41 protein-coding genes (1 of these 41 only partly in view) are annotated in these 48,534 nt (G+C 60.6%); 25 read left to right on the top strand and 16 right to left on the bottom strand.

The features are described from left to right. Positions 1-393: 393 nt before the first annotated feature. Positions 394-1,170 (bottom strand): enoyl-CoA hydratase, encoded by a 777-nt coding sequence (locus WCA85_RS09280; protein WP_424063100.1) that lies wholly within the window; start codon positions 1,168-1,170, stop codon positions 394-396. A gap of 136 nt (positions 1,171-1,306) precedes the next feature. On the opposite strand from WCA85_RS09280, the gene paaN reads away from it, so the two are divergent. The 5 genes from paaN to paaK all read left to right on the top strand — a co-directional run bounded on the left by paaN (position 1,307) and on the right by paaK (position 7,021). Then, the gene (gene paaN / locus WCA85_RS09275; RefSeq protein WP_424063098.1) at positions 1,307-3,007 is read left to right on the top strand and encodes a phenylacetic acid degradation protein PaaN; all 1,701 of its coding nucleotides are present in this window, start codon (positions 1,307-1,309) and stop codon (positions 3,005-3,007) included. A gap of 128 nt (positions 3,008-3,135) precedes the next feature. Next, the gene (gene pcaF / locus WCA85_RS09270; RefSeq protein ID WP_424063096.1) at positions 3,136-4,338 is read left to right on the top strand and encodes a 3-oxoadipyl-CoA thiolase; all 1,203 of its coding nucleotides are present in this window, start codon (positions 3,136-3,138) and stop codon (positions 4,336-4,338) included. Positions 4,339-4,394: 56 nt separating this feature from the next. Continuing rightward, positions 4,395-5,186: a 2-(1,2-epoxy-1,2-dihydrophenyl)acetyl-CoA isomerase PaaG gene (gene paaG / locus WCA85_RS09265; RefSeq protein WP_424063094.1), complete on the top strand. Its 792-nt coding sequence runs from the start codon at positions 4,395-4,397 to the stop codon at positions 5,184-5,186. 1 nt (position 5,187) lies between these two features. Further along, positions 5,188-5,649: a hydroxyphenylacetyl-CoA thioesterase PaaI gene (gene paaI, locus WCA85_RS09260; protein ID WP_424063092.1), complete on the top strand. Its 462-nt coding sequence runs from the start codon at positions 5,188-5,190 to the stop codon at positions 5,647-5,649. A 67-nt stretch (positions 5,650-5,716) separates the two neighbouring features. Continuing rightward, the gene (gene paaK, locus WCA85_RS09255) at positions 5,717-7,021 is read left to right on the top strand and encodes a phenylacetate--CoA ligase PaaK (RefSeq protein WP_424063090.1); all 1,305 of its coding nucleotides are present in this window, start codon (positions 5,717-5,719) and stop codon (positions 7,019-7,021) included. 300 nt (positions 7,022-7,321) lie between these two features. Here the strand turns inward: paaK and WCA85_RS09250 are convergent, their stop codons facing one another. Beyond that, positions 7,322-8,443, bottom strand: a complete 1,122-nt coding sequence (locus tag WCA85_RS09250) for a murein transglycosylase A (RefSeq protein ID WP_424063088.1) — start codon at positions 8,441-8,443, stop codon at positions 7,322-7,324. Between the two features lie 28 nt (positions 8,444-8,471). Here WCA85_RS09250 and WCA85_RS09245 point away from each other — a divergent pair, with 28 nt between their 5' ends. Further along, positions 8,472-8,606: a hypothetical protein gene (locus WCA85_RS09245; protein WP_424063087.1), complete on the top strand. Its 135-nt coding sequence runs from the start codon at positions 8,472-8,474 to the stop codon at positions 8,604-8,606. Positions 8,607-8,639: 33 nt separating this feature from the next. On the opposite strand, the gene apaG is transcribed toward WCA85_RS09245, so the two are convergent. After that, complete coding sequence (apaG, locus tag WCA85_RS09240; RefSeq protein WP_424063085.1) at positions 8,640-9,014, bottom strand: Co2+/Mg2+ efflux protein ApaG; 375 nt, start codon at positions 9,012-9,014, stop codon at positions 8,640-8,642. A gap of 208 nt (positions 9,015-9,222) precedes the next feature. Between apaG and rpe the strand changes: the two genes are divergently transcribed. The 8 genes from rpe (at position 9,223) to WCA85_RS09200 (ending at position 16,686) form a co-directional block, all read left to right on the top strand. Next, entirely contained in the window at positions 9,223-9,912 is a 690-nt protein-coding gene (gene rpe, locus WCA85_RS09235; protein WP_424063083.1) for a ribulose-phosphate 3-epimerase, read from the top strand. Then, positions 9,909-10,640, top strand: a complete 732-nt coding sequence (locus tag WCA85_RS09230; RefSeq protein WP_424063081.1) for a phosphoglycolate phosphatase — start codon at positions 9,909-9,911, stop codon at positions 10,638-10,640. The genes rpe and WCA85_RS09230 overlap by 4 nt, the downstream gene beginning before the upstream one ends. 382 nt (positions 10,641-11,022) lie before the next feature. Then, on the top strand, positions 11,023-12,516 hold the full coding sequence (gene trpE / locus WCA85_RS09225) for an anthranilate synthase component I (RefSeq protein WP_424063079.1): 1,494 nt from the start codon (positions 11,023-11,025) through the stop codon (positions 12,514-12,516). 13 nt (positions 12,517-12,529) lie between these two features. Continuing rightward, positions 12,530-13,123 carry an aminodeoxychorismate/anthranilate synthase component II gene (locus WCA85_RS09220; protein ID WP_424063077.1) on the top strand — a complete coding sequence of 198 codons (594 nt, stop codon included), beginning with the start codon at positions 12,530-12,532 and terminating at the stop codon, positions 13,121-13,123. A gap of 16 nt (positions 13,124-13,139) precedes the next feature. After that, a complete protein-coding gene (gene trpD, locus WCA85_RS09215; protein ID WP_424063075.1) occupies positions 13,140-14,171 on the top strand; it encodes an anthranilate phosphoribosyltransferase in 1,032 nt (343 codons plus the stop codon). A gap of 19 nt (positions 14,172-14,190) precedes the next feature. Beyond that, positions 14,191-14,976: an indole-3-glycerol phosphate synthase TrpC gene (gene trpC / locus WCA85_RS09210; RefSeq protein ID WP_424063074.1), complete on the top strand. Its 786-nt coding sequence runs from the start codon at positions 14,191-14,193 to the stop codon at positions 14,974-14,976. A 26-nt stretch (positions 14,977-15,002) separates the two neighbouring features. After that, the gene (locus WCA85_RS09205) at positions 15,003-15,629 is read left to right on the top strand and encodes a CYTH domain-containing protein (RefSeq protein ID WP_424063072.1); all 627 of its coding nucleotides are present in this window, start codon (positions 15,003-15,005) and stop codon (positions 15,627-15,629) included. Positions 15,630-15,858: 229 nt separating this feature from the next. Beyond that, the gene (locus WCA85_RS09200; RefSeq protein ID WP_424063071.1) at positions 15,859-16,686 is read left to right on the top strand and encodes a uracil-DNA glycosylase; all 828 of its coding nucleotides are present in this window, start codon (positions 15,859-15,861) and stop codon (positions 16,684-16,686) included. A gap of 189 nt (positions 16,687-16,875) precedes the next feature. Here the strand turns inward: WCA85_RS09200 and WCA85_RS09195 are convergent, their stop codons facing one another. From WCA85_RS09195 to WCA85_RS09180, 4 genes are all read right to left on the bottom strand, one after another. Continuing rightward, positions 16,876-17,472 (bottom strand): FMN-dependent NADH-azoreductase, encoded by a 597-nt coding sequence (locus WCA85_RS09195; RefSeq protein WP_424063069.1) that lies wholly within the window; start codon positions 17,470-17,472, stop codon positions 16,876-16,878. Between the two features lie 188 nt (positions 17,473-17,660). Continuing rightward, entirely contained in the window at positions 17,661-19,451 is a 1,791-nt protein-coding gene (locus WCA85_RS09190; protein ID WP_424063067.1) for a M61 family metallopeptidase, read from the bottom strand. Positions 19,452-19,583: 132 nt separating this feature from the next. Continuing rightward, entirely contained in the window at positions 19,584-20,312 is a 729-nt protein-coding gene (locus tag WCA85_RS09185) for a DsbC family protein (protein WP_424063065.1), read from the bottom strand. A 127-nt stretch (positions 20,313-20,439) separates the two neighbouring features. Further along, on the bottom strand, positions 20,440-21,612 hold the full coding sequence (locus WCA85_RS09180) for a UbiH/UbiF family hydroxylase (protein WP_424063064.1): 1,173 nt from the start codon (positions 21,610-21,612) through the stop codon (positions 20,440-20,442). A gap of 260 nt (positions 21,613-21,872) precedes the next feature. Between WCA85_RS09180 and ychF the strand changes: the two genes are divergently transcribed. Beyond that, the gene (ychF, locus tag WCA85_RS09175) at positions 21,873-22,970 is read left to right on the top strand and encodes a redox-regulated ATPase YchF (protein WP_424063063.1); all 1,098 of its coding nucleotides are present in this window, start codon (positions 21,873-21,875) and stop codon (positions 22,968-22,970) included. Between the two features lie 2 nt (positions 22,971-22,972). On the opposite strand, the gene WCA85_RS09170 is transcribed toward ychF, so the two are convergent. The 9 genes from WCA85_RS09170 to WCA85_RS09130 form a co-directional block, all read right to left on the bottom strand. Next, positions 22,973-27,169, bottom strand: coding sequence for an RHS repeat-associated core domain-containing protein (locus WCA85_RS09170; RefSeq protein WP_424063062.1), 4,197 nt, complete (start codon positions 27,167-27,169; stop codon positions 22,973-22,975). Positions 27,170-27,328: 159 nt separating this feature from the next. Beyond that, positions 27,329-27,685, bottom strand: coding sequence for a DUF4150 domain-containing protein (locus WCA85_RS09165; RefSeq protein ID WP_424063060.1), 357 nt, complete (start codon positions 27,683-27,685; stop codon positions 27,329-27,331). A 33-nt stretch (positions 27,686-27,718) separates the two neighbouring features. Then, positions 27,719-29,056 carry a DUF2169 family type VI secretion system accessory protein gene (locus WCA85_RS09160; RefSeq protein ID WP_424063058.1) on the bottom strand — a complete coding sequence of 446 codons (1,338 nt, stop codon included), beginning with the start codon at positions 29,054-29,056 and terminating at the stop codon, positions 27,719-27,721. A gap of 129 nt (positions 29,057-29,185) precedes the next feature. Further along, positions 29,186-31,330, bottom strand: a complete 2,145-nt coding sequence (locus tag WCA85_RS09155) for a type VI secretion system Vgr family protein (RefSeq protein ID WP_424063108.1) — start codon at positions 31,328-31,330, stop codon at positions 29,186-29,188. A 153-nt stretch (positions 31,331-31,483) separates the two neighbouring features. Beyond that, a complete protein-coding gene (locus WCA85_RS09150) occupies positions 31,484-32,548 on the bottom strand; it encodes an ImpA family type VI secretion system protein (protein WP_424063057.1) in 1,065 nt (354 codons plus the stop codon). Next, positions 32,545-33,648, bottom strand: coding sequence for a type VI secretion system baseplate subunit TssG (gene tssG, locus WCA85_RS09145; RefSeq protein ID WP_424063055.1), 1,104 nt, complete (start codon positions 33,646-33,648; stop codon positions 32,545-32,547). Before tssG ends, WCA85_RS09150 begins: the two co-directional genes overlap by 4 nt. Continuing rightward, entirely contained in the window at positions 33,648-35,540 is a 1,893-nt protein-coding gene (tssF, locus tag WCA85_RS09140) for a type VI secretion system baseplate subunit TssF (RefSeq protein ID WP_424063054.1), read from the bottom strand. The genes tssG and tssF overlap by 1 nt, the downstream gene beginning before the upstream one ends. A gap of 34 nt (positions 35,541-35,574) precedes the next feature. After that, positions 35,575-36,114 (bottom strand): type VI secretion system baseplate subunit TssE, encoded by a 540-nt coding sequence (gene tssE, locus WCA85_RS09135; RefSeq protein ID WP_424063053.1) that lies wholly within the window; start codon positions 36,112-36,114, stop codon positions 35,575-35,577. After that, positions 36,111-36,731, bottom strand: coding sequence for a TagK domain-containing protein (locus WCA85_RS09130; protein ID WP_424063051.1), 621 nt, complete (start codon positions 36,729-36,731; stop codon positions 36,111-36,113). Before WCA85_RS09130 ends, tssE begins: the two co-directional genes overlap by 4 nt. A 745-nt stretch (positions 36,732-37,476) precedes the next feature. Between WCA85_RS09130 and tssH the strand changes: the two genes are divergently transcribed. The 10 genes from tssH to tssM all read left to right on the top strand — a co-directional run. Then, positions 37,477-40,176 carry a type VI secretion system ATPase TssH gene (tssH, locus tag WCA85_RS09125; protein ID WP_424063049.1) on the top strand — a complete coding sequence of 900 codons (2,700 nt, stop codon included), beginning with the start codon at positions 37,477-37,479 and terminating at the stop codon, positions 40,174-40,176. A gap of 25 nt (positions 40,177-40,201) precedes the next feature. Continuing rightward, positions 40,202-40,741, top strand: a complete 540-nt coding sequence (gene tssB / locus WCA85_RS09120) for a type VI secretion system contractile sheath small subunit (protein ID WP_424063047.1) — start codon at positions 40,202-40,204, stop codon at positions 40,739-40,741. Positions 40,742-40,814: 73 nt separating this feature from the next. Beyond that, a complete protein-coding gene (tssC, locus tag WCA85_RS09115) occupies positions 40,815-42,317 on the top strand; it encodes a type VI secretion system contractile sheath large subunit (RefSeq protein WP_424063045.1) in 1,503 nt (500 codons plus the stop codon). Positions 42,318-42,348: 31 nt separating this feature from the next. Next, complete coding sequence (locus WCA85_RS09110; protein WP_424063043.1) at positions 42,349-42,711, top strand: tlde1 domain-containing protein; 363 nt, start codon at positions 42,349-42,351, stop codon at positions 42,709-42,711. Continuing rightward, positions 42,708-43,211: a hypothetical protein gene (locus WCA85_RS09105; RefSeq protein WP_424063041.1), complete on the top strand. Its 504-nt coding sequence runs from the start codon at positions 42,708-42,710 to the stop codon at positions 43,209-43,211. Before WCA85_RS09110 ends, WCA85_RS09105 begins: the two co-directional genes overlap by 4 nt. A gap of 90 nt (positions 43,212-43,301) precedes the next feature. Continuing rightward, positions 43,302-43,784: an Hcp family type VI secretion system effector gene (locus tag WCA85_RS09100; RefSeq protein WP_424063039.1), complete on the top strand. Its 483-nt coding sequence runs from the start codon at positions 43,302-43,304 to the stop codon at positions 43,782-43,784. Between the two features lie 78 nt (positions 43,785-43,862). After that, positions 43,863-44,402, top strand: coding sequence for a type VI secretion system lipoprotein TssJ (tssJ, locus tag WCA85_RS09095; RefSeq protein WP_424063037.1), 540 nt, complete (start codon positions 43,863-43,865; stop codon positions 44,400-44,402). 23 nt (positions 44,403-44,425) lie between these two features. Next, on the top strand, positions 44,426-45,772 hold the full coding sequence (gene tssK / locus WCA85_RS09090) for a type VI secretion system baseplate subunit TssK (RefSeq protein ID WP_424063035.1): 1,347 nt from the start codon (positions 44,426-44,428) through the stop codon (positions 45,770-45,772). Between the two features lie 176 nt (positions 45,773-45,948). Beyond that, positions 45,949-47,169, top strand: a complete 1,221-nt coding sequence (gene tssL, locus WCA85_RS09085) for a type VI secretion system protein TssL, long form (protein ID WP_424063106.1) — start codon at positions 45,949-45,951, stop codon at positions 47,167-47,169. A gap of 60 nt (positions 47,170-47,229) precedes the next feature. Then, positions 47,230-48,534 carry the 5' end (the start) of a type VI secretion system membrane subunit TssM gene (tssM, locus tag WCA85_RS09080; protein ID WP_424063033.1) on the top strand. It continues 2,697 nt past the right edge of the window, so 1,305 of the gene's 4,002 nt are visible here — the first part of the coding sequence; the start codon lies at positions 47,230-47,232; its stop codon lies beyond the right edge, outside the window.

Below are 48,534 nucleotides of genomic sequence, written 5' to 3'. Positions count from 1 at the left end.
CAAACCTTCCTCTAATACTGTGTGAGACTTGATACTTTCGCTTTTGCAGCAAACCCCGAAGAGTTCACCGCACGCGTCTCGCATCAAGCGCCCACACTTATCGGCTGTTAATTTTTAAAGATCGTATTCGCATTCACTACCAAAACCGCGCCCACTTCACCTACCCGGCACCGCTTCGTTCTGCGTCGCTGCATCAGCAGCAGAGAAACGAGATTATGAAGAACTTTCGCTACGTCGTCAACAGGTTTTTTTAACTTCCTGAACCCGCCCGACCCGCTCAAACCCCTGCCATTGCTGGCTCTCCCGCCTCCCGCACCTCGTTGCCGAAGCGCGAAAGACCGAGATTCTAGCGAGCCATTCCATGCCTTGCAAGCGTTATTTTGATGCGGCCGTTTAGCGGTGCTTGAACACCGGTTTACGCTTCTCGACAAAAGCCGCCATCCCCTCTTTCTGGTCCTCAGTGGCGAATAGCGAGTGGAACAGGCGGCGTTCGAAATTCACCCCCTCCGCCAGCGTCGTCTCATACGCCCTGTTCACGGACTCCTTCACCATCATCACCGCAGGCATCGGAAACTCTGCGATAGTCGCCGCTGCGGCAACCGCCTCATCGAGCAACGAGGCTGCTGGAATCACCCGGGACACCAAGCCTGCCCGCTCGGCCTCAGCAGCATCCATGAAACGCGCGGTGAGACACATGTCCATGGCTTTCGCCTTCGAGACCGCGCGCGGCAGCCGTTGCGTACCTCCGGCGCCGGGCATGACACCCAGCTTGATCTCCGGCTGACCGAATTTCGCCGTGTCGGCGGCGAAAATGATGTCGCACATCATCGCCAACTCGCAACCGCCGCCCAGCGCGAAACCAGCCACGGCTGCAATGATCGGCTTGCGGATCGAGCGTATCGCCTCCCAATTCCGGGTGATGTAATCGCCTTTGTACACGTCCATATAGGTGTACGTGGCCATCATCCCAATGTCCGCGCCCGCAGCAAACGCCTTCTCGCTGCCGGTGACGACGATTGCCCCGATGGCATCGTCCCCATCAAAGCCCCGTAGCGCTTCGCCCAACTCGTCCATCAACGCGTCGTTCAATGCGTTCAGCGCCTTCGGGCGATTCAACGTGATCAGCCCAACCCGTCCACGGGTCTCGACCAGAAGATTCTCGTAAGCCATGCAGCCTCCTTGGTATGAAAAATTTGTCGCGCGAAAACGCTTCGCGCCGCCGTCTTAATAATGCTAACATTCACCAACCAACCGGTCGGTCAATTATTCGACAAGGTTTCCCCTAACGCTCAGCATCCCTTTCGCCATGACACATCCGCTATTTTCCCAGCACGAAGACACCCTGCAAAAGGCGCTCGCCGCGATCGAAACGCGCGGCTACTGGAGCCCTTTCGCTGAAATGCCCAGTCCGAAAGTGTACGGGGAAACCGCCAACGCCGACGGCGAGGCAGCATTCAAAGCGCACCTGAACAACACCTTCCAGCTCGATCAACCCTCCACAGGCGAGACCGTCGGCGCGGAGACTTCGCCGTTCGGATTCCCACTTGGCATCCGTTACCCCAAAGCCGATCCGGAGGCATTGTTAGACGCCGCGGCCCGCGCTCAGGTCAGTTGGCGCGCAGCCGGCCCCAAGGCATGGGTCGGCGTGAGCCTGGAAATCCTCGCCCGAATCAATCGCGCGAGTTTCGAGATCGGCTATAGCGTGATGCACACCACCGGCCAGGCTTTCATGATGGCCTTTCAGGCGGGCGGCCCGCACGCCCAGGATCGCGCCCTCGAGGCCGTTGTCTACGCATGGGACCAGTTGCGCCGCATTCCCGCTGACGCTCATTGGGAAAAACCGCAAGGCAAGAACCCTCCACTTGCGATGCACAAACGCTATACCGTCGTGCCGCGCGGCACCGGACTCGTCCTTGGTTGCTGCACCTTTCCGACCTGGAATGGCTACCCCGGCCTGTTCGCAGATCTGGCTACGGGCAATACGGTCATCGTCAAACCCCATCCGGGCGCAATTCTGCCTCTCGCCATTACCGTACGCATCGCGCGCGACGTCCTGCGCGAAGCCGGTTTCGATCCCAATGTCGTGACGCTGCTCGCCACAAATCCGAACGACGGAGCGCTGGTACAAGACCTCGCCCTGCGCCCCGAAATCAAGCTGATCGACTTCACCGGCAGCACGCAAAACGGCACCTGGCTCGAACGCCACGCGCACCAGGCGCGGGTGTACACGGAGAAGGCCGGCGTCAACCAGATCGTGATCGACTCCGCCGCCGACATTAAGGCCGTCGCGCGAAACATTGCTTTCTCGCTGGCCCTGTATTCCGGCCAGATGTGTACAGCGCCCCAAAACATCTATGTGCCGCGTGACGGCATTCGCACCAGTGACGGCATTCTGAGCTTCGATGCCGTCGCGCAGGCGCTCGCCGACGCCGCAAAAAAACTCGTTTCCGACCCGGCCCGCGCTGTTGAGTTACTTGGTGCGATCCAGAACGACGCCGTCGTGCAACGCATTGACGAAGCGGGCAAGCTTGGCCGTGTGCTGGTCGAAAGTCAGTCGCTAGAGCATCCGGCGTTCTCGGGCGCACGCGTGCGCACGCCGCTCGTTCTGCAATTGGATGCTGCCACTGATGCCGCGCAGTTCACCAAAGAATGGTTCGGTCCGATCTCGTTCGTCATCGCAACGGACTCCACTGAGCAATCCCTCGAACTGGCCGGCACCATCGCTGCAGAACACGGAGCGTTGACGTTCTCGGTCTACAGCGAAGACGAGACGATCATTGAAGCCGCGCACGAAGCGTCGATTCGCGGCGGCGTCGCGCTGTCAATCAATCTGACTGCTGGCGTCTTCGTCAATCAATCAGCCGCGTTCTCTGACTTCCACGGCACCGGCGCAAATCCGGCTGCGAATGCCGCGCTAGCAGATGCAGCTTTCGTGGCGAACCGTTTCCGCGTCGTCCAGAGTCGCGTTCATGTTGAACCCAAAGCGGCTCCGGTTGCAGTCAGCTGAACGATATAGGCAAGAAAGGGGCGATTCGTCTTAGGCCGTTTGGCCGAATGGAAACCTCGAGCCGCCCCCACTAACATGAGACATCAGACCAGCCTTCCGGCCTGCCTCTCCATCTGCAGGAATCCGACATGACAGACGCATTCATCTGCGACTCGATTCGCACCCCGTTCGGCCGCTACGGCGGCGCGCTAAAGGATGTTCGCGCGGACGATCTTGGTGCCATACCGATCAAGGCATTGATCGACCGCAACCCGGGCGTAGACTGGCGCGCGCTTGACGACGTGATCTACGGCTGCGCGAATCAGGCGGGTGAAGACAATCGGAACGTTGCCCGCATGTCGGCCCTGCTTGCCGGCTTGCCGACGGACGCACCCGGCGCAACAATCAATCGCCTGTGCGGTTCGGGCATGGATGCGGTCGGTACCGCTGCGCGCGCGATCAAGGCGGGGGAGGCTCGCCTGATGATCGCAGGCGGCGTCGAAAGCATGACGCGCGCACCGTTTGTCATGGGTAAAGCGGCAAGTGCGTTCTCCCGGCAAGCCGATATCTACGACACAACGATCGGCTGGCGCTTCGTCAATACGTTGATGAAGCGTGAGTACGGCGTCGATTCGATGCCCGAGACAGCAGAGAACGTCGCGGTCGAGTTCGGTGTGAGCCGCGCTGATCAGGACGCATTCGCGCTGCGCAGCCAGCAGAAGGCAGCCCTCGCGCAACGCAACGGCACACTGGCGCAAGAAATTGTCGCCGTCGAAATCGCCCAGAAAAAAGGCGATCCGATCCATGTTGTACTGGACGAACATCCGCGCGAGACCTCGCTTGAAGCCCTCGGCAAACTCAAGGGTGTAGTGCGCGCGGACGGCAGCGTCACTGCCGGCAACGCCTCGGGCGTCAACGACGGAGCCTGTGCGCTGTTGCTTGCGAACCAGGCCGCCGCCGATCAGTTCGGACTACGTCGCCGCGCACGCGTCATTGGCATGGCAACCGCCGGGGTTGAGCCGCGCATCATGGGAATCGGGCCAGCGCCAGCCACACAAAAGCTGCTTAAACAATTGGGAATGTCGCTCGAGCAATTCGACGTGATCGAGCTTAACGAAGCATTCGCGTCGCAGGGCTTAGCCGTATTGCGCACGCTCGGCTTGCGCGACGACGATCCGCGCGTCAATCCAAACGGCGGCGCCATCGCGCTTGGCCACCCACTCGGCGCGTCGGGCGCGCGACTCATCACCACCGCGCTCTATCAGCTTGAACGCACTAACGGCCGCTTCGCGCTGTGCACGATGTGCATTGGTGTGGGGCAAGGAATTGCGCTCGCCATCGAGCGAGTCTGACCCGGCGCGAAACGTTCCGCGCGAAAGCCATCACCCGGCTATGGAGGAGACACCTGATGCCATATGAAGCGATACGCGTCGACTTCGACGCTTCGAGCCGCGTTGCCACTGTGACGCTAAACCGGCCGGACAAGCTCAACAGCTTCACGCGAGCTATGCACGAGGAACTGAGTTCCGCCCTCGACGAAGTCGTCGCTGCGGGCGCTCGCGCCCTTGTGCTGACCGGCTCCGGCCGTGGCTTTTGTGCGGGCCAGGACCTTGCGGACCTGGACTTTACACCTGGCGCAATGACCGATCTTGGCGAGCTGATCGACAGGTATTTCAATCCCCTGATCCGCCGGCTGCAGGCGCTACCGCTGCCGGTCATCGCCGCAGTGAACGGCACCGCGGCGGGCGCTGGCGCAAATCTGGCATTGGCATGCGACCTGGTTCTTGCCGCTCGCTCGGCCAGTTTCATTCAAGCCTTCGTGAAAATCGGTCTGGTGCCGGATTCAGGAGGCACGTGGTTTCTGCCACAGCGCGTAGGTATGGCCCGCGCCCTCGGCCTCGCGATGACCGGCGACAAACTAAGCGCGGAAAAAGCAGAAAGCTGGGGACTCGTGTGGCAGGTTGTCGACGATGCCGAACTTGGCACCGCTGCGGCCACACTTGCCACCCATCTCGCTCAACAGCCAACTCGCGCACTTGCGGCAATCAAGCAGGCCATGCGCGCGAGCGTCACGCAGACGCTGGATCATCAACTGGACCTCGAGCGCGACCTGCAACGTGAGCTTGGCGCATCGCACGATTACGCGGAAGGCGTACAGGCCTTCATCGAGAAGCGCTCACCGCATTTCGAGGGTCGCTGACATGTCATCCCAACCTGATCGCAACAGCGCCATAACGCCAGATGAGATGGCCCAGGCAACCGCGGAGGCGATGTACGCCTCCGACGCCTGCAGCCAGGCCCTGGGCCTGGAACTGCTGGAAGTCCGGCCCGGCTATGCACGCATGCGCATGACTGTGCGCGCCGACTTCCTCAACGGCCATGAGATCTGCCACGGCGGCCTGATCTTCACGCTTGCTGATTCGACCTTCGCTTTCGCCTGCAACAGCTACAACATCAACACGGTCGCGTCGGGCTGCTCAATCGAGTTTCTACGCCCGGTTCGTGAAGCAGACGTGCTGACCGCGGAAGCCGTCGAGCAAACGTTAAGCGGCCGCACTGGCATCTATGACATTCGCGTCACGAATCGCTCAGATGAAACCGTTGCGATGTTCCGCGGCAAATCTGCGCAAATCAAAGGCAACCTGGTCCCGACGACAAGCTGAACCCATCCATCAGCCAGAGACCCGCCCCCGCATCGCCCATCATTCTGAAAAAGCAAGGAGACATTCGATGAACACCACGCTCCCGCTCGACCCCATCGAAACGGCGAGCCGCGACGAACTCGCCGCACTCCAACTCGAACGCCTCAAATGGTCGCTTACCCACGCTTACGAGAATTCCCCGGTCTATCGGCGCAAGTTCGACGAAGCAGGCGTTCATCCGGGCGAAGTAAAAACGCTCGCTGACCTCGCGCGCTTCCCGTTCACGAGCAAGAAAGATCTGCGCGATAACTACCCGTACGGCATGTTCGCCGTCCCGCAGGAGCAGGTATCGCGCATTCACGCCTCGTCGGGTACGACCGGCAAGCCGACTGTCGTCGGCTATACGGCGCGCGATATCGACACATGGGCCAACGTCGTCGCCCGCTCGATCCGTGCGGCGGGCGCACGCCGCGGCGACAAGGTGCACATCAGTTATGGCTATGGCCTCTTCACGGGTGGCCTTGGTGCGCACTACGGCGCGGAACGTGCGGGCCTCACGGTGATTCCGTTCGGCGGCGGCCAGACCGAAAAGCAGGTCCAGCTGATTCAGGACTTCCGTCCTGACATCATCATGGTGACGCCCAGCTACATGCTATCGATTGCCGACGAAATGGAACGACAAGGCGTCGCCCCCGCGCAATGTTCGCTACGCATCGGTATCTTCGGAGCGGAACCGTGGACCAACGACATGCGCAGCGCCATCGAAAAGCGCATGGGTATTGACGCGGTCGACATCTACGGGCTATCCGAAGTGATGGGACCTGGCGTTGCGTCTGAATGCGTGGAAACCAAGGACGGCCCGACCATCTGGGAAGATCACTTCTACCCGGAGATCATCGACCCAATAACCGGCGAGGTCTTGCCGGACGGCGAGTTGGGCGAACTGGTGTTTACGTCGCTGACCAAGGAAGCGCTGCCGATCATCCGTTACCGCACCCGCGACCTCACGCGCTTGCTGCCGGGCACCGCGCGCACGATGCGGCGAATGGAGAAAATCACCGGCCGCTCCGACGACATGATGATCGTGCGTGGCGTCAACGTCTTCCCGACGCAGATCGAAGAACTGCTGCTGAAACAGCATGCTTTGGCGCCGCATTATCAGATCGTACTGACCAAGGAAGGGCCACTCGACGTTCTGACGTTGAACGTAGAACCGTGTCCCGAGACAGCGCCTGACACTGTCGTACTCAATGCGGCAAAGCAGGCACTCACTTACGACATCAAGGCCTTGATCGGTGTCAGTGCGGTGGTCAATGTACTGGCCGTGAACGGCATCGAGCGTTCAGTCGGCAAGGCGAGGCGCGTCGTGGACAAACGCAAGGCGAGTGTTTAACCCGGCTGAAGTTGGCAGCATCGTGAGGCCGTCGTTTTGACGTCTCACGCTGCGAAATTGCGATCGGCTTGCCGCGCCGCAAACAAACGCAAACAAACGCAAGCAGCCTCGAGCAATCGCCGGCAACCCTGTGGCCGACACCCCTGGCGCAAAGGCCAACCCCGTAACGTAGGGAATTAAGCAGCGACAGCCAGCCACGTCCCTTCTGGAATCTGGCAGCAAAAGCCAACTCCCGATAAGGAATTCGGCGCGAACCCCCTTCCTCCATCGGAATTCGCCACCAACAGCCAACCCATCCTGTCAGGAATTCGGCAGCAACAACCACATCCGGCCAGCCTGCTTCATCTTCCCGGCCAGATCGCCTGCGTCGTCGCCGAGTCCCCAGAAATAGTCCGCACGTACGCCGCCCTTGATCGCCGAGCCCGTGTCTTGCGCAAACACCAGCCGATTCATCGGCGAATTGGTTAGCGGACGAGTCGTCTGCAAAAACACCGGCGTACCAAGCGGAATGGACGAAGGATCAACCGCAATCGATCGTTCCGGCGTAAGCGGCACGCCCAAAGCACCGATCGGCCCATCGGCGCCGCCGCTCGGAATACTCTCCACGGGAGGCATCTCCCGGAAGAACACAAACCGCGGATTCGTATCCAGCAGCGCGTCGACCCTTGTCGGATTAGCTCGCGCCCACGCCTTGATGCCCTGCATCGTCGCCTGCGCGGGTGTCAATTCGCCGCGATCGAGCAGCCAGCGGCCAATCGACTTGTACGGCTGATTGTTCGTTCCACCAAACCCGAGCCGCATCACGCTGCCATCTTCCATCACGACACGTCCCGAGCCCTGCACCTGCAGGAAAAACGCCTCGATCGGATCGTCGACCCACACCAGCTCATTGCCGTTGAGCGCGCCTGACCGCTCAAGCTGCTCGCGGGTCGGCAACGCGCCGCCGGGACGATAGCCATCAGGCCAACGATACAGCGCCGTCTGATAGACACCGTGCCGGGTGCGCGAGCCACGCAGCAACGGCTCGTAGTAACCCGTTACCAGGCCATCGAGCGTGCCGTCGGAGTTAGCAAACTGGAACGGCGTGAAGTACGCCTCGAAGAACGCCCGTGCGGCGTTGACATCCAGATCGTCGATCTGCGCTGCCGCGGCACAGGCACGTTGCCAGTTCGGCTGGCGCGCAAGCCGCAGACAGTTCTGCCGCAATGCCGCAGTCGCGCCAATCAGGGAATCGTCCTGCCAGCCCGGCACCTGCTGCCAAGCCACCGCTGTCAGCCGCGTCGCCGCAATCTGTCCGGGGATGATCGCGGCGCCGGTCGGCGGCGCAGACGTCCGCACCACACCGCTACCGCCGCATGAAGCCAGCATTACTGCGACCGAAACGGCCCCAAGCCAGCCGGCCGCCTTGCGGACAAACCGCATACAATGTTCGTTCTTGATGGAAACCGCCATGTCTGATCTGTTCGACGAATACCCGATGCTCATCTTCGCGCTGGAAATTCTGGTGGCGCTATTCCTGCTCGTCTTCATTGTCGTCTGGACGTCATCCGGCAAGAAAAAAGCCAGCCGCGACAAGCAAGGCTAAAGCAGTTTAAAGACCGCGCGAGGCGCCACCGGTTCAATGCAGCGTGCGCGGCATGCGCAACACGAACTCAGGTACCGGCGCTTCAAAGCGCTCACCATCTTCCGCGACGCAGAAATACTCCCCGCGCATCGTGCCCACCGGCGTCGCAATGACGGCCCAACTCGTGTATTCGAATTGTTCGCCCGGTTTGAGCAGAGGTTGATGGCCGACTACGCCCAAACCCTTCACTTCCTGCTCGAGTTTGTCGCTGTCCGTGATCACCCAGTGACGCGCAATCAGCTGCGCCGGCACCTGACCGCTGTTGCGGATGGTCAGCGTATAGGCGAACGCGTACTGGCGGCGCTCCGGGTCCGACTCGTCGGGCAGGTACTGTACCTGCGCCGACACGCTGAATTCGTACTGACTCATCCTTGTTCCGATCTGGTGAAACGGTCTGGTGAAGATCCGCGAGAGGCCCGGGCGCCAATGGTTTCAGGCGCGCCGGTAAAGGTTCCGTCATGGTTTGGCATTCTGCGTCATGCGGGGCACGCCCGCAACCGGACTTTCCTGCTGGTACAAGGCTCTATAGCCCGCAAACCGTTAAAATGGGATTTTCCGCCTGCCTCCTGCCCCCACCATGACGCAATTTCGCATCTCGCCCAGCATCCTGTCCGCGGATTTCTCGCGCCTCGGTGAAGAAGTCCGTGCCGTCGTCGCCGCAGGCGCCGACTGGATCCACTTCGACGTGATGGACAACCATTACGTGCCCAATCTCACGATCGGGCCGCTCGTTTGCGAGGCGCTCCGCCCGCACGTCGATGTGCCGATTGACGTGCATCTGATGGTGCGCCCGGTCGACCGGATCGTGCCCGATTTCGCCAAAGCCGGCGCCAATGTGATCAGCTTTCACCCGGAAGGCTCGGATCACATCGACCGCACGCTGTCGCTGATCCGCGATCATGGCTGCAAGGCGGGCCTTGTCTTCAATCCGGCCACTTCGCTGAATTACCTCGACCACGTGATGGACAAAGTGGACCTGGTGCTGATCATGTCGGTGAATCCGGGTTTCGGCGGGCAGTCTTTCATCCCCGAGGCGCTCAACAAGCTGCGCGAAGCACGCAAGCGCATCGACGCATACAACGAGAAGACCGGCCGTGATATCCATCTCGAAGTGGATGGCGGCGTGAAGATCGACAACATCGCCGAAATCGCGGCAGCGGGTGCGGACACGTTTGTCGCCGGGTCCGCGATCTTCGGCCACCACGACTACAAGACCATCATTGCCGAAATGCGTGCCGAACTGGCCAAAGTCGAGCAGCGCAAATGAGCGGGAGCGCGACGCCGCCGCTTTACCCGGCTCCGGTTTTCAGCGGCCCGCGCCTGCAGGCGGCAATCATCGACCTCGACGGCACGATGGTCGACACCGCGGACGACTTCACGGCCGGCCTGAACGGCATGCTCGCCCAGATCGACGCGGCGGAAACGTCGCGTGAGGAAGTGATGGGCTACGTGGGTAAGGGCTCGGAGCATCTGATCCGCAGCGTGCTGGCACCGCGTTTCGAGGCGGACCACGCGCAGGACCGCTTCGATGAGGCGCTCGCGATCTATCAGGAAGAGTACGCGAGGATCAATGGCCACCATACGCACCTGTACCCGGAAGTGGAAGCTGGCCTTAGCGCGATGCGCGACGCCGGGCTGAAACTCGCGTGCGTGACGAACAAGCCGCATCACTTTGCGGTGGAATTGCTGCAGCAATATGGTTTGCTCGGGTATTTCAGCGTTGTGCTCGGCGGCGACAGCTTGCCCAAAAAGAAGCCCGACCCGCTGCCGATGCTGACTGCGTGCGCCCAGTTGCAGGTGCCGCCCGGAGCCGCGGTAGCAATTGGCGATTCCGAAAATGACGCCTTGGCTGGTCGCGCGGCGGGCATGGCGACGCTCACTGTGCCATACGGTTACAACCATGGCCAAGCTGTGCAAACAATCAAATCGGATGGTATAGTTGCCTCGCTGTTGGGAGCCGCCAAGGCCATCGCAACGCACAACTCAACGACTTAACAAGTCCATCAATCTCATGTTTCTGAACAAAAAACGGAGTCTGATTAGCATCGACCGGGGAGCCTGGCCCTGGCGTCGCTGGTCGCGCTAACCTCTCCTGAGGTACGCTGAAGCTCATCTTCGGCACCGTTTTTTGCTTCGCTGCGCTTACGCGCCTTTCCCAACCTGTTTCGTTGCATCAGTCCAAGTTCAATTGCCCGCCGCGTACCCAGCGTACCGTGGCGCGCAGGAACCTGACGTGCATCGGCGGGAAAGCACGCGCCGGTTAGCCTAATCTTGTCGTTATAACGCCAGAGACACGGTTGACCGTCAGCGCCAGCAGCGCAATCCCCCGCTTTGTCCGACGCACGCCGCGTACTGGACCTATGAACAGGATCGGAACATGACCGAACTCGAATTCCAGTCCCTCGCCAACGAGGGCTACAACCGCATTCCGCTGATCGCCGAAGCGCTTGCCGACCTTGAAACGCCGCTCTCGCTGTACCTGAAGCTCGCTCAACCCGAGCGCAACGGCGCCAATTCGTTCCTGCTGGAATCGGTGGTGGGTGGCGAGCGGTTCGGCCGCTATTCGTTCATCGGCTTGCCTGCGCGCACGCTGCTGCGTACCAGCAACGGCGTATCGGAAGTGGTCAGCGACGGCAAGGTAGTCGAAAGCCACGAGGGCGACCCGCTCGACTTCATCCAGCAGTTCCAGGGCCGCTTCAAGGTCGCACAACGCCCTGGGCTGCCGCGTTTCGCGGGCGGTCTGGCCGGGTATTTCGGCTATGACGCGGTGCGCTACATCGAGAAAAAACTGGCTCATACCGCACCGCCGGACGACCTGAACCTGCCCGACATTCAGTTGTTACTGACAGAAGAAGTCGCGGTGATCGACAATCTGGCCGGCAAGCTGTACCTGGTTGTATACGCCGATCCGACCACGCCCGAAGCCTACACGCGTGCAAAGCAGCGTCTGCGTGACCTGCGCCAGCGTCTGCGCTCGACCGTCCAGCCACCGGTAACCTCGGCCAGCGTACGCACCGAAACCTATCGCGAGTTCGCCAAAGACGACTACCTCGCCGCTGTGCGCAAAGCGAAGGAATACATTGCCGCCGGCGAACTGATGCAGGTGCAGGTGGGCCAACGTCTGACGAAACCGTATCGCGACAATCCGCTTTCGCTGTACCGTGCGCTGCGTTCGCTGAATCCGTCTCCGTATATGTATTACTACAACTTCGGCGACTTCCACGTGGTGGGTGCATCGCCGGAGATCCTGGTGCGTCAGGAAAAGCGAGGCGAAGACCGTATCGTCACGATCCGGCCGCTCGCCGGTACCCGTCCGCGGGGCAACACGCCCGAGCGCGATGCCGAACTCGCTACCGAACTGCTGAACGACCCGAAAGAGATCGCCGAACACGTGATGCTGATCGACCTCGCCCGCAACGACGTGGGCCGCATCGCGCAGATCGGCTCGGTGATCGTCACGGACAAGATGGTGATCGAAAAGTACTCGCACGTGCAGCACATCGTGAGCTCAGTCGAAGGCAAGCTCAAACCCGGCACCACCAATTTCGACGTGCTGCGCGCTACCTTCCCGGCCGGCACGCTGTCCGGCGCGCCGAAGGTCCGCGCCATGGAACTGATCGACGAACTCGAACCGGTGAAACGCGGCCTGTACGGCGGCGCGGTGGGCTATCTGTCGTTCACGGGCGAAATGGATCTTGCCATCACGATCCGTACCGGCGTGATCCACAGCGGCAATCTGTATGTGCAGGCGGCAGCGGGTGTGGTCGCTGATTCGGTGCCTGAATCCGAATGGCAAGAGACCGAGAACAAGGCGCGTGCGGTATTGCGCGCCGCCGAGCAGGTGCAAGACGGCCTCGATAGCGACTTCTGACCGGAGAAAGACCATGCTGCTGATGATCGACAACTACGACTCGTTCACCTATAACCTGGTCCAGTACTTCGGCGAACTCGGCGAAGACGTACGGACCTATCGCAACGACGAAATCACGCTCGACGAAATTGCGAAGCTCAACCCAGAGCGCATCTGCCTGTCGCCCGGGCCGAGCAATCCGCAACACGCCGGCATCACGCTTGATGTGCTGCGCGAATTCTCGGGCAAATATCCGATTCTCGGCGTGTGCCTCGGCCATCAGGCTATTGGCGAGGCATTCGGCGGCCGGGTCGTGCGCGCGCAAACCATCATGCACGGCAAGGTGAGCGAGATCGAAACCGACTGCAAAGGCGTGTTCGCCGATCTGCCGAAACATTTCGTAGTGACGCGCTACCACTCGCTCGCCATCGAGCGCGAGTCGCTGCCCGACTGTCTCGAAGTGTCCGCATGGACCGAAGACGGCGAAATCATGGGCGTGCGTCACAAGGAACTGGCCGTCGAAGGCGTGCAGTTCCATCCGGAATCGATCCTCTCCGAACACGGTCACGCGCTGCTCGAGAATTTCGTGAAGCAGTCGAAAACGGCGCCCGCGCGCCGCAACGCTTGACCATCGAGGCGAGATCATGTCGATTACCCCCCAGGAAGCGTTGCAACGCACGATCGAGCACCGCGAGATTTTCCACGACGAGATGCTGCACCTCATGCGTCTCATCATGCGCGGCGAACTCTCGCCGGTGATGGCCGCTGCGATCATCACGGGCCTGCGCGTCAAAAAAGAGACCATTGGCGAAATCGCCGCAGCCGCCACGGTGATGCGCGAATTCGCCAAGCAGGTACACGTAGCGGACAATTCGAACTTCGTGGATATCGTCGGCACCGGCGGCGACGGCGCACACACCTTCAATATCTCGACGGCGACCATGTTCGTCACCGCCGGCGCTGGCGCCAAGGTGGCCAAGCACGGCGGCCGTAGCGTGTCGAGCAAGTCAGGCAGCGCGGATGTACTCGAAGCGCTTGGGGTCAATATCGATCTGCAGCCGGAACAGGTGGCGGCGTCGATTGAAGAAACCGGCATGGGCTTCATGTTCGCGCCGAACCATCACCCGGCCATGAAAAACATCGCGCCGGTGCGCCGCGAACTAGGCGTGCGGACCATCTTCAACATCCTCGGGCCGCTCACCAATCCGGCCGGCGCGCCGAATCAGTTGATGGGCGTATTCCATGCCGACCTCGTGGGCATTCAGGTGCGCGTGATGCAGCGCCTCGGCGCCAATCATGTCCTGGTGGTGTACGGGATGGATGGCATGGACGAAGTTTCGCTCGGCGCGGCAACGCAAGTGGGCGAACTGCGTGACGGCGAGGTTCGCGAGTATGAGATTCATCCCGAGGATTTCGGCCTGCAGATGGTGTCGAACCGCTCGCTGAAGGTCGCCGACGCGACCGAATCGAAACTGATGCTACTCGAAGCGCTCGACAACAAACCGGGCGTCGCACGCGAAATCGTCGCGCTCAATGCCGGCACGGCACTTTATTCAGCGAATGTCGCGACTTCGATTGCCGACGGCATCCAGCTTGCGCGCGAAGCCATCGCGAGTGGCAAGGCCCGCGCGAAAGTCGACGAACTGGTTCGCTTCACCCAGCAATTCAAGCAGTAACTTCTGTATCGAGACTCCTATGAGCGACATTCTGGATCGCATTATCGACGTCAAGCGTCAAGAAATCCGTGCGGCGGAACTGAGCGCACCGCTCGAAGAACTGCGCCTCGAAGCCTCCACACGCGATCTGCGCGACTTCGTCGGCGCCCTGCGGGCGAAGCACGCCGCCGGTCAGGCAGCCGTGATCGCCGAAGTAAAAAAGGCGAGCCCGTCCAAAGGCGTGCTGCGCGAGCATTTCGTGCCGGCGGAAATCGCCCGCTCCTACGCAAAACATGGCGCGGCGTGCCTCTCCGTCCTCACCGACGTGCAATTTTTCCAAGGCAGTGCCACTTACCTGGAAGAGGCCCGCGCCGCCTGCGAATTGCCAGTTCTGCGCAAGGATTTCATCATCGATCCGTACCAGATCGTCGAAGCGCGAGCGATGGGCGCCGACGCGATCCTGCTGATCGCCGCCGCGCTCGAAACTCCGCATATGCAGGATCTCGAAGCATTCGCGCATTCGCTAGGGCTCGCCGTGCTGGTCGAAGTGCATGACAAGAACGAACTGGTGGAAGCGCTGACGCTGAAGACACCGCTGATCGGCGTGAACAACCGCAATTTGCGCACCTTCGAAACGTCGATCGAAGCGACGATCGGCATGCTCGAAATGATCCCGGACGAGCGGATCGTCGTCACCGAGTCGGGCATCCTCTCGCGTGCAGACGTCGAGCGGCTGCGGGCGATGGACGTGCATACGTTCCTCGTCGGTGAAGCCTTCATGCGTGCCGAGGAACCGGGCGCGGAACTTGCGCGGATGTTTTTCTGAGCTGAGCTAACTGGAAAAACATCGCCATGGGTATCGAACGTGAAATCAAGCTGGCCTTGCCCGCCCATCAGGTGAGTACGGCCACGCGCTGGTTCGTTGCACGCACCGGCAGCGCGGGGCAGCCTGTCGCACTCGCGAACATTTACTTCGATACGCCTGCGCTTACGTTGGCGCGCTCGAAAAGCGCGCTGCGTCTGCGCCATACACCCGACGGATGGTTGCAGACGTTCAAGACTGCCGGTACAGCCAGTTCGGGCATGCATAGCCGGCACGAATGGGAAATGCCCGTGGCTGGCGAGGCGCTTGAACTCGACGCATTGCTGCAAGCCTGCGATGAACCGACAGTAGCGGCAGCATTGCGCGCCGCCGCGCCCGATCTTATCGAACTGTTTCGCACCAATTTCACCCGTACGCTGTGGCAGTTGGCCAGCAATGGGGCGACCATCGAAGCTGCAATCGACAAGGGCGACGTGCTCGCCAATGTGAACGGCGAATCGCGCCAGGCACCGATTCTAGAAGTCGAACTGGAATTGAAGAGTGGTGACGAAACCGCTTTGCATGCTCTGGCAGACGAACTCCGTCGCAACGTGCCCGGCCTGACGCCGGACGATATCAGCAAGGCGCAACGGGGATATCGCTTGCGGGAACAATAAGCCTGCTCGAAGCCCGCTGCGCCGGTGGCACACAACCGGCTTCGAATAGTTCAAATCTTCCTGAACGTGCCTGCAACCCCACGCCCACGATCAGCGGTTCAACGGATCAGTCCGTCACGCGATCAGCGGGCCAGCCAGAAGACGTAACCAAGGCACTGATCAAGTCGCTGCAACGTTGCCCCCACCTGCGCCTTGAGCTAAGCGCCGATTGCTGCGACACTTGCGCGTCATGACATCCGCTTCCCGTTCCTCTGCCCCCTCGCCGCAAGCGTCGCTCTTTGGCGACCCTGCGTCCGCCGACAGCAAGCCACAAGTTGCAGCGCCCGCGCAGTCTCCACCGCACTCACTGGAAGCCCAGTTCGACGCGTTGCCGCCCGCATGGCGCGCGCATCTGCGGCCGTTCACTGAAAGCGATGCTTATGCACCGCTGTGCCACTTCGTCGATGGCGAACGCGCTGCGGGTAAGACCATCTATCCCGCCGACGTCTTCCGCGCATTGCGTCTGACCAGCCCGGACGAGGTGAAAGTGGTCATCCTCGGTCAGGATCCGTACCACGGCGAAGATCGCGGCACGCCACAAGCTCATGGCCTCGCGTTTTCCGTGCCGCCCGCGGTGCGGCCGCCGCCGTCGTTGCGCAACATCTTCAAGGAAATCGCAGCCAGTCTTGGCCACGAGCCGCCGCGTCATGGCTGCCTCGACGCCTGGGCCAAGCAGGGCGTGCTCTTGCTGAACACGGTGCTGACCGTGGAGCGCGACGCGGCAGCAAGCCACGCGAAGCGCGGCTGGGAAAAGTGTACTGACACGCTGATCCACGAACTGGCCACGCGTCACGACGGGCTCGTTTTCATGCTGTGGGGCGCCCACGCACAGGCCAAGCGCGCGTTGCTGGGCGGCAAATCGCACTATGTGCTCGAAGCGCCGCACCCCTCGCCGCTGTCGGCGCATCGCGGCTTTCTCGGTTGCGGGCACTTTGCGCTGGCCAATGAGTATCTGAGCGCGCACCACCGCGCGCCGATCGACTGGCGGCTGCCCGACGAAGCGCAAATGCTCGCCTGATCGCATTCCCCGCATACGGCACGTCGCAGCGGGCGGACTGCAAAAACAAAACGCCACGGAAGTGTTGTCTTCCGTGGCGTTTTTCATTGCCATGAGGCTAAGGCGGTAGGCTGCCTTAAGCGCCGCAACGGCGCTTCTGAAACATTCAGCGGTGCGAATCCGCAGCGCGAAGCGCTGCCGCCGCGACCTTTATGCAGCTGCGATCGCTTCGCGTGCGCCAGCCAATGCTGCGCCGACTGCATCCGGGCCCATCGCCAGGCCTTCAGCGTAAATGAACGTGACGTCGGTCATACCGAGGAAGCCCAGGAAGCTCTTCAGGTAAGGCGTCTGGCTGTCGTTCGGTGTGCCGAGGTACTTGCCACCGCGAGCCGACACCACAAACACTTTCTTGCCCTTTACCAGACCTTCCGGACCATTTTCGGTGTACCGGAAGGTGATGCCAGCGCGTGCGATGAAGTCGAAATACGTCTTCAGCTGCGACGACACGCCGAAGTTGTACATCGGTGCGCCGATCACGATGATGTCGGCGGCTTGCAGTTCGGCGATTAGCGCTGCGCTGCGTGCGGCAATCGCGGCATGTTCCGGCGTGTGTTGATCGGCCGGCGTGAAGAAGGCGCCGAGGATCGAATCGTCGAGGTGGGGCAGCGGCTCAGCTTGCAGATTGCGGGCGACGACTTGCGCACCCGGATTCGATTGTTGCAGCTTTGCGGTCAGCTCGTTGACGAGCAACGTTGAGTTCGCGCCTTGCGAACGGGCTGCCGAGTTGATTTGCAGGATCGTGGTCATGGTTGACTCCAGTTGGGGCGCGCTCTGTTGCGCGAGTGGAGCCATTGTGTTTTTTTACCGCGCCGCGAAAAAGCCATCCCGCAGCGAAGGATTGTTGCATGGGTAGAACAATCCCGCGCCGGGGTGCTGGGGTTTTCCGGGCCGGTACGCGGTGGTAAGAGTCGGTTTTCAACCGGCTTTGACCGGACTCAAGCCGCCAGCCAGCGCTCGCGCCAGTTACGCGCCGCTGCGCGTTTGTCGGTCACGCTGAGGACGTAACGCCCGACCTCAGGACCATCCAGCTTGAGTTGCGTGGTCCGCAGTTCATCGCGCCGGAACGCGTGCACCTCCACTTTCGCCCCTGGCAGATAGCGCGACAGCAGCGTATCAAGATTCGAGCCAGTGACACGAAGACCGTCGATCGCAACCAGCACGTCCCCGGCCGAGAGACCGGCTTTTTGCGCCGCGCTGCCGTCGTGCACTGCGACAAGCGTGCAATCCATACCGCTACGCACCCGCGCGCCGATCGACGGCTTGCCGTTGCGATCCGGTTCCGGTGCAAGCGTGATGCCGAACGGTTCGAGCAGCGTCTCGAGCGGCAGGTCACGCGTACTGCGCACTGCATGCTCGAACAGCGCGCCCAGTTCGACGCCGGTTGCCTCCGCGAAAATCGCTTCGACCTCGTTTTCTTCGACGCCAACCGGCTTGCCGCGATAAAAGTCGCGCCCAAAACGCTGCCACAGCAGACGCATCACATCGTCGAGCGACTTGCGATTGTTGGTCTGCGCACGAATCGTCAAATCAAAGGCAAGCGCTACGAGCGAGCCTTTCGTGTAGTAGCTGACGATCGCGTTCGGCGCATTCTCGTCCTGGCGGTAGTACTTGACCCATGCATCGAACGAGCTTTCGGCGACCGTCTGCTTCAGCCGGCCGGCACCGCGCATGACGCCGCCCACCACTTTGCCCACCATCGCGAAGTACTCATCCTGCGAGATGAGCCCGCTGCGCACGAGAATCAGGTCGTCGTAATAGGACGTGAAACCTTCGAATAACCACAGCAGTGATGTGTAGTTCTCGCGCGTCAGATCGTATGGTGCAAACGCGGCAGGCTTGATGCGTTTCACGTTCCAGGTGTGGAAATATTCGTGGCTGCACAAGCCGAGATAAGTCCGATACCCCTCGCTGGTCTGCGGGCGCCCTTCAACCGGCAGATCGCCGCGGTTGCAGATCAGCGCCGTCGAGGCACGGTGCTCGAGACCGCCATAGCCGTCGGCGACCGCCTGGGTCATGAAGACATAACGATCAGCGGGCGCCTTCTTCGACTTCGGCTCGAACAGCGCGATCTGAGCTTCGCAGATGCGCTTGAGGTCGGCACAAAGGCGCGCCATATCGAGCGAAATGACCCGGCCTGCAATCACGATATCGTGGGGTACGCCGTGCGCCTTGAAGGTGGCGAGTTCGAATTCGCCGAGCGTGACGGGATGGTCGGCCAGTTCGTCGTAGTTCTGCGCCGTGTACTCACCGAACCCATAACGCTTGGTGCCGCGCGCTTCCGGCAACGCGGTGGCGACACGCCAGCTACGGTAAGCCGTACCCGCCGGCTTCTGGATGTCGACCAAACACTGAGCCTCTTCGTGGCCAATGGCCGCGAGAAACACGCTCGACGCGTTGAAGAAGCCGGTTGTGTCGTCCAGATGCGCGGCCCGCACCGACATGTCCCATGCGTACACCTCGTAGCGCAGCGTTAGCGCGCCATTGACCGGCGCGGCCTGCCAGGTGTGCTTATCGGTCTTTTCGATGCGCACCTTGCGGCCCGCTTCGTTGAATGCGCGCAGTGTCACGATGTTGCGCGCGAATTCTCGCACCATGTAACTGCCCGGGATCCACACCGGCAGCATGAATCGCTGACCGGAGGGATCAGGGTCGGTGACAGTAACGGTGACTTCGAACAGATGGGCGGCAGGTTGCTTGGGAACGATGCTGTAGCGGATCGGCTTCATCGGCGAGGTAAAAAGAGGGTGGGTCCAGAAACGGCGGGGCGCGCATGACGCGCCTCCCGCCAACCGGGCCTAGCGCTAGATCGCTAACCCCGGTCCCATACAAGATGGCTCCGGTCTGACAATACGGAATGCTTAGTGGGCTTCGGCCAGTTCCTTGTCCAGCCTGTCGGCGGGCACCGCGCCCGGCAGACGGCGGCCGTCGGCGAGGAACACGGTAGGCGTGCCATCCACGTTCATGGACCGTCCAAGGGCGAGGTTTTTCTCAATGGCAGCGGTGTCGCAGGTTCCGGCAGCGGTCGGCGCCTGATGATCCTGCATCCACGCTTCCCACGCCTTCGCGCGATCCGCTGAACACCAGATGGACTTCGACTTCACCGTCGAATCCGGCGTCAGCACCGGATACAGGAAGGTGTAAATCGTGACGTTATCGATGGACTTCAGCGTCGTCTCGAGCTGCTTGCAATACGGACAGTTCGGATCCGAGAACACCGCCATCTTGCGGCTACCGTTGCCCTTCACCACTTTGACTGCATTGCCGAACGGCAGGCTGGCGAAGTCGATGCGGTTGGTTTCGGACAGTCGCGCATCCGTCAGATTCTTGCGGGTCTTGGCATCGACGATATCGCCCAGCACCAGATAGTTGGCGGACGCGTCGGTATAAATGATCTGCGTGCCGAGATTGACCTCATACAGACCGTCGATCGGTGATTTCTGCACGCTCTTGACGGTCGCGTCATCACCGAGGCGGCTCTGCACCGCTGCCTTGAGTTTGTCAGTGACCTGATCGGCCTGCGCGGAGCAGCCGAGCGTCACGACGGCCACGGCCAGTGCGAGCGCGGCGAAACGGATGTGCTTTTTCATACGGAATTCCCTCGTTCAATCGAACGCGCGTGGCGTCTTCGAAGCCTTCTTTTCAGACAGGCAAGTGCCCTAACCGTCCATCATACCCGTCTGCCGGACGCCCGGAACGGGCACCTACTGCGCCTACCTAGCCCAAGGCGGCCGAAACAAGCCAGCGCTTGAGGAGCGGCTGCGCGCCGACAAACGCCATGCCAGTGTTGCGCAACACCCGCGCAACCGGGCCGGGCACGGAGAACAGCTTTTGCAGGCCGTCGGTGGCTACCATCAGGCCGCGAATATCTTCACGGCGAGCCCGCTCATAGCGGCGCAGGAGCACGGTATCGCCAAGATCGCGGAACGCTTCCTTGCCGGCGACGGTCTCCGCCAGGGCTGCGACGTCACGCAAACCAAGATTCATGCCCTGGCCGGCCAGCGGATGAATCAGATGCGCTGCGTCGCCCACCAAGGCGACACGTGACGCAACCAGCCGATCAACCGTCTGCAGCGCGAGCGGAAAACCCTTGGCCGGCGTCACGCAATCGAGCGCGCCCACCTGGCTGCCCGTGACACGCTCCACTTCTGCGGCGAGCTGCGCCGGAGCGAGTCCGAGCAGTTCGTTCGCATGCTCGGTGCGCGCCGACCAGACGAGCGATACATGCCCATCCGGCAGCGGCAGCAGCGCAATGATCTCGCCGTCCTTGAACCACTGGTAGGCGGTCTCGCCATGCGGCTTTTCGGCCTTGAAGTTGGCGACCACGCCGGTTTGCTTGTAATCGCGCCGCACGACCTGGGAGCCGATTTGCGCACGCACCCACGAATGAGCGCCGTCTGCGCCGACTACAAGGTCCGCTTCGAGTATCTTGCCGTTATCAAGGCCGATCGTTGCGCCGTCCGGCTTCACGTCGAGCCCTTGGGCGCGTGTGTCGAGCCATTCCAGATTCGGCTGGAAGCGTAGCGCGGCGTCGAGCGCCCGCTCGATCAGCGACGATTCCGCGATCCACGCCAACTGCGGCACAGAAGCCTGGAACGCGGAGAAGTGCAGTTCCGCGTGGGCATCGCCATAGACCCGCATGTCGTAGACCGGACCAAGGCGCGACGTGTCGAGCGCCTGCCAGACCCTGAGGCGTTCCAGCAAAGCCTGCGAACTGGCGGAAAGCGCGTAGACCCGCGCGTCGAAAGCCTCTCCGGCGGGTGTGGGCGCGCATGGTTGCGCGAGCAGCGCCACACGCAGGCCGCCTTGCGTCAATGCGAGCGCCGCGGTCTTGCCGACGAGGCCGCCGCCGATCACGGCCACATCAAAGGTCTGTTGGTGAGCAGTCATGCGCTCATTATAGAGCCGTAGGGAATCGCGGGGCCGGATCGGCAGATGCGGCGTTTGGGCCTTACCTATCGGGTTATCCGAAAGAGTTACAATTACGACTTTCGTGGACCAAACTCGTACAGAAATCGTTGAGCGATCGCCCCGATCTGTCGGTTTTCCACCCATCCCCTATTCGTCCAGCGGCGCCCCGCACTTCATACGCGACGCCCGGCAAGCCCGCACAAGCTTGCCGTAAACTATTGATTCACTGAAGGATTCTCATGAGCCTCAAATGCGGCATCGTCGGCTTGCCTAACGTCGGCAAGTCCACCCTGTTCAATGCGCTGACCAAGGCAGGCATCGCCGCCGAAAACTACCCGTTCTGCACGATCGAGCCGAACGTGGGCATCGTCGAAGTGCCGGACGCGCGTCTGAAGGCCCTGGCGGAGATCGTCAAGCCGGAACGCATCCTGCCGGCGGTCGTGGAATTCGTGGATATCGCGGGCCTGGTGGCCGGCGCGAGCAAAGGCGAAGGGCTCGGCAACCAGTTTCTCGCCAACATCCGCGAAACCGACGCTATCACGCACGTGGTGCGCTGCTTCGAAGACGAGAACGTGATTCACGTCGCCAACAAGATCGATCCGCTGTCGGATATCGAGGTGATCAACACCGAACTGGCACTCGCTGACCTCGCAACCGTCGAAAAGTCGTTGTCGCGCTATTCAAAGGCCGCCAAGTCGGGCAACGACAAGGAAGCGGCCAAGAATGCCGCGGTGCTCGAGCGGGTTCGGGCGCAACTCGATCAGGCCAAGCCGGTGCGTGCGCTTGATCTGTCAGACGAAGAAAAGGCGCTGCTCAAGCCGTTCTGCCTGATCACCGCTAAGCCGACCATGTATGTCGCCAACGTCAAGGAAGGCGGCTTCGAGAACAACCCGCATCTGGATGCGGTTGCGAAGTTCGCGGCGGCGGAAAATGCACCGGTCGTCGCGGTTTGCGCGGCGATCGAAGCGGAAATTGCCGACCTCGACGAAGCGGACATGGAAGTATTTCTCGCCGACATGGGCATGGAAGAGCCGGGCCTGGCCCGCGTGATTCGCGCGGGTTTCAAGTTGCTGGGCCTGCAAACCTACTTCACCGCAGGCGTGAAGGAAGTGCGCGCGTGGACGATCCACGTCGGCGACACGGCCCCCCAGGCGGCCGGCGCGATCCACACCGACTTCGAGCGCGGCTTCATTCGCGCACAGACCATCGCCTTTAGCGACTACATCACGTACAAGGGTGAACAGGGCGCGAAGGAAGCAGGCAAGATGCGCGCGGAAGGCAAGGAATACGTCGTGCACGACGGCGATGTGATGAACTTCCTGTTCAGCCCGAAATAGCTTTATAGATGGGTTAGCGTATAGGGTGTCGGCGAAAAGTTAAGCCACTGTGTGCCGGACGGCAACGTTGTATATGCCATGTTGCCACTCATCACGGGACTAACGGGTCCGTTTGGAGCGATCACCGGTTGGCCCAGTTCATCGGATAACTCTTGGGCATACGAACTGTTCTGCGGGTTTGCGAGGTCCCTTTCGCTCCCCGCATAACAGACGATCATCCAGATCGTCTGGTTCTGACGATACCCCGGCGTACTCCTTATTTTGTCAGCCATCTCTGACGCGGAGATGTAATCGCCGACCGTTTCACCGGTGACACCCGTCGGGTTGCCGTGCGAGACGACAGAGAAGATGTCGCCACTATGTTGGAGCGACGATGCCCACCCCGAGGCCATGAAGCCAGCCAGATTCAAATTCGCCCCCTGCAGTCCCAGCGGGTCGATCCATCGGCCGGGGTTGGGCCCGTAACGATACAAATTATTGCCTCCCCTTAGCCCGATAGGATCCTGCGTGATGAAGCGCCCGGTGTCCGGGTCGTAATATCGGTGCTGGTTATAGTGCAGGCCCGTCTCTTCGTCGACATACTGGCCTTGGAAACGCAGAGGCTGGTGCGCGGCCAGCGCGTCGGATTGGCCTGGCCACGCTTCGCGATTGCCGTCGGCAAGCCCGGCCCGCGAGATATTTCCCCAAGCCATAGGCCTTGCCTGCCACTGCACGCGCCCGTCAACGCAGGTCAACTCGAGCGGCATACCAACCTGGTCCGTGTGGTAATACCGGATGACCATACTGCGATCGCTCCGTCCTCTGAGACCGCCGCAGGATTCAATCTGCGCCAACGGCACGAAGCTGTTGTGGGCGTAGGCGTAGACATACGTGCGGTCGTCGCGCATTTCACTGAGCAGGCGGTTAAACTCCCATAGGAACAGCGTGACGCGCGACCCGCTCTTTTTGAACACTCGCCGACCTAGCGCGTCGTATGCATATTCCACCCGCTCTTCAGCGCCGCTGCGGATGATCCGCGCCCGCTCGATCCGGTGAGCCAGAGAATAGTCGAAATGGATGCGCGTGCGCGTACCGATACTTTTCTCGACAACATTGCCATGTGCATCGTAGATATACCGCTGCTGTCCGAACTGCATGACCCGATTGTCGATGACAGCAGGGGGACCGCCCGTATCCAGCAGGTTATGCGCGGGATCAAACGCGAAGGCTTCGCAATCCGCCTTGATCAATTGACCTAGGGGATCATATTCATACCGGCGCGCCCCCGAATCGAGATCTGTCACCCGCTGAACGTTACCCACCCGGTCGTAAGCGTAGGTGCGCGAGATTACAGGCGCTGCCTGAACCGTGGCCGCGAACCGGTCAACCGTGTGATGTGCCGCGAGCCTCCCCCCGCGATCATATTGATAATGGCTGACCAACTGTCCCTGCGTGCGACTCACTTCCCGGTGCAGCGCATCTCGTTCGATATCGCTGATCAGTTCGCCGTCAATGTTGATCTGGTGCAGGTGGCCAGGACCGTAATAGAGGTAGTCAACGTGCCTGCCATCCGGTAGCGTGGTTCTGATGTGATTGCCCAACGCGTCATGCTCGTAGGTCAGTGCGAGAGTCTGACCCGCGACATGGCTGGTTTCACTGGTCAATTGGCCCAGCACATCGTAGCCGCGCTCGAGACGGCAGCAGTCATTGCAAGCCTCGATCAGCCGGCCTGCCGCATCGTATTGCCAGGTGCTGTGCTCGACATGTCCGTCGCCTGCGCGGGTTATCGTTGCTGCGCGTACGCGTCCGGCGCCGTCGTACCCATAGGTGGTAAGCAACGTATCGGAGTGGTCCCGGTCAGGGTTCGCGTGGTCGTCCTGCGTGCCCAGTTCGCGCTGCTCCGTCAACAGTCCGGACGCATCGTAGCGGTAACAGATCACACGCCCGTCGAAACCTTGCTGCTCGACCAGGTGGCCGGCCGCATCGTACGTGAAGCGGTAGTGTGCGCCGTTTTCGTTGGTCAACGTCTGCAAGCGACGTGCGGCGTCGTACGCATAGTGCCGCCGGTGTCCCAGCGCATCGATGCGCGTCACCGGCAGTCCGTCGGCGGCCCGCACCCAGCGTGTAAGGGCACCCTGTGCATCGGTATGCGCAATCAGGCGCCCATGGATATCGTACGTGAAATCCTCGCTGCTGCCGTCGGGGCGCCGGATCCTCAGAAGGAGTCCTTTGGGATTTCGCCAGTAACGCGTAGTCTCACCTGCGGCGTCGATCACGGACGCCAGATGTCCCCAGTCATCCCAGCTATAGCGGGTCATCTGTCCGGAACAATCGATATGGCTCGTGAGTTGTCCGCAGACGTCGTATTCGAAATGCCGGTGCTTGCCGTGTGCGTCGGTGATCCGGATGACGCGTCCGCCATCGTCGTAAGCGTACTCGGTCGCGTGCCCCAGCGCGTCCGTCCTGCGAATCAGGCTGCCTGTGCCATCGTATGCAAAGCGCGTTGCGGCGCCCATCGCATCAGTGACCAATGTAGGTCTTTGCCATTGCGGGTGGTACTGGAGGTCGGTCCGGCCGCCGGCTGCGTCGGTGACCGAGGTCATGTTCCCGTGTGCGTCGTAGGTGGCAACGCGGAGGCGCCCGGCAGGGTCGGTGACCCTGACCTGATTGCCGCGTCCGTCGAGATCCATGCGCGTGGTGTTGCCGGTCGCATCGACCTGGCCAACCACCATCTGCTGGTCGTTGAACAGGTAGTTCTGAGTCTGGCCCAGCGCATCGGTGACTTCCGTTCTGTCCGGCAGATAGCGGAACTGCCAACTCTGCCCGACGTTGTTCTCAAGACGCAGTACCTTGCCGCTTGACGTGTACTGGTCGTATTCGTAGCGGGCGATCAGCGCACCGGGCTGGCTGTGTTCGATCAGGATGTGGTTGTTATAGCGGTATTCGCGTGTGATCTGCCCTTCGGCATTACGCACGCGCATCAGGTCGCCATCGGCTGAGTAGTCATACGAAACCAGCGCGTGCGTCCCCAGCATCACTCGCTGCAGTCGCAACCCGGTACCTCCATCGGCTGACGAAAACCGGGTGTACTGCAATTGCAGCACGCGCCCGGCTGCGTCATGGATGAGCCGGGGAAAGCCGGCATCGTCATACAGGAGACGCATGTGGTTGCCATGACGATCGCCGATGCCGACAAGCGGGAGAATACCGGCGTGCTGGCCGGTGCGATCATCTGCACCCACGGTGAGCAACGCGAACACGAAGTGCTTGCTGCGATCGGTTGACGTGAAGCAGTAACGCCCGTGTGTTTCGCGGCACACATCGAACCTGATATTGCCTATGGTCTTGCATTCGCCCAGCCCAAGCGTGGGCAGGCAGGTTTCATACCCCTGCGCATCGACCAGTAGGACCGCGTGGCCCACCCGCTTGAGGCATAGCGAAAACGGCAACGACCAGCCTTGCCCAAGCCAGCCGCTGCTCGCAAGATCCGAGAAATAGCTGCGCTGCCAGTGCAGAGGAAACCCGGCGGGAAGCGCGAAATCCAGATCTTCGTCGCCGCTCAGGAACTTGACGCCGGTGACAGGATTGACCGGGTGGCCCACGCCTTTGCTGTTCTTGCACGCCTGCCTTTTTTGCTGGATGGCGTTGCCGCCGTTCTGCTTTTCGTTTTCCTTGTCGTTTTCCTTGTCGGTTTCTGTTTCGGTCTCTGTTTCGGTCTGCTTTTCGCCCTGCTTTTCGGCCTGCTTTTCGACGACCTGCTCCGCGCCTTTTTCGATCTCCTGCTCACCCAACTTGACGCCACTTTCTTCTGCCAGCTTCCCCATATCGCTAGCCACCTTCACGGAAGACGCAGCCTCGCCACCACCCGGAATGAAATCGAGTACAACATTGGCAAGCGCCCCTGCCGCGCCCGCGGCGTTGCCCTCGGCGATGTACACGCCTGCATTGATCGCACTGAACAGGCTACCCACGACCGGTATGTTGCCGAACATATCCATGATCTCGTGGAAATGCTCTTTCCAGTCCGGGTCGGTGGCTTTCAGATTAACTCCCTTATGCAACCCGTACGTGCCAATAGGCCCACTATCGATTCGCGCACCCACTGCCGGATTGCCAATGGTATTGCCCGAGCTCCCTCCCGATCCTCCATTCGAGTTGTTGTTCGAGCTTTGGTTGGTCCAGTCCTGAACCTGTTTAGGAGTCCATTTATTACGTGGCACGTCCGATCCTCAATTTGTTATCCACATCCATCCCACTTTGCCAAGGGCATGTCCTATCGGACCACGCCACCCGTGCAGCCGCCCTGTTCCACAACAACTTGCCTGGATGCGCAAGGCGGGTTCACTCACCGTCACCTCACGGGCTGTCGGCGCCTGCCGCTAAGACCCATTCATCCAGAACAGATCGTTGGCACGGACAATGGCGTTACCCTGAAACTTCACCGTGCCGCTATGCAAGAGCGGCCGGGTCTTTTGCGCTGTCGTTCCGCTCTTGATTCCGCCCAGCGTGCCAGCCTCGTCGCCCTGCGTCGCCGGAACGAAGCTGGTATCGAAGACTACGGCTGGATTGCTATTGACATTCACATTGGTCGTGGTCTGCTGGGCCGCCTCGAGGGACGCAACCACCTGATACGGCACTGGAACAGGGATGCCTCCCAGCGGCGTCAGGCAAACGTCCGGTACAAGGCTGACTATCAACCAGGCGCCGTCCTGGCGGGCGATGAGTTCAGTGGCCATCGTTATTAGTATTTAGAAGACAAAGATCGTTGTTCAAACAGATGCCGACGATGTGTCGATCAGCCGGCGAACACGCGCTTCCACTCGCTCAATGGAGGATTTCCGGATGAACTGGAATCGATGTGTGAGCGTCAGTGTCATCGCGTCGGTGTCGACCAGTAGCGTATCGGCCGTCATCGGTAGCGGCAGGCACAGCCCGTCGTCCTGATGTAGGTAAACCAGTGGCCAATCACCTGGCAAGTCAACGCGCAGATATCCCTCCGGCGCCAAGGCCGGATCCACCAGATTCCATAATTCGAGGCACGCGTCTGGAGGGAGTGCTTCGATTTGCTGATCCCTTGGAGCACAGTTCCAGTAACCGAAGTCGAAGTCGTCCGGGAGCAAGGGCCAACGTTCGCGTTGCCATCGCGCATCGTAAGTGCCCGCCATTTGCAGTCGTGGCACCCAGGATCGCCCGACAATGCCCAATCCCGCAGGAAGCTCATCGTATCCTTGCGCGATCCGGATGAACTCATCAGGGTTCGTGGCATCGAACTGATCTGGATGCCGGATCATCACCGGACGCTGGACTGGCCGCTCCGGGAATTCGATCTGTGGCGCTGGCAGTCGATCCAGCGCTTTCTGTCCTGCCTTGCGAAGCATGTCGGAATAGCGATTTTCAACCCATCCGCAACCGAGCGGATTGCTGAAGCAGACTTCGTTCAGCAGGAACTCCGCAGCCTCAGGGTCTTGACCATGCCGAGGGTTGCGCACCACGCTGCTTCCACCAAATGCATATTCCCATCGCAGCGGGACGCGGGCCGTCGCTTGAGGCGTGCTCAAACTCCAACCCGCAAGACGCTGGTGATACTCACGCGGTCCGACGATTTGCAGAGTCTTGTCGAGCAACACCTGAGGCGCAGTGATCGAGTCGAACAATGGCTTCGATAACGCGAGCGGAATCATCCAGCGTTCCCCATAACGCGCGTCCAGGGCCGGTTTCAGATCGAGCTTCGCGGACAGCCCAGCGGTCTGCGATATAGTCTGCAACGAGGATCGCGGCGAGCTGACCTTAATCCGTACGCCCCATTGTGTCGCAGCCGTACCATGCGGCGCATGCGCACTGCCCCGGACAATCACGTCACAACGCGGTTTGTAGTGCGCAAGATCGCTTTCCTCCCGAACACTGCTTTCGTTAACTGCCCCGTGATATTCGTCTCGCAGACAAAGCGGGACCGGCTCTTTCACTGTTTGAGCAACGAAGTTACCCGGGACATCCGTCGGTAACAACTCGTAGCCAACCTTCATCACGACGACATGGAATTGCCCGTCCTCAAGATCCAGCCCGTTAAAACACATCGTGTCGAACGGCGTCAAATTCAAAAACTGCATTCAGGATCGCTCTGTAAATTCTTTCGAGGTCGCCAGTCTGTTCATGCACTTACGTAACGACTTGACGCTAAAAGACCGCTTTCCCACTAGCACATAGAAAGCACCCTTCTCTCACCGAAGGTTTTTTGCTCAATTGATGTCTACAATCGCGCCGTTGATCCCAACATGCTGCGCGCCCTGGACATCGATATTCGTGCCGCTGATCGTGATGTTTCCATTGCTCTCGAGCACAATTGACGCCTGCCCGCACTGCAAGGTCAGCTTGTCGCCCGCACTGTAGCTAGCCGTTCCGCCCGAACTGACGCTGACCATCTTCCCGCCACTCATGGCCAACGTTTGCTGGGCACTGTGCGTAAGCGAATTGCCGACCGAGCTGGTCCAATTCGAGCCGACGGACATTTGATAGTTCTGGCCGACCATTTCTGTGCGCATCACCCCAACGGTGAAGGCCGAATTCATACCGACCTGAACCTCCTGACTCACGCCTGTTGTGATTATCCGGTTGAGTCCGACGAGCACTGTCTCGTTCATGCCGACGGTCTCGGTTCTGTTCATGCCGACGGCAATGGTCTCGTTTAGCGCGACCGCCTCCGTCCTGTTCTGCTGGACCGCCACGGTCTCGTTTCCATCGATCGTCTTTTGCCGGTCATTGCCGACCCAGTGACTCTCGTTGTGTTCGACCTCGATGCGTTGGTCTTTCTCAGCGTGCAACCAGAGCTCTTCAGAACCCCTCTGATCTTCGAAGCGAATCGCATTGGCGTTGTCATATCCGCCCCCCCTGGTCGAGCGCGTCAGCGTACCGCTTTGCGTAGCGCTGGCGGGCAATGGCCACGGGGGCATAGATGCTGCGTTGTAGACCCTGCCGGTCACGATGGGCAGATCCGGATCTCCATTCTCGAAGTCGACGATCACCTCCGTGCCGATGCGCGGAATATTGATCGATCCATAGTTCGCCCCAGTCCACGGGTACGAGACCCGAATCCAGCACGACGAGGTCTGATCTCTCACCCTTGAACGATCCCAGTGAAAACTCAGCTTCACGCGGCCGTACTGATCGGTCCAGATCTCGTGGCCCGGAGGCCCTGTCACGATGGCCGTTTGCGGACCACTCGTGCGCGGCTTCGGATAGAGGCCGCGCGATGGCCGGAACACCGTCGTCGCCGGCTGCACCACGAACGAGGATGTGAAGATGTACTTGCCTGACCCACTGGTCTGATCCGCCTCGGACGCGACCAACGATGACGAAATCACGAGGTATTCCTGATTGGCCGCCTCATGTGGATAACCTGCCAGCCGGAAGGTCGTGCCGCATACGACATCGCGCACGTTGCCTGTCCCTCTCGCGCGTTCTCCGTGTGCACGGACCTCTTCCATGCGCAAGCGTGCGAACTGCTTGCCGTGTGACGGATCGGTATAGTCACCGGGCCACTCATAGCGCTCGAGATCATTGTGCGCAGTCTCCTGCGGAAGTTCGTTGTGGGCGATCAGCGCCGCGTTCGGCTTCTTGAAGTCGAAATCGTTCGTGGTCCAGCGGCTGGATTGAAGACTCTTATCCACGTTGAAGTGATCGATATATTCCCGGTCAATCTTGTGTCCGGGCGGAAAATACCTCAACGTCTGATAGGCGGCGCTATCGACCGGCTTGTGGGCACCAAGCTGGTCGACCAGAATCAGGCGGTGAAAACCATCGCTGTGCTCGAAGAACCAGTAAATTCCATGCTCGGCCATCAGGCGCTGAACGAAATAAAAATCCGTCTCACCATACTGAACCTGATAGTCCAGCACGGGATACTGCTCGCTCAGGCGCGTCAAATACGAGTACATGTAGCTCTCGAACACCTCCTCGATGATCTCCACGACTGTCTTGCCCTGGAAGATCCTGAAGTCCGAGCGCTGGTCAGCGAGCCAGATCCACGGCCTGAGCACCAACTGATAGTGGCTCTGCTGGCTGGATTGGCTAACGTAGTGCGCTTTCGTGACGATCCCACTGATCTCGCGCGTACCCGCGCCGATGTTGCCGACGCCGGACGCTCCTGCGCGGCCCAGGACATGACTGCCCATCCCCTCCAGTTCGATGCTGACGGTCAATTCTTTCCCGACCATCGACTTCAGATCGAGGTTCGCCGCGGCTTGCTCTGACATGACCGACGCAAGCGGCGTGCAACAATCAATCGTGTAGGTATAGATCTGCGACAGGATCTCTTCGCCCTGAATCGATCGCAAGAGCAACGCCGGCTGGTCCGTGGGCATGGTCGGCAGCGCAGCGCCACGCATGGTCACAGTACGGGCCAAGGAATTCAGCACGGTGGTAAGCCTCGGAAGATTGATGTTGATCAGCAGACGACGTCGGGCTTCTGTTTCGCCGGTACGCATGCTGGGAAGCTTCGCAAAGTCGCGACAACGGTTCCGGTTGGTTATGCTTGGGCGTCACTCGCATCTCCCCCATTCCATTAGCAATTCAGCCGGAATCGCTTTCACCACTTCCGCATAGCGCTTACCGACGAACTGCTCGGCACGAAGCAGGAGAATCGGAATCGGACTGCTAGGTTCATGTGTCTCGAACCAGTGTCGTGCTTCACGAATCGATTGCAGCGCGACGTCGCGCCCCGATAAAGATCGTCCGGCAAGACCGCCTTGTGAATCGCGTGGCGCAAACTCGGGTGCGACAGCATCGAGTGGGGGCGCGCCCGGGACACTCTCAGACTCCGGTGCGACGTTTTCGCTTTCGAGTATGGATAACGCGTGCGTGCCAATCCGACTTTGACTTGCCACGCGTTGCAGGGTGCGCGTCAGCGCGGAAAGATCCGCCGCGAATTCGCCAAGCTGCTCCTGATTCCACGCCTCGATAGACGAAAGGCTTTCAAGCGCCGCGGCAAAACCCGCGATCAAGTCGGGCTGTTGTACGCGCAGGTCTTCAAGTTGCCGCGTCACAGACTCCACCGACAGCGCATCGCCTGGCTGCGGATGGGCGAACGCGCGCTCAACGTCTCGCACCTGCAAGCGCGTCGCGGACGAACGCGCAAGCGCGATTTCGCGTACGTCCGACAGCAGCCCCTCCGTTTCGGTCAACGCCTGCAGCGCGTTCATGCGGATTTCGAGGGCCGCAACGTTATCGTCATCCACACCGGGTTGCGGATGAATAGTGTCCGCAAAGACAGTCAACCACGATGCGAGCAAGCCCAACCCTTCGGCAAGCCCCGACGCCGCACCCAAACGCGTGCGGCAGCGTGTGAACAAAATGGCTAGCCGAATATCCTTGCTACGCATCATGAGCCGCCGGCAATCGCGATCGATTTCGCTCCAGTTGACTGGCTCGGGTGTGCCCACGAAGTCGCCGTACTGCGCATCCATTTTCGCGGCCACTTGCGCGAAGATCACCACGAATTCGGGATCGTATTCGAGGTCCGCGCCACAGGGCGAGGCCGGGTCGACCGGCGCCATCCAATCGTGTGATGGACTGTGCTCCATCCTCGCATCGCGTTTCTTGCTCATGCCGCTCCCTGATCACCCGCCCGATGCTGTGTTAGCCACGGCGCCGCCTGCCTGGCTCCCAAGCCTCGCCCGAGATATTGCTCGGGATCGAACTGCATGCCGGTCATCGGTTCGCCATCGGGCGACCTGCCCAGCCATCCTGTCCATCCCAACTGCTGCTCGCCGCCAATGGTGGCGGGCGGCACACTTTCCGCCTCGATGCGCAATTCAAGCTCCCAATGAAACTCCAGTCCCACGAAACTGCGCACCCAATCGACGAGTTCCGGCAACGCGGTACCAAGCGGCGTGAAGCGCTGGTACTCGACGAGATTGACAGGTCCAATGACTACCCTGAAACGATACTGCCGATCCGGAACCAGTTCGCCGAGCATCGCGCCATCGCCCATGATCGAAGCCTCGCAGGGTTCGCCGAGATGCGTCTGTTCCTCGCGGGCCACCTTGATCCAATGAAACACGTACTCATCGATGCGCACCGGCACGCCAAAATAATGTGCGAGCGTCATGCGCAGACCATCGGGGTCGCGCGTCTCGCGCACGAGATTGGCTGACGCAGCCAACTGTGCATGCGCTGGCAACGCGCGCTTGCCGATCTCGTTGCAGTCTTGCCCGGTAAGACTGGCGACATACAACGAAAACTTCTCGTCATCGGCTCGATCGAGCCCCGCCGTTGCCTGCGCCGATGCCCACGCCCGATACAGGAGCGCAAGATACCGGTGATGAAAGATGTCGAGGAAGCGGCTCAGCGTCGGATCGCGCCGGTTCTCTTCGCGCTCGCGCGCGATCTCCGTCACGTGAGTGGGCAACGGCCCGTTCGGCCCGAGCGCGCCGAGGCCGAACAGACGCATATGCAGGCGCCCATCGAGCTTGCCCACGCTCGCAATTTCACGCGGCGCAAACGCGAGGCTTGGCTGCTGTCCAAGGCGAAACGGCTCCGCACGCGGGCGCGCTGCGGTGCCGACCGGATCTATCCGCGAGTCAGCACCAATGCGCCGCATCAACGAAAGGAAGCCATAACGCCAAGGCTCAGCCTCCAGGCGCTCGATCATCTCCGGCGACAGCGCCGACTCGCGCAGCAACGCAGAGTAGGACATGCGCTCCATCACGCCACTCCGCGCGTGCCCATGCGCACGGGCCAGCGCATGATGCGGCCGCGCTGCATCGAATGCAGTTCCGTCTGCGTGAACGAATTCATCGACACGTGCCGCGTCAGATAGTGTTCGAGGACCAGCCCGAACAGATAGGGGCTCGTGCCCGAGAAACCGGTCTCGTCGACCGTCAGCAGACATTCAATGCCGCGCCCAAACACGAGCGGGCCGCTCCCAGGAAGTTTGCGCGTCACAGGATTCGTCTTGACGCCGACGAGACTTTCCACCTGACGTTCGTGCTCGGTGTCGTCTCCGCTCAGAAAGAGCCGCAGCATGTCGCGCAGGCCCTGCCCTCCCGGCCGGTGATCGAGTTCTTCGAACGGCAGGTAGTTGAAATTCAGTTGCCGGATCAAACGCCATGCCATTTCACCTTCCGCATAAGGAGGCCGTGGCGCGCTCGGTGGCCGGATCAGACCAATGCTCGTGATAGGCGAGTCATCCTCTGGTTTTGTGAAGTCGTCCGAACCATTGCGCGGCACGAGCAGAGGCAGATCGCGATTGGTCACCCATGCAACGGCAGACAGATAGCGCATGCCCTCGCGATAGGGCGCCTCCTGCTGATCGACGAGCGAGACGAACGTCTCCGTGCCGATATACGGCGTGCGCGTGCCATAGCGGCGCGCCGACTCGGAAAGGAGGCGCCGCTCACGACGTATTGAGAAGTATCGACCGTGATTGCCTTCGTCGTTGTTGAGCGTCTGATAGAGCGGACGAAAGTCGAGCGTCTTCGAATTCTTTCCGACCTGGGCGTGCAGCGCCTGAACCGAGAATACTTCGTAGTCGAGCGGTTGCTGGCGCCTGGGCACCAGGTGGAACTCGGTGGTCGCTTCCGACAACTCAACGCGATCGAGCTTCTGCTCGAACAGATTGACGACCGGCGTGCAAAAGAGCGCGAAGCGTGACGCGTCGACCAGACTTGAGAGCCGATCCGGCGAGCGATCGAGCAGCACCACGATCTCCGCTTCTTCTCCCGTGGTTCTTTGTAGCCCTTCCTTCAAACCCGTGAGCGCGAAAAAGTAGAAGCGGCTTGGGCTGGCGAAATACTCATGCAACAGGTTGTGCCCGTGAAACCTGGACCACACGAGTGGCAGCAAGCCCTGATCGGTACCAAGGCCTTCATGAACGACGGCTTTCGAACTTACCGCCGCAAATGGCCGATTCGGCGCACTAAACTCGCCGGGCTCGCCGATGATCGAAGCAATGGCCGCCGCATGCACGAGTTCAAACAGGTTCGATGCCACCTGCTCGTCGCCCGCCAGATAGACCGGCAGGCGATCGAGATTCTCGAGCGCAGCTATTCTTGACTTGTTCGTGGTCCGGATACGCAGTCGCAACGCGCCGCGCACTCGCGCATGTGCCGGGACATAGCGTTCGAGACCGGGAATATCGGGCGGAATGCCCGTGAGCCGCGCGTCAATAATCTCCAGCGGATAGAGCACAACGTCCTGACTGGTGCGAAACGTACATGGAGTCTGCTCGCCACTGGGCGTGCGGGTCTTAAGGGCGAGGCCACGCGCGACATGAAAGCCCTGGTTGAGGTTGCCTTTCGTGTGGGCCGGAAACATCTGCACTACGGCCATCGAGGGCGTGGGTGCGATGTAGTTCGGATAGGTTACCTCCAGTAGACGCTGCGTGAAGCGGGGGAACTCGGCATCGAGCTTGATCCTCATACGCGCAGCCATGAAGCAGAACGACTCGATCAGACGCTCGACATACGGGTCGACCATCTCACCTGCCTGAAGGCCCAAACGCCGTGCGATCTTTGGATGTGCCTGCGCGAACTCGCCCGCGCTCTCGCGCAGATAGATCAACTCCTCGTTGTAGTACTCAAGTAATCGCGGGTCCATACAGGCATCGGCCAGGTGAATGAATTGTCGGGGTTCAGGCGCGCTTCGGACCGGTGTGCAGGCGGCTCGTTTCCAGATCGAGCGAGCTTTGCATCAGGAATTCGAGCGGATACGGGTCCATACGGATCATTCCGCGAATTTCAAAGGTCACCTGGTTGTGACGGCCCTTGCGATCGTTTTCGCTGCGGGGAATGACTTCAAGCGATTCTGGTATCAGGCGCGGTTCGAAGGTCGTGATGGCATGCTTGATGTTCTTCTCGATGTCGGCCCACTTACGCGAGACCATGAACGCTCCGGCTAACGGTGGCACGCCAAAGTTCACCGTCGACGCGGCGACGAGCGGAAAACGCCTGGGATCGATCTGGCCCCCCAGATTGGTGGTGTTCAGCAAATAGGCCAGATCGCGCTGGATGATGTCGCGCAACTGAGCGCGTGTGACGGCGTATTCTCCCGGTGCTTCGGCCTGGCGATACGGAGCATCGTCGCGCAGGCGATCGATCAGCGTAGGCAGCAAAGGGATTTCCGTGCGGCGCGGCGATCCCCAAAGGCCGATGGCTTCGCGACCCGGCTTCATGATTCGCTCCCTGACGCGGCTTGTACCCCTGCGCCGTTGCGCAGTGTCAAGGCTGCACTGAACTCGGGCAAAGGGCTATCGATTGCGAGCGTGTGGTGCTCGCGCCGCGTCAGCTCGGGAGGCACGAAACGTCTGCGCGCCGCAGCATTGGCCTGATATTCCGGAGGCGCGAAGAGATAGAGGATCTCCGGCGGCGTGTCCAGATTCATGTCAGCGCGATTCAGCGCGTCATCAAGAACCAGCGGGCCGATCGCATCTTCCAGCCGCAGAGGTTCAAAGAAGAGACTGCTGATCGACGAGTCGGCGTTCGCGCGCGCATCATTGCCGCTGTCCGGCACGCTGGACCTTGCCTGCGCCATCAGGTGGGATGTCGACACGAGCGGACTTTCCCACGACCCCGCGGACATTACCTGAAACGAATCGAGCGCTTCGCAATAGTGCGTGTGCAACGTTCTGATCAATTCTTCCGGATCGATGTTTGTCAACGGCGCGGGGTTCATCACAGCGCTCACGCTATCGACCTGCGCGGATATTGCCCCTCTGGCGCTGACGCCCCCGTCAAACAGCGCGAGCAGCTCGTCGTTTGTGAGCGGCGAAGCTGCCTTATCGAAAACCATCCAGTGTTCCTGCATGTCCCGTTCGGCTAGCCGGCGCGCCTCTGGCTCCGTCCACTGCTGTCGCTCTGCCGCCTCGACCCGCTGAAATAGTGAAGGAAATCTCATTAACAAAAACCACAAAAGTAACTGAAAGGGGCAACCGCCAATCCAGCATCGCTGGCCGAAGATAATTCGGCGGCGATTGAAACACAATAGGATGCTTGTTCCGCATTCTAGCGCGCATTCTTTAATACGGACGCATCTCGATTTTCAGACAAATATTAATTTCAACGGAATGCGCGACAGCGATTCAACCTGATATGATCCGAGATCTCGCAAGCCAATCTCGACCATTTTTTAAGCTTTACAGTATGGAGACCACTTGAACGAGCATTAGCGTGGAGATGACCATAAAATGCAAACTGACCTGAATTCTCAGGGAGCCGTTCGTACGCCTATGCGAGCGTCGGCTGCTGGACTGAGCTTGCCGCCTTTGTGCTATTCGCAGCTACTCCCTTATTCGTCAAACTCAAATAAAGATCAAGAAATGCCATTCTTCGTCCGACAGGTTTCTCGCTATGGTTTGCATTTTTTATCCTGCAGGATAATTCATCTCATAAATAATACATAAGGCGTCGCAAAGGATTGAAGCGTTCCTGGCTAAATCGATACGGACATTTCACCGTTGAAACCGAATATCTTATGGCAACCAAATATAACTCGCCCGGTTGATTTTTCGATCAGCACGTTATTTCAATATTAATCGATGATTTCTCGCCTAACCCTCTTTGGCAAGCTTGGAACCACGCTGTTTCGCAGCATCGAATCGGCCACCACGTTCTGCAAGCTGCGCGGCAACCCGTATGTGGAACTGGTGCACTGGATACATCAGTTGCTCCAGCTCCCCGATAGCGATCTGCATCGCGTCATGCGGCACGCCGGCATTGGGCAGGACCTGCTGGAGCGCGATCTTGCCCGCGCGCTGCGCGCCTTACCGGCGGGAGTCAGTTCGATCAGTGATTTCTCGCATCACATCGAGATGGCGATCGAGCGTGCCTGGGTGCTCGCCACGCTCGTCTATGACGATCACCGCATTCGCAGCGCATGGCTGGTGGCCGCGCTCGTCGGCACGCCTGAATTGCGACGCATGCTGCTTTTCATCTCGCCTGCATTTGCTCGCATTCCGGTCGAAGGATTGAGCGGCACGCTACCTGCGTGGATCGCCGGTTCGCCCGAAACGATCGACGCCGCTTACGACGGAAGCGAGTTTGTGCCGGCCTTGCCGGGAGAAGCGTCACATGCGGTCAGTTCGTCGACGCAGGGCGTGCTCGAGCAATATTGCACCGACCTCACCGTGCTTGCCCGCGCTGGCGAAATTGACAGGGTCACGGGTCGCGATCAGGAAATCCGCACGATCACCGACGTGCTGTTGCGCCGTCGACAAAACAATCCGCTGCTCACCGGCGAAGCCGGTGTGGGCAAGACCGCTGTGGTTGAAGGACTCGCTCTGGCGATCGCGAGCGGTGAGGTTCCGGCCGTGCTTGCCCAGGCGCGCCTGCTTTCGCTCGACGTCGGCGCTTTGCTCGCCGGTGCGAGCATGAAGGGCGAATTCGAAGCGCGTCTCAAAGGCTTGCTCGAAGCGGCGAAGAGATCCTCCGCGCCGGTCATTCTGTTCGTCGACGAGATTCACACGCTCGTCGGCGCCGGTGGCCAGGCTGGCACCGGCGATGCCGCGAATCTCCTCAAGCCCGCGCTCGCGCGTGGCGCAGTGCGCGTGATCGGCGCGACCACGTGGTCTGAATACAAGCGGCACATCGAGAAAGACCCGGCGCTCACGCGGCGCTTCCAGGTGCTGCAAATAGCCGAGCCGCAGGAAGCGGCTGCCATCGATATGGTGCGCGGGCTTGCGCAAACGTTTGCTCAACACCATGCCGTGATCGTGCGCGACGAGGCGATTCGCGCGGCAGTCACGTTTTCACACCGCTATATCCCGTCGCGCCAGTTGCCTGATAAGGCCATCAGCCTGCTCGACACTGCCTGTGCAAGGGTGGCCCTTTCGCAGCAAGCTCCGCCACGCGAGTTGCGGGATGTGCGCCAGCGGCTGCGAGCGGCGCAAGTCGAATATGCGCTGCTCGAACAGGAAGCGCGCATCGGTCTTGACTCAACTCAAAGTCTGACCTCGGTGCAGGCATACATCGACATGCTGCTCACCGAACAGGGCACCCTCGAAGCGCGCTGGAAAGCGCAAGCTACAGCAACCTTGGCGCTGATCAGCGCGCGCAATGCGGCTTTGGCTCCCGTTCAGGGAGAAGCCTGCGACGACTGTCCCACGCCCGAATCCCTGCGCAAGCTCGAAGAGGATCTGCGCGATCTGCAAGGCGAGACGCCACTCGTGTTTCCCGAAGTCGACGAAGCCATCGTCGCTGAGATCGTCTCGGACTGGACCGGCATTCCGGTTGGTCGCATGGTCACTGATGAAATCAGCGCAGTGCGCACTTTATCCAGCAGGCTGGCGCACCGCGTAATTGGCCAGCGTGCGGCGCTTGAACAGATCGGCGAGCGAGTTCAGACCGCTCGTGCAGGCCTCACCGATCCGAAGAAGCCACGCGGTGTATTTCTGCTCGCGGGCCCCTCGGGCATCGGCAAGACTGAGACCGCGTTCGCACTCGCCGAAACACTCTATGGCGGCGATCAGAACCTCATCACCCTCAACATGAGCGAGTACCAGGAAGCCCATACCGTTTCGGGCCTCAAGGGTGCGCCGCCGGGCTACGTCGGATACGGAGAAGGCGGCGTCCTCACCGAGGCGGTGCGGCGCCGCCCCTACTCTGTCGTGCTGCTCGACGAGATCGAAAAAGCGCACCGTGATGTGCATGAGATGTTCTTTCAGGTATTCGACAAGGGCTACATGGAAGATGGCGATGGGCGCTACATCGATTTTCGTAACACCACCATCCTGCTCACCACCAACGCCGGCTCCGAACTCACGGCCAGCCTGTGCGCCGATGCGCCGCCTGCCCCCGATCAGGACGGCCTGCGCGCGGCGCTTTCGCCGGAGTTGCTCAAGACCTTTCCTGCAGCCTTCCTGGGTCGCGTCACTGTCGTGCCCTATCGGCCGCTTGCGTCCGACTCGCTTGCAAGCATCGTGCGCCTGCATCTGGACCGCGTCGTACGCCGCATGGCCGACGCACACAACATCGTGCTTGGCTTTAGCGAATGCCTTGTCGATTACATCGTCAGTCGCTGCCTCGTTCAGGAAACCGGTGCGCGCGTGCTGATCGGCTTCATCGATCAGCATGTGCTGCCGCGCCTCTCTGCGCTGTGGCTGGACGCGTTCGCAGCAAAGCGCCCGATTGCGCGAATCGACATTGGCGTCGCAAACGAGCGCGCAGCGCCCTCGCTCGCAATCGTGTTCGCGACAACCGACTCGCGTGCTGAGCCGAGCGCGTCGGATCAAACCATTTAAAGCCTCTTTGCTCACGGAGACCCGTATGTCCCAACCCAATAGTTCGCAGAAATTTATCGCGCGCAACCGTGCCCCGCGTGTGCAGATCGAGTACGACGTCGAAGTCTACGGTTCCGAGAAGAAGGTGGAACTGCCTTTTGTGATGGGCGTGCTCGCCGATCTCTCCGGCAAGCCTGTCGAGCCGTTGCCTGCCGTCGCGGATCGCCGCTTTCTCGACATCGACATCGACAACTTCGACGAACGAATGAAGGCGACCAGGCCGCGTGTCGCGTTTTCTGTGCCGAACACGCTCAGCGGCGATGGTCAACTGCTGGTGGACATGACCTTCGAGAGCATCGAAGACTTTTCACCCGCAGCCGTCGCGCGCAAGGTCGATTCGCTACGTCAGTTGCTCGACGCGCGCACGCAGCTCGCCAACCTGCAGACGTATATGGACGGCAAGTCGGGCGCGGAAGCGCTCGTCAACAAGCTGCTGGCCGATCCGGCGCTGCTCAGGTCGCTGTTAGCCGCCCCCAGGCCCAAAGCCGCGAGCGACGACGAAGACACCAACCCTACGCCGGATTAAGCCGGACCGCCATTGCTGACACACGAGTTGACACACGAGGCTTAACCCAATCGAACCAGACAGAGGACATCCAATGGCACTCAATCAGGAACAGGCAAGCGCAGGCACGGCGACCGCACATGCGGCACAGAGCGGATTTTCCCAGCTGCTCACGCAGGAATTCCGACCCAAGACGGACCAGGCACGCGCGGCCGTCGAGCGCGCGGTGCAGACGCTCGCCGAACAGGCCCTGCATCAGTCGACCACCATCACCGACGACGCCTACAAGAGCATCGAAGCGCTCATCGCGCAGATCGATCACAAGCTGTCGGAGCAGATCAATCTGATCCTGCATCACCCCGATTTCCAGAAGCTGGAATCGGCGTGGCGGGGGCTGCATCATCTCGCGTCCAATACCGAGACCGATGAGCGCCTGAAAATTCGCTTCATGGATGTGTCCAAGGATGCGCTGCGTCGCACGATGAAGCGGTACAAGGGCATCGCATGGGATCAGAGTCCGCTCTTCAAAAAGATCTACGAAGAAGAGTATGGTCAACTCGGTGGCGAGCCGTACGGGTGCCTGGTCGCCGACTACTATTTCGACCATACGCCGCCCGATGTGGATCTGCTCGGCTCCATCGCCAAGGTGGCGGCTGCGTCGCACACGCCTTTCATCTCCGGTGCGTCGCCTTCCGTGCTGCAAATGGAATCGTGGCAAGAGCTCGCCAACCCGCGCGATCTCACCAGGATTTTTGCGCAAAACCTCGAATACGCACCGTGGAACTCCCTGCGCAGCGCGGAGGACGCACGCTATATCGGTCTGGCGATGCCACGCTTCCTTTCACGTCTGCCGTATGGTGCGAAGACTAATCCGGTCGACGAATTCGACTTCGAGGAAGAGACCAACGGCGCGGATCATCGCAATTACGCGTGGGCCAATGCCGCATATGCGATGGGCGTGAATATCAACCGCTCGTTCAAGCAATACGGCTGGTGCTCGCTCATTCGCGGCGTCGAATCGGGCGGCACGGTGGAAGACCTTCCGTGCCACACGTTCCCCACCGATGACGGCGGCATCGACATGAAATGCCCGACTGAGATCGCCATTTCCGATCGCCGCGAAGCCGAACTCTCGAAGAACGGCTTCATTCCGCTGATCCACCGCAAGAACACCGATCACGCGACCTTCATCGGCGCACAGTCGCTGCAACGGCCGGTGGAGTACTACGACCAGGACGCGACCGCCAACGCCAATCTGTCCGCACGTCTGCCGTATCTGTTCGCCTGTTCGCGCTTTGCACATTACCTGAAGTGCATCGTGCGCGACAAGATCGGCAGCTTCCGCGAGCGCGAAGAGATGCAGCAATGGCTCAACGGCTGGATCATGAACTACGTGGATGCAGACCCCGCCAACTCGTCGCAAGACACCAAGGCAAGCCGTCCGCTTGCGGCGGCAGAAGTGGTGGTCGAAGAAGCCGAAGGTAATCCCGGCTACTACCAGGCGAAGTTTTTCCTGCGTCCGCATTTCCAGCTTGAGGGCTTGACGGTATCGCTGCGACTGGTCACGCGCCTGCCGTCGGTGAAGGAAGCGGCCTGACTTTCTTTCTCACAATAAAAGGAAAAAATCGATGCCCTGGACCTACAACCGCACGACTGGAACGCTGACCAATCCAGAAGGCTTGACGATCGCCAATGATGGTTATTCCGGCGCAGGTCAAGGCAGGAACAATCCGTCCATGCAAAACGTGCAGAACATCGGCCCGATTCCAGACGGCAGCTACCGCGTCGGCAATGCACGTCACTCGACGCGCACCGGTGCCGTCTCAATGGACCTCGCGCCCGAAGTCGGCACCGATACTCACGGACGCAGCGCGTTCATGATTCACGGCGACAACATCTCTCACACCGCATCGCACGGCTGCATCATCCTGCGCCGCGCGGTGCGAGAGCAGATCAATCAAAGCACAGATAGAAGGTTGATCGTCCGATGACACGGAATCTATCTATCGCGATGGCGCTATTCGTCGCCACCGCATCGGCATGCGCAGGCGTGCCGAGCGCCGCGCAAATCGCGCACGACATTGAGTCGAAAGGCGCCCGGGCGACGGTCGCATCGCTCAATCATGACGGGCAGTTCGACGCCGTGCTCGCGAAGATCGCCTCGGGCAACGCCACGTGGGTGAATCTGGCGCGTCCGCTCTCGCAGGGAACGGATGCGGGCGACTCCACCGGATTAACGATCGCGCTGGCCACCGCGTTGCCGAAGCATGCAACCGCCGTGCTGCGCGCGCTCGGCGACGGACCGGTCACGAATTCGACGGCGGTATGCGGCGTGCCGTTCATCGAGCCGACCACGAGCGAAGTGAAAACCTATCTGGCGCGGGCAATCCCGGCGGTGACCCGGGTAGCCGAGCCGGCCCGGCTTGCGCAGCGCGCTTCATGTCTGGCCAGCCTTCAACGCGTGAAGGAACAGAGTCAGCAACCGCGCTGAAGCGACGCCTCAAAGTGGTAACGGGGTAACCCGGACTGACAGACCGTGTGCCCACTTGAGACAGCACATTCATTCACAGGAGTATCAACGATGACACAAGACATCTTCATCAAGATCAACGGTATTGACGGTGAATCGCAGGATGCATCGCACAAAAGCGAAATCGAAGTGTTCAGCTGGGGCTGGCGTGTTGCGCAGGATTCGACCATGCACGCAGGCAGTGGTGGCGGCGCAGGCAAGGCCACCGTGGACGATCTGTCCTTCGAGCATCTGATGGACCGTGCAAGCCCGAACCTGATGAAGTACTGCCTGACCGGCAAGCACATCGATCAGGCCGTGCTGACCGTGCGCAAGGCCGGCGGCAATCCGCTTGAATACCTGAAGATCACCATGAGCGACGTGATCGTGACGAAGGTGCAGCCGTCGGGCAGCAACAGCGAAAACGGCATTCGCGAGCAGGTACGCCTGTCGTTTGCGAAGGTCAAGCAGGAATACATCGTGCAAAACGCGCAAGGCGGCAGCGGCGGCGCTGTCACCGCCGCGTTCGACATCAAGGGCAACAAGGAAGCGTAAGCGTCTTTCGTTGTCTGTCTCATCGCCCTGACCTGCGGAACCCGATGTGTCGTCCGGTTCCGCGCACCTTTTCACTTCATGCGCCTCTCACCGATACGTCCGTTTCGCCGATTCGTCGCGCCGTCGTGCGCGCTGCTTGTTGCGTTGATGCTTGCCGCATGCGCGGGCAGCGATCATCCGCTCATGCGCGAACCGCTCAGGCTGACCCTGGCGATCGACGCTTCGTCGAGCGTCAATCCCGACGCTGGGAAGCGTGCCGCGCCCATTCTCGTGCGCGTGTACGAACTAAAGAACGCCGACACGTTCAATCAAGCGGACTTCTACTCCTTGCACGACAAGGACAAGACTTTGCTCGCCGAAGATCTCGTCACGAGAGACCAGTTTTTGTTGCGTCCTGGTGAAAGCAGGACCATCACCCGCAATGCCAACGACGCGAGTACCACGCTTGGCGTGATCGCCGCGTATCGAGACTTGCCCAATTCCGTGTGGCGCGCCACCTGGCCCCTGCCTGCGACTTCAGCAGTCGCGTGGTACCGCCGCACGCCGGACCTGAAACTCACCATCGATCTTGGCGCCGACGCGATCACGATTAACGATGTGCAAACGCAGAATAAATAAGTCATGATCGAGGCCCTACTAGCATGAGCTGGCACAACAAAGTCACCTGGAGCGAGGGGCTCTTCCTGCGTCCGCAACTGTTCCAGCAACAGGAGCGATACCTTGAACATTTCGCCCACAAGCGCGCTGTGCCGCTTTCGCCGTTTTTCTTCGGCTTTTCCCACTATGGGATCGATGCCGAGGCGCTCGCGCTAGGCAAGGTCACCGTCAAGTCGGCGAGCGGCGTTTTCACCGACGGCACGCCGTTCGATACGCCAGGTAGCACACCGCCTCCCGCGCCGCTCATGATCCGTCAGGAGCATCTCGAGCAGGTTATTTATCTGGCCGTTCCCATTCGCGTTCCGAACGGCGAAGAAACGACTTTCGAGAACACTGCCGATTCGCTCGCGCGTTATAACGTCTTCGATACCGATGTACGCGACGCGAATTCCATCGGTCAGGGTTTCAAGACCGTGCAGCTCTCCAGCTTGCGGTTACGGCTGCTGCCTCAGAAGGAATTGAGCGATGCATGGATCGGCTTGCCGCTGACCAGGGTCAAGACGTTGCGCGCCGATGGCAGCATCGAACTGGACGATACGCTCGTGCCGCCGGTCTCCGGCTACGGCGCAAGCAAGCTCCTCACTACCTGGCTAGGCGATATTCACGACCTCGCCCGCATGCGCGCCGACCGGCTCGCAGAGCGCTTGACGGGCAGCGGCGGGCAGGCCGGCTCCGTGGCCGAAGTATCGGATTATCTGCTGCTGCAGACACTCAACCGCTACGAACCGTTACTGCGGCATCTGCGCCGCATTCCCAGTACGTCCACTGTGGAGTTGTACGCGTTGCTGTTGAGCCTGGCAGGCGAGCTGTCGACCTATGTGCGGCCCGCCACGCGCAGACCGCTCGATTCGCACCCACCCTATCAGCACATGGAGCCGCACATCTGCCTGCGGCCTCTCGTCGAGGACACGCAATGGCTGCTCAATGCCGTACTCGTTCGCAGCGCGCAAAACATCGCGCTCATTGACGCGGGCTATGGCATGCGCAACGCATCCATCGATCCTGGCGAGATTCGCGGTTTCTCCGCACTGGTGCTCGCCGTGTCCGCGCAGATGCCGCCCGATGCGCTCGCGCAGCAGTTCGTCACACAGGCGAAGGTCGGACCGTCAGAGCGCCTTCCTGATCTCGTGCGGGCGCATCTGCCCGGCATCCCGATGCAGGCGATGCCGGTCCCGCCCCGCCAGATTCCGTTCAACTCGGGCTATGTGTATTACGAGATCGCGCGCAGCGGTCCGTTGTGGGACATGGTGGCCAGGCACGGCGGAATCGCGTTGCACGTGGCGGGCGACTTTCCCTCGTTGCAATTGCAACTATGGGGCGTGCGCGGTTGATTGCGTGTGCGGGTTCACCAGAGAGCAGTTCGAAGGGCAATGACGCATATCTACGTCGCGCCGCATGAAATCAGGGAAATAAAGTGGACACAGGTGAAGCGGCCTTCAAATCGACGCCGACTTGGAACGATGATCGCCAGACGGGCGCGCATGGGTCAACGGCGTTCTCCGCGAACGTGCACGGTCAGGACGCCGAAGTGGCCAGACTGATCAAGGACATCCCGCCGGGCGAACAACTGGCGGTGCGCTTGCAAGCCATCGAAGGCGCGCAAAACCCGTTGCTGGAAGCGAGTCGCCCGCTCTTGCGCGCGCTCGCCGGGTTGCCAGACCTTCTGAGCCCCGCGGAAATCAATGCGATGCACCTGCTGCTTAAAGAAGAAGTACGTATTTTTCAGCGCCTCTGCGAACAGGCCAGCCTGCGTCGCGAACATATGCTTGGCGCGCGGTACTGCCTCTGTACGGCGCTCGACGAGGCCGCCATGCAAACCACCTGGGGCAAGAAAGAGTCAGGCGTTGCATGGATCAGAGACGGACTGGCCACCGAGTTCCATGAAGACCGCCATGGCGGTGACAAGATTTATCTGTTGATCGGCCGCCTGTTGAGTCAGTCTCACGATCACATCAATCTGCTCGAAGTCATCTTCCGCATCCTCAGCCTTGGTTTCATGGGACGTTATCGTCACGAAGCGGACGGCACACGCAAGCACGACGCCGTACGCACGCGGCTCTATCACGAGATTCAGGCGAATCGAAAGCTCGTTCCCATCCTGTTGTCGCCGCAGGCCTCATCGGATGCGCGCGGCAAGCGTCTGTCAGTCTACGACTTCCCGGTGTGGATCACGTTCGCGCTGCTTGGACTCCTTTTGCTCGCACTATTCGGCTGGTTCAAATATCACCTGCTCACCGAGGGCGCGTCGGTCGAACACCAGATCGCCGACATCGGCAAGATGATGCCATCGCCCATCCCGCGCCTTCCTCATTTGCGGGAGCTTCTGAAAGATGAGATCACCGCGGGCACCGTCAACGTCGATGAAGATACGCGGCACAGTGCCGTCATCTTCCGCGGCGACGCGATGTTCGCGCCGGGCAGCGTCAATGTGAATGCGTCGATGGGGCCTTTGATTGCGAAGATCGCGCGCGAAGTGGTGAAAGTGCCGGGCAACGTCACGATCACCGGCTACACCGACAACATGCCAATCAAGAGCCGACAGTTCGCCTCCAATGACGCGCTCTCGCTGGAGCGTGCTACGCGGGTCATGCGAATGCTGCAGAACGCAGGCGTTCCCGCCAGCCGGCTGGAAGCGGTCGGCAAGGGCGAGGCCAGTCCGATCGCGGAAAACGCCACATCGCAAGGCCGGGCGCGGAACCGACGGGTCGAGATTCTTGTGACGCCTTGATTCATCGCCAAGCTCATGTTTTCCACATCACGCCGCAGTCTGCCGAACGGATTTTGAAGAATGAAGAAGTTGCTTTCGTTTCTGGTGTCGCGTTGGTTCCTCGCATCGGTCGCGTTGATCCTCCTTGCCTTGGGTGTGTGGTTTCTCGGCCCGTATGTTGCGTTCGGCGGCTTGCGGCCGCTCGAAAGCGTCGCGCTGCGGGTGCTCGTGATCGCACTGATCCTGTGCGGCGCGTTGCTGTGGCTCAAGGGTTGGTCCACAGCCATCGTATTCGGGGCGTTGCTGTGCCTCCTGATCTGGCATGCCGCACCGCTTCTGAGTTTTGGCACTTCCAGACCGTTTGCATCCGTCGAGGCGCGCGTAATCGCCATCGTGGCCGTGATCGCACTGTTCGCCGTATGGGGCCTGTACCGCCTATGGCGACGCATGCGCCACGACGAACAGTTCCTGAGAAAAGCCCTCGCCTTCGACAGGAAAAAAGACGAGTCGCCGGCTGCGGCGCGCATCAAGGAGATCGAGGCACGCATGAAGAGCGTGCTGGCCCGCCTTAAAACTATACGCACGGGCGCGCCGGGAATCGCGCGACTGTTCCAGGGCTCGCGCTACCTTTACGAGTTACCGTGGTACCTCGCGCTTGGTTCAGCTGAATCTGGAAAAACGCGTGCAATTCTGAACGCTGGACTGCCTGTGCCGATGGGCAGCGTGCCGTCGCGGGCGGGTTCACTGGCTTCGGAGTCACGTGTGGACTGGTGGCTCACCAATGAAGCTGTATTCATCGACACGTCCGGATTCTATGTGCACCCCGGCACGTCGAAGCACTCGCTTGTGCCGCCCTTCGAAACGGCACGAAGCGGCAATGACAAACTAGCCAAGGGGCTCACCGGTTCCCCACCCATATCGGAGAGGCGCACCGCACACCTGGACGAAGCGCTGTATCGCCGGGGCGCCGACACGGACGAATGGTTCGGCTTGCTCCGACTGCTGCGTTGCCATCGCCCTCGCGTACCGATCAACGGAGCGTTGCTTACCATCAAGCTGGAGCTCCTCGTCAATCCCGATGCGAGCGTGCGTGAAACCGAGGCAAGTGCGCTGCGCACGCGCCTCGCCGAGCTGCGCGCCACGCTCGGCATTCGCTTTCCCGTCTATCTGATCGTCACGCAGATGGACCGTCTTCCCGGCTTTGCGGATTACTTCGCCTCGCTCACGGAGGAGAATCGCGCGCAAATCTGGGGCTTTACCTTGCCGGTCGGCATGGCCCCGCTCGAAGCGCAGTTTATGCGCGAGCTTGCCATGCTTGCCGATCGCCTGTTCACTGGCATGAACACGCGTCTGGAAGATGAATACGACCTGGAGCGGCGGCGCAAA

The sequence above is a fragment of the Paraburkholderia sp. genome, assembly GCF_049581445.1.
Classification (GTDB): Bacteria; Pseudomonadota; Gammaproteobacteria; order Burkholderiales; family Burkholderiaceae; genus Paraburkholderia.
This window is presented reverse-complemented; position numbering and strand designations above follow the sequence as displayed.

Bases quoted from the DNA above. Each gene is read 5' to 3' on its own strand.
- WCA85_RS09280 (WP_424063100.1), bottom strand. From the start codon at position 1,170: ATGGCTTACGAGAATCTTCTGGTCGAGACCCGTGGACGGGTTGGGCTG.
- paaN (WP_424063098.1), top strand. From the start codon at position 1,307: ATGACACATCCGCTATTTTCCCAGCACGAAGACACCCTGCAAAAGGCG.
- pcaF (WP_424063096.1), top strand. From the start codon at position 3,136: ATGACAGACGCATTCATCTGCGACTCGATTCGCACCCCGTTCGGCCGC.
- paaG (WP_424063094.1), top strand. From the start codon at position 4,395: ATGCCATATGAAGCGATACGCGTCGACTTCGACGCTTCGAGCCGCGTT.
- paaI (WP_424063092.1), top strand. From the start codon at position 5,188: ATGTCATCCCAACCTGATCGCAACAGCGCCATAACGCCAGATGAGATG.
- paaK (WP_424063090.1), top strand. From the start codon at position 5,717: ATGAACACCACGCTCCCGCTCGACCCCATCGAAACGGCGAGCCGCGAC.
- WCA85_RS09250 (WP_424063088.1), bottom strand. From the start codon at position 8,443: ATGCGGTTTGTCCGCAAGGCGGCCGGCTGGCTTGGGGCCGTTTCGGTC.
- WCA85_RS09245 (WP_424063087.1), top strand. From the start codon at position 8,472: ATGTCTGATCTGTTCGACGAATACCCGATGCTCATCTTCGCGCTGGAA.
- apaG (WP_424063085.1), bottom strand. From the start codon at position 9,014: ATGAGTCAGTACGAATTCAGCGTGTCGGCGCAGGTACAGTACCTGCCC.
- rpe (WP_424063083.1), top strand. From the start codon at position 9,223: ATGACGCAATTTCGCATCTCGCCCAGCATCCTGTCCGCGGATTTCTCG.
- WCA85_RS09230 (WP_424063081.1), top strand. From the start codon at position 9,909: ATGAGCGGGAGCGCGACGCCGCCGCTTTACCCGGCTCCGGTTTTCAGC.
- trpE (WP_424063079.1), top strand. From the start codon at position 11,023: ATGACCGAACTCGAATTCCAGTCCCTCGCCAACGAGGGCTACAACCGC.
- WCA85_RS09220 (WP_424063077.1), top strand. From the start codon at position 12,530: ATGCTGCTGATGATCGACAACTACGACTCGTTCACCTATAACCTGGTC.
- trpD (WP_424063075.1), top strand. From the start codon at position 13,140: ATGTCGATTACCCCCCAGGAAGCGTTGCAACGCACGATCGAGCACCGC.
- trpC (WP_424063074.1), top strand. From the start codon at position 14,191: ATGAGCGACATTCTGGATCGCATTATCGACGTCAAGCGTCAAGAAATC.
- WCA85_RS09205 (WP_424063072.1), top strand. From the start codon at position 15,003: ATGGGTATCGAACGTGAAATCAAGCTGGCCTTGCCCGCCCATCAGGTG.
- WCA85_RS09200 (WP_424063071.1), top strand. From the start codon at position 15,859: ATGACATCCGCTTCCCGTTCCTCTGCCCCCTCGCCGCAAGCGTCGCTC.
- WCA85_RS09195 (WP_424063069.1), bottom strand. From the start codon at position 17,472: ATGACCACGATCCTGCAAATCAACTCGGCAGCCCGTTCGCAAGGCGCG.
- WCA85_RS09190 (WP_424063067.1), bottom strand. From the start codon at position 19,451: ATGAAGCCGATCCGCTACAGCATCGTTCCCAAGCAACCTGCCGCCCAT.
- WCA85_RS09185 (WP_424063065.1), bottom strand. From the start codon at position 20,312: ATGAAAAAGCACATCCGTTTCGCCGCGCTCGCACTGGCCGTGGCCGTC.
- WCA85_RS09180 (WP_424063064.1), bottom strand. From the start codon at position 21,612: ATGACTGCTCACCAACAGACCTTTGATGTGGCCGTGATCGGCGGCGGC.
- ychF (WP_424063063.1), top strand. From the start codon at position 21,873: ATGAGCCTCAAATGCGGCATCGTCGGCTTGCCTAACGTCGGCAAGTCC.
- WCA85_RS09165 (WP_424063060.1), bottom strand. From the start codon at position 27,685: ATGGCCACTGAACTCATCGCCCGCCAGGACGGCGCCTGGTTGATAGTC.
- WCA85_RS09160 (WP_424063058.1), bottom strand. From the start codon at position 29,056: ATGCAGTTTTTGAATTTGACGCCGTTCGACACGATGTGTTTTAACGGG.
- WCA85_RS09155 (WP_424063108.1), bottom strand. From the start codon at position 31,330: ATGCGTGGCGCTGCGCTGCCGACCATGCCCACGGACCAGCCGGCGTTG.
- WCA85_RS09150 (WP_424063057.1), bottom strand. From the start codon at position 32,548: ATGAGCAAGAAACGCGATGCGAGGATGGAGCACAGTCCATCACACGAT.
- tssG (WP_424063055.1), bottom strand. From the start codon at position 33,648: ATGGAGCGCATGTCCTACTCTGCGTTGCTGCGCGAGTCGGCGCTGTCG.
- tssF (WP_424063054.1), bottom strand. From the start codon at position 35,540: ATGGACCCGCGATTACTTGAGTACTACAACGAGGAGTTGATCTATCTG.
- tssE (WP_424063053.1), bottom strand. From the start codon at position 36,114: ATGAAGCCGGGTCGCGAAGCCATCGGCCTTTGGGGATCGCCGCGCCGC.
- WCA85_RS09130 (WP_424063051.1), bottom strand. From the start codon at position 36,731: ATGGTTTTCGATAAGGCAGCTTCGCCGCTCACAAACGACGAGCTGCTC.
- tssH (WP_424063049.1), top strand. From the start codon at position 37,477: ATGATTTCTCGCCTAACCCTCTTTGGCAAGCTTGGAACCACGCTGTTT.
- tssB (WP_424063047.1), top strand. From the start codon at position 40,202: ATGTCCCAACCCAATAGTTCGCAGAAATTTATCGCGCGCAACCGTGCC.
- tssC (WP_424063045.1), top strand. From the start codon at position 40,815: ATGGCACTCAATCAGGAACAGGCAAGCGCAGGCACGGCGACCGCACAT.
- WCA85_RS09110 (WP_424063043.1), top strand. From the start codon at position 42,349: ATGCCCTGGACCTACAACCGCACGACTGGAACGCTGACCAATCCAGAA.
- WCA85_RS09105 (WP_424063041.1), top strand. From the start codon at position 42,708: ATGACACGGAATCTATCTATCGCGATGGCGCTATTCGTCGCCACCGCA.
- WCA85_RS09100 (WP_424063039.1), top strand. From the start codon at position 43,302: ATGACACAAGACATCTTCATCAAGATCAACGGTATTGACGGTGAATCG.
- tssJ (WP_424063037.1), top strand. From the start codon at position 43,863: ATGCGCCTCTCACCGATACGTCCGTTTCGCCGATTCGTCGCGCCGTCG.
- tssK (WP_424063035.1), top strand. From the start codon at position 44,426: ATGAGCTGGCACAACAAAGTCACCTGGAGCGAGGGGCTCTTCCTGCGT.